The organism is Chitinophaga sp. GbtcB8, from assembly GCF_019091455.1.
In the GTDB taxonomy this organism is placed as follows: domain Bacteria; phylum Bacteroidota; class Bacteroidia; order Chitinophagales; family Chitinophagaceae; genus Chitinophaga.
Map to the genome: position 1 here is coordinate 173,014 of NZ_JAGXJN010000007.1, position 50,433 is coordinate 223,446.

The window sequence follows — 50,433 nt, forward strand, 5'->3', positions numbered from 1 at the left end:
AGGATCAGTATGCAGGTAGCCAGCCCGATGGCTAAACCAACTATATTAATGCTGGTTGAAATTTTTTGCCGCTTCAGCGTCCGAAACGCGATCTTTAAATAATTCCGTATCATGATGGAGTTTAAGCTAGAGGTATAGTGTTGTTGTTTATTTGTTTTTCTTCTGCGCACAAAGGGCGGCAGCACGGATACTACGCTCAGCAGGTAACGCAGTGTGGCCCTGGTTTTGCCCGAACTATTATACCAGTGCGTATAGAGCTCATGCAGATCACCTTCTACTTCCTCCAATGTATTGTCAGGATGCAGCTTGGTTAGCAGCCAGTGGGCCCAGCGGGGTGGTTGAACAGGTGATCTCATATGCCACCAAGCCGGAAAGTGTGAGGCGGCAATAACTGCCAGAGGTTTTGACGAAGCTGCTGAATTTCCTGAAGCGCCCCGCTTCCCAGCGCCGTAATGCGGAACAGCCGTTTACGCCGCCCGCCGCGTTCGGCCGTGGCTCCGCCCAGTTCTGATTGCACAAACCCTTTCTCTTCCAAACGGATCAGGGTGTTATGAACTGTGCCGAATGTAACAATACGTCCCGTATGCTCTTCCAGCGCCTGGCTTACTGTAACGCCGTAGCCCTCTCCGTCCAGGATGGCCACCATCAGTAAAACCACTTCTTCAAATTCACCCAAATAGGTTCTGCGCATAAGTTCAGGTTATTAGTTTCTATTTTGTCGAACAAATGAGGTGCCAACTAATGAAACAGGCCGTTCCTGGCTGGGAACGGCCTTTATGATAAATCAAGCAGTTAATAATTGTCCGCAAATGGACATTATTTGTTCAGCAGCGGACAATATTGACTGAACAATTTATGCAGTGAATAACAATACAAAACTAAAAAACTAATTATTTCACAATGAAAGCGCAGTATCTATTACTTTTTTCGCTACAGCTTTGGTAGTAAGATGATCCAGCGTATGCTGGTACAGCTGGTCCATCACTTCCTGATAACGGTCTGCATTAAACTGTTTGGAATGCAGCAGCAGCATTCCCTGCTTTATCAGCTCCTTTGGAAAATTGTGCATCGTATTGGCCGGACAGGCTTCCAGCCCGGGGAAATAAGGTAAACAATAATTCCCTAGTATCTCGTAATGGCGCATACAATCCCAACCTGCTTTTTTGGTGGTCAGCCCGTAATAGGCTTTGTAATAATCGTCATAATAAAGCTGCTCGTCGTTGAAGATATAGGTATCTTTCACACCCGGTATAATGGTGCCGAATAGCTGCTCTTTAGCCATAGCTGGCGCGGCATGCATCTTCTGCTCCGGGATGCTGAAAGAGATGGGAAAAACATTTTTCACACTGTCCGTCAGCTCTCTTTTAAAATAAGGATACTTTTTATAAAGTGGTAAAATGCTGGTTTCATCTATGCCATCTACCAGTAATATTTTATTGGCAGGATATTTTTTCGATACCAGCCTGAAATAATTGTCACACCTGTTAATAGCACCATAGATAACCAGGTCGTAGTACCTGTTCTTTATTTTCTGTTCAATATCCGTCCGGTCAATTTTATTCTCCCCTATCAACCAGAATGCAGAGAACCCTCCCCATATTGTTTTAGGGTCTACCTTATCCTGCTGGTCTTTATATAAAGAGATGATCTGTGTGCTGTCTGTTACATCATCGCCCAATAATTCATATAGCCCGTAAAAAAGAAGGTCGTTCAGATAATCGCTGATAAATCCGTAACTGGCTTTGAATATTTTCCGGTGATCTGTAACATATAGTATCTTCATTGCATTAAAAACGTTTATCCTTCCGATGTTTAAATTTCATGCGGGTACCTTTCCACCAGGCATCCAGGCGCAGCAGAACGGGCTGCAGGTGAGTAGTTTTTCTGTTATAAAAGCAGGTATCCAAAGTGTCGCCCAGCGGCCCTTTATATCTATTCCTGGTAAAATAGTATTGCCGGTGTTGCTTTTTAAAAGCTTTCCAGTATACGCTCCGGGGAATTAATTTTTGATCATAGCTGCGGGTAAGTATCCTGGCTGCTTCCAGGTAATTCTGGCCGGTTTTAACAGCGCGGGTGGTTACATCGCCACTATGGTTCCTGAAATAATTCAATGTACGGCCGCTGATAAAAACATCCCCCATTTTACACAGTTCAATCCAAAAGTACCAGTCCCCGCTGAATTTAAACTCCAGGAACGCTTCGTCCACGGCAAAAAACAGCGCTCTTCTGAAAAGCGCCATGCTGGCATTAAAAATGGAACATTGGGTAGAAAGGTATTTGATTATAAATTCCCGGCCGCTGATGGTATCCTCCAACTGTTTATAAAACGACTGCCACATGATATTATCATGCATATCAATCACAATGGACTGGCAGTATGCAATAGTACAATGGTCGTGCTTTTCAAGGCCGGCTACCAGGTGCTGTAAAAGGGAGGCTTCACAGTAATCGTCACTTTCCGCCATCCAGATATACTTTCCGGCGGCGGCTTCCACCCCTTTTTTCCACTGACGGAACACACTGCCGCCATTCACTTCGTTATAAATGATCTTTTTAACTTTAGGATGATCCCTGTACCGTTCAATAATTTCACGGCTGTTATCTGTAGAACAGTCATCCAGGATAATTACTTCAAAGTCGCTGAAACTTTGGTTCAATACGGATGTTATCCTCTCCTCCAGATAAGCAGCATGGTTATAGTTAGGAATAATCACAGAAACAAGCGGAGCATTGGCATCCGGCTTTATACTCTTCATCAAAGCAGTAGTTTAAAACAGTAAAATTAACGTACTTAATACCTCCTTCGCCCTATCCCGCTTACCCCTCGCTGCGCCTTACAATGCGGGAGCAGGGCCTTGCAATGACGCGAAAGAGGCAATTGCACAACGCGTTAAAATTAATCATTTACCCAGAATGTATATACTAATTTCTTCATGCAATCATTCTTTTTTTTTAGTATCTTTAGCCCTTAAATTCTGCTTTACCAGCTAATTCATGAACGTAAGCATTGATGTGATCATACCTTCATTCCGCCTGAATGAAAAATATATACTTCCCATTCTTCGTCTGCCAAAACCAGCCAACGCAAATATAAAGTTTTACCTTATTGCAGATCATCCTTCCATTGTACCCTCTGAAAACATTCAGGCATTGGTGGATCATGAAAATATTTTCCTGTCCATTAACCCGCAGAACCTGGGCGCCAGCGTTACGCGCAATAAGGGTATTGAAATGGGCCAGGGCGACTGGATCCTGTTCTTAGACGATGATATATCCGTACCGGACAACCTGCTGGAAACCTATGCCGACGCAGCTTTGCAGTACCCGGATGAAATTGGTTTTATTGGGCTGGTACGCTTACCTGAACCGCATACTGCTTTTACCAAAGCGCTGAAAGTAAGCGGCTCTTTAGATATATTTTCTATTGCGGAAAAAAAACCTGCTTTTTGCTGGGGCGCTACAGCCAACATTATGATCAAACGCAGCGCGGTGAAAGATACCCGCTTCTCTACCGTATATCCTAAATCAGGCGGCGGGGAAGATGTTGATTTCTTTTTAAAAGTGCGGGAGCAAAATAATTTTAAGGATTATAAAAGCTTACCGCAGGCAGCGGTTACACATCCCTGGTGGAACAATGAAGCGGTGAACCTGCAGCGCCCTTTCCGTTATGGCACCGGCAACAGCTGGCTGGGTGATCTGAACCCGCAATATGCCTATTATGATCTTCCCAACACGCCGGAAACACTTTTGCTTTCACTACTGGCGCTGGTAATAACAGGCCTGCTGAAACCCTTGTGGGTGGGCCCTTTGCTGGTTTTTATGGCGGGCGTTATACTCATTGAGATCATTGCCAGTCTTATACAAACCATAAAAAGGTCCGGTACCGGCAATGTGCAGATATTAATGTATGTAATTACCCTCAGGATAGTGTATGAGACGGGGCTTTTGTGGGGAAAGCTTTCCCGTTTAAGGTTTGGAAAGATCGGGGAGCGGTTTCACGATAATGGCATCATTAACAAAGTGTATTTCTACCGCTCTAATACTTATAAAATGGTAAAGTGGGTGTTGTACCCGCTGCTGGTTATTTATATTTTAAGATACTTCGTTTAAACTTCCGCGTAACCATTTAAGCAGCACACCAGCCTGGTGGTAAGCGTTTCGCTGTAGCGGCGCTCATTCACGGTGATCTGTGATTTATTATGGTATTCATGATGCAGGTGAAAGCATACGGCGGCCAGCTTTAAACGTTTTTTATGTACGCCGGCATGTATAAGGCGCGCGGCAAACTCACAGTCTTCTGATCCCCAGCCAAAGAACAGGTTATTATACCCGTTGATAGCTATAAAATCCTCCCGCCAGAAAGCCAGGTTACAGGCTTTGGTATTATCCGAGCTGTAGGGATTTGCCTTTACTATAAAGGATAAAGCGGGTAAGCGTAATGCGTTAAAACGGTTGTGAAGGCCTTTGGTAAAGAAACCCAGCTTAGTGCTTTTACTTTGCAGAATGTGTTGGGTGGTGGCCTCTCCTATCATGGCGCGGGCGCCCTGTACAAAATGCCCTCTTTCTGCCTCCTTCACATGGTCTTCAATAAAACGCGGATGCATTACAATGTCGCCATCAATTTCAATGATATAATCTGCTTCCGATTGTTTTACCGCTTTGTTCAGGATAATCCCTTTGCGGAAACCGCGGTCTTCATGCCAGGCATGTTTTAAGGGAATATTCAGGATCTTGCGGTATTTATTGATCAGCCGTTCTGTTTCCTCCCTTGATCCGTCGTCTGCGATCAGGATTTCATCCGGTAGATACGTTTGCTGTAACAGGCTCAGGAAAATTATTTCCAGCGCCTCCGGCCAGTTATATGTAGCAATTAAGATCCCAACTGAAAAGTTCTGTTTCACCATCCTGCTTGCGGTTTGCGTTCAATAAAGAAATTTTTAACGGTCATAAGGTTTCTATAGAATAGCATTGGAATTCAAGTTTATGCTTACAATACGGCGGATGTTTTATCATCCGTCCTGATATATACAACGTACTACATTTTAATTTGTTACAGCTGTGGTTCAGTTAGCGCTGAAAGTTTGCATTTCTATCAGCTTACGGTATAATCCGTCTTTTTCCAAAAGCTGTAAATGGGTTCCCTGTTCAACAATGTTGCCATTATCCAGCACAATGATCAGGTCTGCATTTTGTATGGTACTTAAGCGGTGTGCAATTACCAGCGAGGTACGGTTCTCCATCAGATTGTTCAATGCATCCTGCACCATTTTTTCAGATTCTGTATCCAGCGCAGAGGTAGCTTCAACCAGCAACATAATGGGCGGATTCGTCAACACTGCCCGGGCTATACAGATGCACTGGCGCTGGCCGCCTGATAATTTAACGCCTTTATCACCAATATTCGTCTGGTAACCATGCTCTGTTGCAGAAATAAATTCGTGGGCGTTGGCGATCCTTGCGGCAGCCTCAACCTCCTGCAATGTGGCCCCTGGCTTTCCAAAGGCTATATTGTTATAAATGGTGTCGTTAAATAAAATTGATTCCTGGTTTACAATTCCCATCAGCGAGCGCAGGGAGTCTGAAGTAACGGCCTGTATGTTATGCCCGTCTATCAGGATGCTGCCGGACTGTGGCTGTATAAACCGGGGGATCAGGTCCATGAGGGTGGTTTTGCCGGCGCCGGAAGGCCCTACCAGCGCTACAGATTTCCCTTTAGGTATAGTAAGGCTTACGCTGTTCAGCACCGGACGTTCATTATAGGCAAACGCTACTTTCTCAAACCGGATAGCTTCCCGGAACTGGTCTACCGCTTTTGCATCTGGCGCATCCTGGATCTGCGACTGCTGGTCAATTAAGGCCAGCACCCGCTCCCCTGCCGCCAGGCCGGAGTGGATGTTGCTGAAGGAGGCTGAAATGGCTTTGGCCGGGCGCATGATCTGGGAAAACAGGGCAATATAGGCTATAAAGGCCGCTGCATCCAGCTCACCGGTTTTGGATAATACCAGGGAACCGCCGTACAGCACAATACCTGATACCATTATAATACCCAGCGTTTCAGACACCGGCGAGGCCATTTGCTGCCGCCTGGCCATAGCCCTGATAATATTGGAATAGTGCACGTTTTCCTTGTGAAAACGCTCCTTAATAAAAGGCGTTGCGTTAAATGATTTAATGATCTTGATGCCTCCCAGCGCTTCTTCCAAGTAACTGATCATGGTGCCATAGGATACGTGGGATGCGGTGGCCTGCTCCTTTAACCGGGATACGATCCTGGAGATGATAAACCCGGCTACCGGTATAATGACCATAGAGGCCAGCGTAAGCTTGTAGGAAATAACGAACAGCATTACCAGGTACGTGATCAGCGTTAATGGCTCCTTAAAGATCACCTGCAGGGTACCGGTTACGGAATACTGCACCACCTGCACATCCGATGAAATCTTGGACATAATATCCCCCTTACGCTCATTGCTGAAATACCCCAGATGCATGTCCATAATGTTATTGAACACAGCCTTTCGCAGGTTCAGCAGGGTATGGATCCGCAGGTTTTCCATGGTACGTTCCGAAAAATACCGGAACAGGTTACCGATAAAAACAGAGACTACAATGGTCAGACACACATATTTCAACGTATTGGGCAGGCCTATTTTACTATTCAGCTGAACGGAATAGTAGTTCAGCATTTTGAATACGTCATAAAAATGTTCCGGTTTGGCTACTACCTGGTGGTTGTTCTGGTTAAACAACGTGGTTAGCAGTGGCGCCAGCAGTGCCAGGTTTAATGCCCCAAACAACACGGCCAACAGCGTAAAAAGAACATACGGGATAGCATATTTTTCAATCGGTTTGGCAAAAGACAACAGCCGGAAATACGTTTTCATTATTATTATTATAAATATATATATAAAACTCCAAAATTAATAATTATTTAAAGACCCTTTTTTAAAAAAGGAGCAGGGATCGTTCCCGGGAAGCACAGGTGAAAATATTTGGCTACAGTACGGCACCGGCATCTCTGATCATAAAAGATGCAGGGCTATGTAATGGGAAGTATATCAACATTGCTCTCTTAATGGATAAGATCAATAGCGCCCGGTAAAGGTTATATGATATCTCTTTTTACTTCTTTGTACCACCCGCTGCTTCCTCTTCTTCACTAAAAATATAAACTTTCTTTATATTTCAACATACTTTATTACTTATAATTCACACATTTATAGATATATAACCTTATTAATTCAGCTGTATGATCATGCTTACCAGCCCCCCGGCATGGGCTTTTGCAGCCGGTAGCCTGCACCTATCTCCTATTTCACCTGCCCGCCGGCATTGCTTTAACGTATGAGCCCCCATTAATAATCTTAAAAATTTCTTAAAACTTTGGCGGGCTGAACTTAGCGGGCGGTTTTAGCGCCCCTCATTATCTGCTGCCGGTACTCCGGGAAAACCTGCGCCACACAGGTGGCGTAAGGCTGGTGGAATATGCTAAGCCCTGCTGTGTAAGGTTCAGCAGCTGCATGCCGGGCGCCTGCTGGTCGGGGTTATAGGTGCAGATCAGTACAGAATAATCTATAGCATAGTTATCGAACGACATACAAAACCACTTTTTTCACTATATCTTTGTTTTAGCGCGTAAAAGTAATGAATCTACCTATAGTATCCATTATCATTCCTAATTATGGCCATGCTGCTTTCCCGGAACAGCGCATCACTTCTGTGCTGCAGCAAACCTTCCAGGATTTGAAGTAATTATCCTGGATGGCTGCTCAACCGATAACAGCCGGATATTATAGAACATTACCGGCAGCATCCGAAAGTTTCACAGATCATTTATAATACCACCATCAGCGGCAGTGTATTTAAACAGAGGAGAAAAGGCATAGAAGCTGCAGCAGGCCATACATATGGCTGGCGGAAAGAGATGACTGCAGACCATAAAGCCATGTGAACGCCAGCATGGCTGTATGGAAAAAGGAGCTTGTTTGCCGGAGAGATGAAAGGTGGGGGAATATAGAATATGGAAATGAAATGTAAAGAGTAACGTCATAAAATTAAAAAGTAAAAGCTGATGCAGCGCCATCATCATTACCATCGCCTGCATCAGCTTTTATTTTTTTTTCTACTTTTTAATTTTTTTTATTGCCGCCTACTAACAACACAACACCTATTACAGCTACCAGGCCGCCGGCATAAGTAGGCCAGCCTATCCATTTATTTTCTTTTTTGTTTACTTCTACGGGCCCAAGATCCACTACCTTCTTTTCTGTTTGTACAGAAAAACCACGGATCAGGATCATGGCAATACCGGCAATGATGAGGATAATACCTAATGTTTTCATAACAGCTATTGTTGTTTCATAGCGTATATCAATCGTCATGCCATAAGGGCTTCCTATGCTTATTTATGCGCGGCAACAGCTGTTTCAGCCGGCTGCTTCCCATTCAATAAACGTACTACCAATGGCAGGGTAAGCCCCTGCCCCAGCAACGTAAACAATACTACGGCTACGGAAATAAAGATAATGGCATCCCGTTGCGGGAAAATGCTGCCATCCTGCAGGGTAGCCGGCAAACCAATGGCAATAGCCAGGGATACAATGCCCCGCATGCCTGACCAGCTGATGATCAAGCTGGTTTTTGCATCCAGCAGCGCATGTTCGGTGATACGCCCCTTCTTTTTCCTGAAGGCCTGCTCCAGGTTGATCTGCTGCAGGAACACCCTGATCATGCGCAGCAGCAAAGCAACAACGGTGATCAGGAAAGCGTAACCCAGGTAAGGCAGGATCTGTGTTTTATCCATATGCTTTACCACGTATGGATACTGTAATCCAATGATGATAAAGATGAGGCCATTGAGCAGGAAAATAATAACATCCCAAAAGTTGCGGGACTGCTTTTTTAAGTATTCCGGGAATACTTTATGACTGAAACGGGAAATGGCCAGCCCTAATATTACTACGGCTATTACGCCGGATACATGAAACTCCTCTGCCACCAGGTAGGTTATAAAAGGCATGAGCAACATAAAGCTAATAGTTACCAGCTGGTTTTGATGCACCCTTTTAAGAATGAAGGCCAGGATCATTCCCATAATCACGCCCACCAGGGCGCCACCCGCCATCATGAATATAAACGCTAAAGAGGCCCTCCAGAATACAAAGGCTGTACCGGTTACTGCAGCTACTGCAAAGCGGTAAGCTACCAGGGCTGAAGCATCATTGACCAGGCTTTCCCCTTCCAGGATGGTATTGGTTTTATGTGACAAACCCAAACCTTTGGTGATGCTGATAGCCGCCACGGCATCCGTAGCAGATAAAATAGCGCCCAGCACAAAAGATAAAGGCCAGCTCATGCCCGGTATTACGTAATGAGCTACCACCGCAATGCCGGAGGCCGTAATAAATACCAGCGATATGGCCAGCGTACCAATGGTATTGATATTGGTTCTAAACTCCTGGAAAGAGATGTTAAAAGCAGCATCATACAACATAGGCGGCAGGAAGATGAGGAAGATCACATCCGGGTTCAGCTCTATATTAGGCAGGGTTGGTATGAACCCAATGGCAATACCGGCGGTGATCAGTAAAATAGGATATGGCACCCGGACCTTATCTGCCAAGGCAGACAGTACGATCATAATTGCCAGGATAAATAAAACGATGCTATAGTTTTCCATAAGGCCCTGTAAACATTTCAATGACGCTTAAAAGTAACACAGCTTGCCCAAAACAGGAATTATAAATTGTGAAATGTAGCTTAATTTTAGTGGGATGAAAGGCGCGTTTATGTTTGAACCGGTTTTTACTTACCTGGAAAAATTCCAACCTATCCCTGCCGGTGACCGGGAGATCATTGGCCGGCATATTCACACCCGCCATGTGCAGGAAGCTGAATTATTATTACAGGAGGGTAAGCTGGCCAGGGAAATGTTCTTTGTTTGCAAGGGTATCCTGAAAATTGTATCTGTTAATGGTAAGGGAAATGAGGTAACGCAGTTCTTTGTAAAGGAAGATCATTTCTGTACGATCCTCAACAGCTTTAATAACCAGGTACCGGCGCATGAAAGCATTAAAGCTGCCTGTGATACGGACCTTATTGTATTTCCCAGGGAGCAGCTATGGGCGCTTTATAAACAGCTCCCTTATTTTCAGCCCCTCATCAATCATATTACCCAGCAAACGCTGCTTGCCAAGATCCAGGTACGCAATTCCTATATGGGCGAAGATGCAGCTACCCGCTATCAGCAGTTCCTGCAGCAGCAGCCGGATATAGCGCTGCGCGTGCCTTTGAGCGATGTAGCTTCTTACCTGGGTATTACGCCGCAGTCGCTGAGCCGGATCCGGAAACAAATCCGTTAGTTTTAATAAAATAAAAAAGGGCTGTACCAAAAGATACAGCCCCGTGAATTATAATGGGTTAGTAAGAAGACTAGATGTTACGATACTGCCGCGGCAATAAACCGGTTAATGATTTAAAGGTACGGGTAAAATGGCTTTGATCCGCAAACTGGCAGGTATAAGCAATTTCTGTCAGGGAATTTTCTCCGGCGCGGATCATGGGCATTGACTTTGCAACGCGCAGCTTCCGCATATACGCCCCAAAGGTGCAGCCAAAGTATTGAGAAAAATGTTTTGAAATGGTGATAGGGTGTACACCTGTGGCTTCAGCAAGGTCTGTTAAGGTCAGCGGCTCATCCCAGCAATCCTGCATCAGCTCCCGGATAATGCTTACCCATTTAGGGGCAGCGCTTTTTTCTGTTACTCCCTCCTGCAATAATTCCAGCAACAGCATTACCATTGTTGGGGCGGCCACGGTATCATCTGCAAGCAGCTCTTTATAGATCCTCAGCATAGTGAAGGGTGCATGCTGCCGGCTGATAGCCTTATGCAGTAAGGCTTCTGTAAGCTGGTATTGTTTTATAAAAGTGCCGGCTATTTCAAGGTTCAGATTTTTGGAGGGATGCTGGGTGTGGGTATTGCGGTGTTTTTCCCCTGCATGATAGTATACGATATTCCCCATTGTGTACTCCTCTTCCCTGCCCTGCCGCTGCTCACGGTTACCGCCTTTTAATAAGAAACTGATGTGGGCATGTTCGTGGGAATGCCAGCCTTCAAACACTTTGGTATGGTAAGTGATCTCGCTCACTACCAGGCCGCTGCTTTGCAAGCTGCGGTTGTTATGTCCCAGGTAATGTCCGTACCCCAATGTTAATGTGGATGTTCCCATCTTCATTTGCAACACCAAAGTAATATATTTTTTGCATTTACAATGCCACACGATCATGGTATATCTTATTGCAGCGGCATAAGCGGCCGGGCTTTTCATGGTTTTATAATTCCTAATAATCCTTTGAACTGGCAGGTTATAATAACGGTACGACAACAAAAAAACCACGTACAGTTTCCCGTACGTGGTTCATCTATTCTACCTGATGCGTTGCTGCTCCGCATCCGCGCCGCCAACCAAGCGGTCACGCTTTTCATATGTCTTACCAAAGTTGTAAGAGAACGTTATTTGTGCTACCCGGCTATCACCTTTATTGCGGTAATGGCCGCTGGCATTGGTTAAGTTATTGATGTCGCCATAATTAAGGCGGGTGTAGAACAGGTCGTTGATGGAAAATTTTAACGAGCCTTTCTTTTGCAGGATCTTCTTTTCCACGGCAGCGCCCATTGCCCAGAAATCGCCCAGCACAAATTGCAGGTTGGTGAACTTGCCGCGGTACAATCCCGTTAGCTCTGCATTCCAGGTGGGGGCTATCTTAAACTGTGCGGTGGCATTGGTAATGTAGTTCATACCATCTACATTCAGCACATTGTTATACAGGTTGCCCTTAAAGTGGCAGTATATCCCTACGCCAAACCAGTGCAGCGTTAACCATTTAAAAGGCTGCAGGTCGGCATTTACAGACAGGGATACATAATTACTGGCGCCCACATTAGCCGGACGGCTAAAAAAGCGGTCGCCGTGGGCTTCTATGGTTTCTCCGATTTCGCCTGCATAGTGTTCATAGTTAACTTTAGTAGTGATCATATTCCGGTACACCCAGGAAAGGTCCAGCGAGTGGCTTATAACCGGCTGCAGGAAAGGATTGCCCACGTAGTACATAAATTTATCCAGGGGTGATATAAACGGGTTCAGATCATTGAACCCCGGGCGCTCAATACGTTTGCTATACGAAAGTATGAACTGTTGCGTGGAGGCGGAATCTGTTTTGTATGCCAGGTAAAAGGTGGGGAACAGGTTGGTGTAGTTCCGTTTAAAAGCGGAATCTGTTTTTACGGCATTGCCCAGCTGCCGCCCCTGCATAATGGTATTTTCCAGGCGCAGGCCGGCCTGCAGCGAGAGTTTTGCCCACTCTTTTGAAAAGTTGCCATAGGCGGCATTGATATGTTCCTTATACAGGAAATGATTGGTTTTATCGTAATCCGGTGTGGTGATACCTTCAATGGTAACCTCGTAATCGGCCTTGTTATCCGTAGAGATATAACTTGTTTTTAGCCCGCCTTCTATTTTGGCGCTCTTTGACAGCGGGTGCGTATAGTCTGCTTTGGCGCTGTAAATGTTGATGCCGGAGGGTATGAGGCCCTGCAGCTCATCCCGGCCTTTCAGCGTACTGTCTGCATAATAGCTGGTATTTCTAAACAGCTGGTTTGTTTCAGATTCATTACGGATGTAATCCAGGTCAATGCCCAGGGTACGGCCGGTACTGTCATACTGATGCCGGTAATTCAGGTTTACCCCCCCACGTTTAAACATACGCTCGTCCCGGTTGCCGGCTGTTACAAATGAATCCAGCTGGTGCGCAGGATTGTACAGGAGGCTGTTATTGCCTACCAGGCCGGTTGCCTTGTGAGTATTGCCATTCAGCACAATGCCGATGGTGGTATTCTTATCCTTATAATAATCCACGCCCATTTTCAGAGAAGGCGAGCGGTTGTTGCGGTTGATGGCGGAGAACTGGGAAAAATCCGACTGCAGGCTGCCATCTTCATTAAAATAGCTGCGGGTAATAAGCAGATCACTAAAATTACGGTGATAGCTATACCCTGCGCTTACAAAATAGTTAAAGGCATTATTGCGGAAATTCAGGTTCAGGTTATTGAAGCTTTTGGGGTATACCCCTTGTGCATATGACGTAGATACGTTGCCGTTAAAACCTTTCTGTTTCAGCTTTTTGGTGCGGATGTTAATGATGCCTGCATTACCGGCAGCATCGTAGCGGGCGGGCGGCACGGGCATCAGCTCTATAGCTTCCAGCGAACCGGAAGGCAGGGAGCGCAGGTAGGCGGCCAGATCGCTGCCGGAGAGATAGGTTGGTTTATCGTCAATGTAAATAGTTACCCCGGATTTACCCAGCAGACTGATATTGCCATCCTGGTCCACCAATACGCCGGGCGATTTTTCCAGCACATCCAATGCGCTGGTGCCGGCATTGGAGATCAGTGCATCTACATTTACAATGGTACGGTCAATGCGGGTTTCCACAAATGGTTTGCGGGCCGTTACATTCACATCTTTTAACTGCGTGGCGGTAGCTGGTTGCAAAATAATGTCCGGCAATACCTGGGTTGTATTTAGCTGCATGGTATCACTGTTATAGCTGGCATACCCTATATAGGTAACGGTTATACGATAAACGGCAGGTTTCAGCCGGGTGAACTGGAATTGCCCCTGTACATTAGCGATAGCGGCTTTTACCAGCGTTGAATCTTTCATCAGACTAACTGTGGCGCCTGCAACTGCCTGCCCGGTTTTATCTTTTAGGCGGCCGCTTAATACCATGTTTTGCTGCGCGTACAGGCAATAGGATAACAGTACCATGCTGATGGCCAGCAGGCAGGGAATCAATTTCATAAAGGACGGATTTAGATTTAGATGCGGGCAAAACAATCCTGTTCACCCGTAGATGAATGAAATGGGTAAGCAGTAAGTAAGAAAGTGGTTTAGTTACCTATATGCACATGGGAGCTGGTACTGCCTCCGGATTTGGAATAGGTGTAAGTATCTGTTGGATATTTAACGTATTTCTTTTTATAGCGCCTGAGTATTTCCGCTGACTGCGGTTTGTCATTCACCACAAACTCACCCTGGTTCAGGCGGAAGGAGATATTGTCTTTATCTTCCTGCGTCATCAGCCCGTCCTTTATCATGTCCGCTAAAATGTTCTCAGCAAGGTCGTTATCAACTTTTACCGGGGGGATGGGCGGCAAGGAAGTATGGCTTGGAGACAGCGGTGCTGTTGGTGACAAAGGGCTATGCGCGGTAAGCGGCTCGCGGGCGTTTATCGGCTCACGTACCTGCACCCGCCTGCTTTCTGCGTCATAACGCTGTGCTTCACGGTCAAGCTCCATTTTCCTTCTCTCCAGCTCCTCTGCTTTCCGCTTCAGTTCTGCCTCCTGAATAGTGCGGTCTGTTTCTATTTTTCTGCGGATCTGCTCTGCTTTTTCCCGCTCCCGCTCCGCTTCCTGGATATTCCGGTCTATTTCCATTTTCTTACGGGCCAGATCTGCTTCTGAAGCATCTCCTTCCATTTGCCGGAAAATGGCATTCACCTCTGCATACCTGGAGGGCAGCTGATCCTGCGGTACCTGCACACCATCCACCATTAAGCCGGTCATGCGGTTCTCGAATATCGATATTTTGTAAGCCTTGCCATCTTTAGTAACGGTAATGGTGCCGGTATTGCTAGCATTGCCCCTGCGCAATACCGGTACAGTATCCTGCTGCGGGTGGTAAGGCTGGTAGCTTGATTTATAGGGCTGATAGTCCTCTTTATAAGGCTGCCCGTTACGTTTTTCTTCAAAGTGTAAGGTAGTACCGTTGGTTACGCCGGCGGGGTCCAGGTCTTTGAATTTATCTTTGTGTTTATCTTCCGCTGCGAACTTTATTTCCGGCGGTGGCTTGCTGCCTGCTGCTGTGGTTATTTGCTCCATTGCCTGTGCTGATACAGGCAACGGCGCTTCCTGGCGTCCGGGATGGGAGAACACCATACCTAACATGCCTATAAGGCTGAAGCAAACAAGCAGGAAAGATTTTTCCGCTACATTCAGCGTGTTGTTATGCTGGCCCAGGATACGTTTTACCCGGTGCAGCAGCTGTTGTTTTTTACCGGGAAATGCCATGCCATACCTGGTGCCGGTGGTCAGGTACAATTCCTGGAAACCAACCAGCGCCTCTATATATCCCTTTTTGCTTTGGGTGGCGGCAATGGCCATATCATCACAGCAATGTTCCCTTTCTTCACGGATGCGGGCAGAAAGCCACAACAACGCCGGGTTAAAGAAGAAAATGGTTTCGGCAAAATGCTGTATGAGGTTCACCAGGAAATCGCGGCGGCGGATGTGCGCCTGCTCATGCAGCAGCACAGCCTCTACCTGGTCCGGCGGCAGCTGCGCCATTAAACCAATGGGCATCAGGATCACCGGCTTTAACATACCTATGGCTGTAGGCACTTTTACCATAGCGGATTCCAGCAGCTGTACCCGCCTTTTCATTTGCAATTTAACAGCCAGCATTTGCAGCCAGCTTGTTAAAGCAGCATTCGGTGTAGTGGTTTTATAATAACGGATACGCTGTATGGATACCAGGCCGCTGAACAGCCATAACAGCTTACCTGCAAAAATGATGAACCAGAACATGACCAGCAAGGGCGCATGCTCATTGAAATAACTGATAAAAAGTTCCGTAAACCCTGGTGCTGCCAGTGCATTCACTTCCTGTATTGCTACTGGTGTTACATGGGTTTGCAGGGCCGTTACTGCAGCTAATGGCGCGGTTGCGGCGGAGGCAGCCTTTAGCTGCTGCAGCTCATAAAAGAAGGTGCCTGTTGCGCTGCCCACCAGCATAAAGAACAAAACGGTAAATATATTATAACGCAATGCCGGTTTGGCCTTACGGGTAAATAAGATCAGAATGCCCGCCACCACAGCCAATATAAGGCCTTGCCACAAAGAGTGTATCAGGGTCCAGCCAATAGCGCGGACCATATCATTTGATAAGGTGTGCATAATAAAGCGGTTTACAGATTATAGCTTATCGGGATCTATTTTATTTAACAGGGCTTTTATTTCATCCAGCTCATTTTTGGATGTTTTTTTATTACCCAGTAATTGCAATAACAACGTAGTGGCGGAACCGTTAAAGGTAGTTTCCAGGAAACGGTCCAGCAGCAGGCCTTTGGTAGATTTTTCCTCCAGCACCGGGCTATACACATGTTTCATACTGCTCTCATCCCGGGCCAGCATTCCCTTGTCCGTCATGATTTGCATGATCTTTAAGGTGGAGGTATATTGCACGGCACGTTTCTCACCGTTCAGGTGATCATTCACAAAACGTACGGTAGAAGGACCGTTCTGCCATAATACCTGCAGGATCTCCAGCTCAGAGCGCGTAGGCTCTGCAGGCGCATTATTCTTAGCATCTTCTTTCATGATGCTAAAGGTACGAATCAATTCGTACGAAACAAGTATAAGGTTATATTTTTTTGAAAAAAGTGGATGAGCGGTTACTGTTAACAATTAGATAATACCTTCTTTACCTTATGTTCATATGGCTTTATTACTCTTGCGGCTGCTAAAAACCTATATCAGCTAAACGTATGAGAACTAAACAATTATTGCCGCTTGCCATGTTGGTTATACTGGCCGCATGTTCCAAAGACGAACCGCATGATCCCGTGCTGAACGAAGACCCGTCAACCTTTGCTGAAATTGGCTCCCTGGATATTGGCGAAACCGGCGCTGCGGAGATCAGCGCTTATGACCCGGCTACCAAACGCCTGTTTGTGGTGCACAATGACGAGGCGGATAAAATAAATAAAATAGATGTAATAGACTTTGCTGATCCTTCCAAAATGACGGTGATCAAGTCCATTACCCCTAACAGCGGCGCAGTGAACAGCCTGTCAGTAAGCAATGGTAAGCTGGCTGCCGCTATAGAAGCCCTGGATAAACAGCAACCCGGCAAGGTAACGGTATACAACACCAGCGACTATACGGAAATTAAAACGATCCCTACCGGCGCTTTACCGGATATGATCACCTTTAGCCCGGATGGTAAATATATTCTTACCGCCAATGAAGGTGAGCCCAGTGCAGATTATATGAATGATCCTGTAGGTTCTGTATCCCTGATCAGCGTAAACGATAATTACAGCGTGGTAAATATTGACTTCAGCGGTTTTGCCTCCCAGCAGCCGGCCCTGGCATTGAAAGGACTGCGCGTGTTTGGCCCGCATGCTTCTTTTGCACAGGATATGGAGCCGGAGTACATCACCATTTCACCGGATTCCAAAACAGCCTGGGTAACCTTGCAGGAAAATAATGCTATTGCCAAAATTGATATAACCACTAAAACAGCTACTGATATTTTCCCGCTGGGTTTTAAAGACTACAATGTGGATGCCAATGCCGTAGACCTGTCTGACAAAGACGGTGGTGTTAGCTTTAAAAAATGGCCTGTAAAAAGTATGTACCAGCCGGATGCGATTGCCGTATTACAGAATGGCGCTGTGCCCTACCTGTTTACGGTGAACGAAGGCGATGTACGCGAGTATGACGGTTTTGAAGAAGCTAAACGTATTAAAAGCATTTCCCTGGATCCCACTGCTTTTCCCAATGCAGCTGATCTGCAGAAAGATGAGCAGCTGGGCCGTCTGAATATTACCACTACCCTGGGCGATGCTAATGGCGATGGCTTATATGAAACGCTGTATTCCTTTGGCGCCCGCTCTTTCAGCGTATGGAACGGCAATACCGGCGCTATGGTGTTTGACAGTAAAAATGAGCTGGAAGTAAAAACCAATGCAGCGGGTTATTATGATGATGGCCGCAGCGATGATAAGGGTGTAGAGCCGGAAGGCGTTGCCCTGGGACTGGTGGGTAACAAGAACATTGCGTTCATTGGTATGGAAAGAGCCGATGCGGTGGCCGTGTATGATGTAAGCAACCCTACGGCTCCGGTGTACCTGCAGCTGCTGAAATCCGGCGATGCGCCGGAAGGCGTGCTGTTTGTGGCTGCTAAGGACAGCCCTACCAAAAAGAGCCTGTTAATTGTAAGCAGCGAAGATGATGGCGTGATCAAAGTATACTCGCCTAAGACGTTATAATTTTTCCATCTATTGTATAATACGCCGGCCCCGTACTTTGTGTGCGGGGCTTTTGCTTATCAAAACATTTTCTTCCAGAAACGGCCGGTGTCTTTAACAGCCGGCGGCTCCACGATTGCCGCTTTATTCAATGCCGTATCATTCGTCATTTTCCTGATGGCATTTGCCAGTGGCGCTGCCTGCGGGAGAAGCGGGGTTGTTGGCTGCATCGGAAAAAATTCATTTTTAACATCCAGTCCAATGGGAAATTCCGTACGGTGCACCCACTCTGCTTCTTCCAGCGCAGGCGCGGGCGGCATCTGCATTTTCTGATCTAAGCTGGCCCTTGCTTTCCCAATGAACTGCTCTTCCAGGTTATCATCGCCTAAACGTAATACGGTGCTCTTAAAAAAGTCAGTTGCTTTTGCCGGAATGTGCAATAAGAACAGCTGGGTTTTACCCTCTTTCTGATAAATATCCAGTACTTTAAAATAACTATCGGCATTGATGGTGTGCTGCTGCCACTTTTCAATGTCAGGATTGACCTTATAAAGCGGTGCGGCTTTGCTGCTTGCAAAAATGAAACGGCAGCTTTTTGTAAGCTGACCGGCAAAACCGGATACATCTACAAAAGTTTGTGAGCGGAAGATGTGTCCCACCTGGTATTTGGCGATAACATCTGCCGGCAGCTCGCTGTCGCGGTAGTACATAGTAAGGCCGGATAGGGTCCAGTTCAGGATCTCCTCTATTTGATCATTGGTATAGGCAAAGTCCATTTTTGCGGTTTGTTTTAATAACCAGCGGGTTAGCAACTGGTAAGGTGATTGATGTGGTGATACCTAAGTTGCAAGATAATTAAATTAATAAAAACTGATATATATTAATTGTCGTTGTAGCTGCGAATGTGCTCTGTGATGAGATGTACATCTGCCTGGGTAAGATCAGGATGCCTGGAAGCATATACCCCCTTTCGCATTTAAGCCGTATTTTTAACCTCTAACCCGGCGCATAATGAAAGTACAACATACATGGCTCTACGCACTCCTGCTCCTGTTCACCACCACGGCTACCGCCCAGGCAAGGATTGATTCCTTTGACATTCATATGCTGCAAAATATAGCGGATACCCGCACTGCCGGGCAAACAAAGTTCCTCCTGCTCGTATCTAACACAAACGACTATATGAATGTGGCCATACCGGCCGGGCTGCTGATAGGCGGTATAATAGATCATAACCGGGATATGCGGCAAAATGCATTATATATAGCTACCAGCATGGCTACTACTACCCTGCTCAACACTGCGCTGAAGCTCATTTTCAAAAGGCCCCGCCCCTTTAAGCTGCATGTGAATTTTACACCGGTGTATACGCCGGGCGGCTATTCTTTTCCTTCCGGCCATACTTCTTCTGCTTTCAGCAGCGCAACGGCGCTGGCAAGGGCTTATCCCAAATGGTATGTAATTGCGCCGGCTATGTTATGGGCCGGCACCGTAGGCTATTCCAGACTGTACCTGGGTGTGCACAACCCATCGGATGTTACGGCGGGCGCATTGCTGGGCGCGGGCACTGCCTTTGGATTGGGATTTATGCGTCCATAATTTATTCAGGCTTCTTCATTTTAGCCGATTGCTTTCTGTCAAAGCGGTTCTTCGCAACAAGGTGGGCTTCTTCAATAAACTTAATCGTTTCTGATAACTGATCCCCTTCCGGATTCAGTACACAAATAAAATATTGTGCAGCGTAATCCGGGTGAGGCATGAAGCGGTTTAGCTCCGTATAATCCCATCCGGTTTTAATATCTGCAAATAGCTTATTGTATGTATCTTTTGATACCCCAATATTTACACGGAATACGCCATCACGATCCAGGTTTGATATTTTGTCATACTCATTATCGGATGCCGCAATGGTTACAAACGGGAGTACCTGGTCTGTCTCATAGAAGAAGAACCGGTATCCCAAATGATCCAGTGTTGTAACATTGGGTAGCTGTTCAGCTATATATAGTTCGATGGCTTGTAATGACATAACAGATGCGCCTTTTGTTCATTGCAAATTAAGCCATGTTACAGTACATTTACAAGTAGTTACTCCTTTGGCAGGTAGTAACACAAAGTAAAGTAATACGGACATTATGGCCTTAAAGGATGAAAAAAAGATGAAAGATCCTCAAATTTGCCCCTTTCAGGAAGCGATGGATCTCATCTCAGGAAAGTGGACAATGTCAATCATTAATACCCTGATGGGAGGGAAAATGCGGTTTAAGGAACTTGAAAGAAGTGTTACTGGTATTAATACAAGGATGCTGGTAAAGGAACTTAAACAACTGGAAAGTAGAAAGATCATCACCCGGAAGGCCTTTGCAACCATGCCTCCAACGGTTGAATATTCTTTAACTGAAAAAGGCAAAACGCTTAAACCGGTATTGATAGAAATACAATTGTGGGCAATGAAAAATATGAACTAATCAGCCCGGCTTTCCACGGCAACATTCCCCCACAAATATTATCTTTTCATGTCCTGATACAAAAGCTCGGTTTATTTTTATATTCTTGTGTATCATACCAATCGTATGACCAGGTACCAGCAACAAACGGATGCAGACTTGATAATGTCCCTGCGTGAGGGCAACGGGGATGCTTTTGCTGAAATTTATACCCGCTACTGGAAACCATTACTGGCCATCGCATATAATCATTCCAGAGATAAGATCATTGCGGAGGAAATTGTGCAGGAGGTCTTTATCGGCCTTTGGAACAGGCGGAACGAGCTTTATATCGATAATATAAATGCCTATCTCGCTACTGCGGTGAGATTATCTGTTTTTAAACAATACGTACGGCAGAAACGGAGGGATCAGATAAAAGAGCAGGCCGCCGGTCCTGCCCTAAGCACCTGGGATGAAGAAAAGATCTACACCCGGTTCCTGCAGCAGCATATTAATGGCATAGTGGAAGTTTTACCGGAGAAATGCCGCCTGGTGTTTAAGCTAAGCAGAGACGAAGGATTAAGCATTCCGGAGGTAGCCCAAAGAATGGGTATTGCCGAAAAAACAGCAGAAGCCCATCTTACCAAAGCATTGAAAGTACTAAAGCTCAGATTGAACCGCCCTTATTTATGGGTGATCATACTCCTCAAAATCCTCATGCCCTAAAATTTTCTGAAAAAAATCTCCTGCACACTAAGGGTAAAGACAGCCCTTATGGTACATATCCCTGTAACTGTAATGATCCATGTTATGAAGAGCAATGTATCCGATCTGCTCAAAGGGGGGCTGTATACGGCTATGAACAAGGCAGGCAGTGGAAACTTACCTGTTATATGAACTTGTACCGGCAACAAACAGATGCTGACTTAATGATGTCCCTGCGTGAGGGCAATGGCCATGCTTTTGCTGAAATTTATGACCGCTACTGGAAAAAATTACTGGCCGTTGCATATAATCATTGCAGGGATAAGATCATTTCGGAAGAAATTGTACAGGAGGTTTTTATCAGTCTTTGGAACCGGCGGCAAGCGCTTTGTATCGATAACCTTAATGCCTACCTGGCTACCGCTGTAAGACTATCTGTTTTTAAACAGTGCCTGCGGCAGAAGCGGCGGGTGCAGATCATTGAACAAACAGCCGGTCCTGTAATAGCTGCCTGGGATGAAGAAATGATCTATACCCGGTTCCTGCAGCAGCAAATTAATGGCATAGTGGAAACATTACCTGTACAATGCCGCCTGGTATTCAAATTAAGCAGAGTAGAAGGTTTAACTATACCACAGGTGGCCCGGAAAATAGGTGTTGCGGAAAAAACGGCGCAGGCGCATCTTACCAAAGCATTGAAAGTACTGCGGCTTAAACTGAACCGCTCTTTCTTATGGGCCATCTTACTCGCCAGCATCTTTATGCCGTAAAATTTTCCAAAAAAATATTCAACCCGGCTAAGGGTTATTAATATACTTATGGTACATATCTGTATAACCATAAAACCTGTACGTTGAAAGACGATATATATCACCTGATCGAAAAATACCTGGATGGCACCATTACACCTGCAGAAGAAGAGCAGCTAATGGCCTGGTACCAGCATCATAACCAAACCGATGTTGAATGGCCGTCAGAAAATGCCGGTGAGGAAGAGCAGGTACATTTGCGCATGCTCACGCGCCTGCAGCAGCAGATCAATATCCCTGCAGCTAAGCCCAATACTAACAGGCGGCTATGGTATTACCTGTCAGCAGCTGCATCTGTACTGATCATCCTGGGTGTTGCAACCTATTTTTACGTCCCGCAGCTACAGCATCAGCCAGGCCCGCAAACCAGTACCGCCCAGGTTCTTAAAGACATTGCCCCCGGAGGGAACAAAGCAATATTAACGTTGGCTAACGGTGACAAAGTAATGCTGGAAGATGCTAAGAACGGGATCATATCCCAACAGGGTAATGCCGCTGTAAATAAAACAGACAGTGGAAGCCTGTTTTATAATGAGGTGGCCGGTAACGCAGCAGCCAATATCGTTTATAATGTCCTGAACACACCCTATGGCGGCCAGTACCAGATCACTTTGCAGGATGGCACCAAAGTATGGCTCAACGCGGGTTCAACACTGCGTTTCCCCACATCATTTCCCGGAAATGAAAGAAATGTAACCCTTACAGGCGAAGCATATTTTGAGGTGGCTAAAGATAAGGCCAGGCCGTTCTTTGTTACGGTAAATGCAGGATCAGCAGCGCCCATGACCGTTAGGGTATTAGGCACACATTTTAATATTAACGCTTACCCGGATGAGCAGCACAATATTGTTACGCTTCTTGAAGGTTCCGTAAAAGTAGATTGCGGCCAGGCCAATGCCTTGCTGGTTCCCGGCAATGCAGCCATATTAAATAAAACCTCCGGCAAGCTCAATATAAAAGATGGAGACACAGAAGCTGCTACGGCATGGAAAAACGGGTACTTCTTATTTGATAATGAAAAGATAGAAAGCATCATGCGGCAGATCAGCCGCTGGTATAATGTAGAGATCAGCTATCAGGGCGATGTTTCAGGAAAAGCCATTGGCGGTAGCTTATCGCGGTCAAAAAATGTTTCGGAAGTATTAAATATGCTGGAATTAACAGGTACCGTACACTTTAAAACAGAAGGAAGGAGGATCACAGTTATGCCATAAAAAAACATCCACAAAAAACAGGAGGGCATAAAAAACCGGGAGCGTTCCAGCGCCCCCGGGCAGTTTGAGCTTATCCTGCGAAAAACAAATTTCTAACGCTATTGTAGTCACAGTTATCTGATTATTAAACTCAAACATTCAAATGTAATGAAAATTTACATACCTGGCGTGCGCCCTGAAAAAACCGGCCCCACGCTCAAAAAAATCCTGTTGGTTATGAAACTGACTGTTGTTTTAATGATTGCAGCGTTAATGGAAGTAAGCGCCTCCGGTTATGCTCAAAAGGTAACATTATCAGCCAAACAGATCACGCTCAAAGAGGTATTCCGCCAGATCCGTAAACAAACCGGTTATAATGTGCTGTGGGATGTTGAAATTTTAAAGGATGCCAGACCCGTAGCCCTGCAGCTAACCAATGCAACGGTGGAAGAAGTATTGCAGAAAAGCTTCGACAGTCAGCCTTTTACGTACACGATCCATGCAAATACGATTATAGTAACACGTAAACCCGAACCAACGATGGTGAGCGTTACTATTAAAGGACGCGTTACTGATATCAATGATCACCCATTACCCGGGGTGGCTGTAAGGCTTAAAGATTCCCAGACAGGGACCGCTACATTGGGCGACGGTACTTATACCCTTAATGTGCCGGATACAGACGGCGTGTTAATATTCAAATTCCTGGGTTACACGCCCAAAGAAGTACCCATTAATGGCAGAACTATTATTAATGTGGAGCTGGAACAAGCCACCTCGCAGCTAAATGAGGTGGTAGTGGCTTACGGTAAACAAAATACGCGTGAAATTGTAGGTTCGGTAGCAACGCTCTCTGCTACTGGTATTAAAGATCAGCCCACCGGCACCTTTGCAGAAAGGTTACAGGGCAAGCTGCCAGGCGCACAGGTAGCGCAAACCACTGGCCGGCCCGGGCAGGGAATGGACCTGCGCATACGCGGCGCCGCATCACTCTCATCCAGCGTACGCCCGTTGGTGGTAGTTGACGGGCAGCCTATGGTGGGCGACCCTGACAACATCAACAACCTTAACCCCGACGAAATAGAATCCTTTACCATTCTGAAAGATGCCTCATCAACCGCTTTATACGGTTCACGCGCAGCCAACGGTGTTATCCTCATTACTACCAAAAGAGGAAAATCCGGCGCTCCGCAAATAAATTTCAATTCCTATTACGGAAGCGCCTCCCTGATGCGTGAGCTGATACCGCCTGTTATGAATGCCACTCAGCTGGCTACTTACATGAAAGGGTTTTATGAAGATAAGATCAAATACGAAGGTTATACCGGCGGCATACCAGTCGTATATCAGAACCCGGAACAATATGGGGAAGGCACGGATTGGTTCAGTGTGCTGACCAGGAATGCGCCTGTACAGAACTACAGCCTGTCCATTAATACCGGTAATGATAAAGCCGCCTACAGTGTTATAGGTGGTTATTTTAATCAGCAGGGCATCCTTGTGAACACCGGCTACAAGCGTTTTTCATTACGCATGAACGGTGATTTCAACGTTAGTAAACGTGTAAAGGTGGGCGTGGGTATTGCACCCTCTTTGCAGCTGGAACATAACAACAGGCAGGGGGCCGGGTTTAATGTGGATGGACAGCGTGCCATTTTTGCCGCAGCCTCTATGATGCCTACAATGGGCTCACCTTACAATCCTGATGGATCACTGGCCCTGGGCATTTCAGGTTTTACCAACCAGTTTGTGTGGGCAAACCCGCTGCGGCAGCTGCTTGAAGTAAAGGATGATGCTAACCGCTTCCGTGTGCTGGCAAATGTGTTCACAGAAATAAAGCTCACGGATAACCTGACCTTCCGCACATCAGGTAATGCCGACATTGGGAACATGACCCGCAACCGGTTTATTCCATCTACTTCCATGGGTGGCTTTAACGCATTGCCGATGGAAAATCCGCCGCCTGGTAATAATACAGCTTTGGGTGAATCAGCCATTAACAATGATTATTCCTGGCTGAATGAAAACACCCTTAACTACCAGCGGCAATTTGGCGAGCATTCATTGGGATTATTAGGCGGCTTTACCATACAGCGCTCTACAGGCTTTTCAAGCGATGTGGTTGGCCGCGATTACCCGGACAACAGCATTTCCACTTTAAGAGCAGCTACACGTTTTACTACCAATATCTCCGACTTTAACGCCTGGTCAATGGCTTCATTCCTCGGCCGTTTGAATTACAGCTACAAGGACCGTTACTATTTGCAGGCAACCATAAGAAGAGACGGGTCCTCACGTTTCGGAGACAGAAATAAATGGGGCACTTTCCCTTCCGTAGGTGCAAGCTGGATCGTTAGCGATGAATCCTTCCTAAAGAATGTATCAAACCTGAGTTTACTGAAACTAAGGGCCAGCTATGGTTTGACTGGCATGGCCGAAATAGGTAACTATACTACCGTAGCCGCTATCAGTAACAGCAATTATACTTTTTCCAACGGCCTGGCGCCGGGAAAAGCGCAAAGCAGCCTGGGTAACCAGCGACTGGCCTGGGAGCGTAACCGGCAATTTGATGCCGGCTTTGACCTGGGATTGTTTAACAACCGGGTTACTTTCTCTTACGATTATTACAATAAGCTAACAGCGGGATTATTATTTGTAGTACCAGTTCCGCAATCTTCGGGTTTTACAACCGTGCAGGATAACCTGGGCGATATCAGCCAATGGGGACATGAGTTTACAGTAAGCACCAAGAACCTGACCGGAAAACTCAAATGGAACACCGACTTTAATATTTCGTTTAACAGGAACCTTGTTAAACGCATCGGGTTAAATAATATTTCCTTTGCTGATAAACCCACCACCACGCTATCAGAGTTCACTGACTACCGTACCCTTGTTGGCAAGCCTATCGGGCAGTTTTATGGTTATGTATTTGATGGCATTTTCAAAAACCAGGCGGAAGCCAATGCCGGACCTAAATATTATGGAACCGGCTCCACTACCCTTTCACAGGCAGGCACCGTGAGGTTTAAGGATCTGAATGGTGATGGCAAGATCACTTACCCCGATGATCAAACCGTGATCGGTGATCCCAATCCCAAATTTATATTTGGCATCAGCAATACCTTTCAATACCAAAACTTTGATCTGAACATTGCTATGTCAGGCACTTACGGCAATAAGCTGAAAAATGGCATGCAGGAAAGTACTTACAACCTGGATGGTGTATTCAATGGCCCGCCGGAACTGCTGGGCCGCTGGCGCTCTGAAGATAATCCCGGTAATGGACGGGTGGCGCGTACCTTAGCTAATACCACTGCAGCCTACCGTACGGATAATACGCTGTTTATCCATGACGCCTCTCACCTTACCATTAACAATATTACGCTGGGGTATATGCTGAGAAAATTCAGGACACCCTATATCAGGAGCCTGAGAGTGTATGCGTCTGCACAAAACGTTTACATCTTCACCAGCTACCCGGGCAACCCGGAGGTAAGCGCGGGCGGCCTGGCATTTGTAACTCAGCAGGGACAGGACCTGGGCGCATATCCCCTGCAAAGAACCTATACGCTTGGTTTGAACCTTGGCCTTTAAAAATCAGCAAAAATGAAAAAGATCTCCTTTTTAATAATAGCGGTATTAAGTTTGGCATCGTGTAAAAAGTTCCTTACTGAAACCAATCCAAACAATGGAACCTTAGACAGCTACTTCAAAAACCAGAATGATTTTGACCTGGCGGTGAATGGCGCCTATGCTCAATTGCGCGGGCTTTATAATAACAAAAGCGCCTGGATCATGGGCGAAATGCGTTCTGATAACACGCACTATGACTATAAATCATCTGACCAGGCGGTAGCCACCGTAAACCGCTACGCAGTAGCTGATTTCCTGGATGATAAATATAATAACCAGACGCCGCCTAAATGGAATGCAGGCTTTAACGCAATATCGGCTGTGAACCTGGTCATAGATCATATTGATGACATTCAGCTCTCTGAGGCCAGCCGCAATGTTATTCTGGGCCAGGTAAAGTTTATCCGCGCACTGGTATACTTTGACCTGGTGCGCTTTTATGGCGGGCTGCCCATTTATAAACATGCACCGCTTACCCGTGAAGAAACGTATATCCCGCGCTCTACCGTACAGGAAGTATATGACCTGATCATTGCCGATGCTACTGATGCTGCAGCTAAGCTGGATGCGCCGGCTTTCCCGCAAACCGGGCGTGCTACAAAAGGTGCGGCGCTTACCCTGCTGGGCGACGTATATCTTATCCTGAAAAAATATGACCTTGCTGAAAGCGCCTTAAAGCAGGTAACGGCTATGGGCTACACGCTGTTCCCAAATTATGGCGATGCTTTTCAGCCGGGCAACAAAAACGGTAAGGAATCTGTATTTGAGATCCAGTTCAACACCGGCCTGGCCATACCACAAGCTAATACCGATGCTTCTATTTACAATTTCCTGCCGCGTATGACCAACACCACGGTGGTAACAGGCGTAAACTTCAACAGCGTTACAACTGTAGGTGGTTTTAACACGCCTACACAGGACCTGATCAACACTTATGAAACAGGCGATCAGCGGCTGGATGCATCTATCGCTATAGCAGAGGGCACCTTTAACGCCACAGATGATTTTACGGCCACTGCGGTAGTATCAGCTGTAAATTATACCGCGCCTGCAGGCAAAGCAGGCCGGCCCTTTCCTAAGAAATTCCTCCATACACATACGATCGGTGGCCAAACGAATGATAACTGGCCGGTTTACCGCTATTCAGAAGTTTTACTGCTGTTGGCAGAAAGCCTCAATCAGCAAGGCAGATCCGGTGAAGCATTACCTTATCTGAATGCTGTAAGAGCACGCGCCTTTGGTGATGCTACACACAATATCACCACCACAGACCAGGCAACTTTGCAGGCTATTCTTTTAAAGGAAAGACGGGTAGAGCTGGCCTTTGAAAATAAGCGCTGGCTGGACCTGGTACGCACCGGCAATGCCATTACAGTCATGAACGCATTTGGCGTTAAACAAAAGGCGCAGTATAGTTACCTGCAGCCGGGCAGCTATAATGTTACCCAGGACCGGCTGCTGTTTCCCATACCCAATGCCGAAATATTACTGAACGATAAACTCACTCCCAACCCTGGATATTAACCATTAACCAAAACCCATAATAATGAAACAGATCATGAACATGGCAGGTATTTCCTGCTTACGGTATACCTGTGCTAATTTGAGTGTTATTGTGCTGGTTGTACTGGTAGCTTCCTGTACCCGGAAAACAGATGAGGTACAATTAAAAGACGAAACGCCAAAAAGGGCGCCCAAAACAGAGGCCACCTGTTGCTGGGTAGCTATTACCAACCAGGCCACCAAAAAAATTGAGGTCTATGACCCTGCAGATGCTTCCTGGACCACACCTAAATGGAGCTGGATGCCCACCACTGACCTGTCGTACATTAGCTCCAGTGAAATATCACTCTGGGATACGCCTACAGACATCAAGGTGCGGAATAATACTGTATTTGCAAATACCGCGCAGGTGATCACCGCTACCTCCTACCGGCTGGCCACAATTGCACGTTATACAGGTACGGGCCTGCGGGGGCAAAAGCTGTGGGTAATGGGCTTTAATGATACCACCAGCCTGCATGCAATGGAAATATTACCTGATGGAAATTGTGTGGTAGCCAGTGCCGGCACTGCATGGCCGCAGGGTTTTATCCGTGTATATTCATCGTCACAGCCCTCCCCTAATCATGGCGTATACACACAATACGGTTTCACTTCCGTGCACGCAGTGCTTTGGGATCAAACACACCAGGTGCTTTGGGCGCTGGGAAATCAGCTGAGAAAATACACTTATAATTCTCCCGCATCCGGCGGCACCATCACCAATCCCAAGCTGCACCTGGAAACTACTTATGCAACTTTGCCCAGCGCCTGGGGCCACGATCTTAGCGCTGATGTGAATGATCCGGACCAGCTGCTGCTTACCACCAATGGCGGCGTTTATATTTTCCATATCTCCACCGGCACCTTCAGCACCATGCCAGGAGCGGTACAGGGCACCTTTGTGAAAGCCATCAGCAGTCAACCCGGTCAGAATACCCTTGTATCAACACAGCCCAGCTCAGGCTGCACCATCAATTCATGGTGTACGGCAACTGTTAATTTTTTCAATGCCACTACCGGCACTGCTACGGACTCCCGCACCGTAAGCGGGGCCGCTATTTATAAAGGAAAAACATTTGATCCTAACTATTATTGATACATATCCTATGAGACGAATTGTGATGATAGGCGCTGCCGTATCATTGGCTGCTTTTCAAATAGCCTGCAGCAAAAAACCGGGAGCCAATGGGGCTCCCGGTCATATAGACAATCCGCATGGCAGGGATCGAGAATAGTAAATGGCGCTTGTTTTTATAAAGTAAAAATAGTTTATGACAATTACCAGTAATGTACTTTAGAATATATACCTGTTGCCTGGCACTGCTGGGCATGAGCGCCGGAAGCAGTACTGCACAGCAGCATACACCGGCACTGATCCCCATGCCCCGTTCCGTAAAAATTGATACCGGCTATTTTGTTTTCGATTCCAATATCCCGATCCGCACAGCTGTTCAGGAAAAAAATGCTGTTGCATATTTCACAGACTATTTATTCAACACCTGGCAATTCAGGAACAGGGTAATAACAGGTGCCGCGGGCCAGCAGCCGGAGCTGCTTATTACTACAAGCGGCTCAGAACAGCTACCTGCAGAGGGTTACCGGCTGACAGTAACACCTAAGCGTATTACGCTTACCGGCAGTAATGCGGGCCTGTTCTATGGCATGCAAACCTTATTGCAGCTAATCCCTGCACCCATAAACGGAGCAGCTGCCATTCCCTGCCTTATCATAGAAGATGCGCCCCGTTTTGGCTACCGCGGCCTGATGCTGGATGTTTCCCGGCATTTCTTTACGGTGCAACAGATCAAAGACCTACTTAACCTGATGGCCTACTATAAGCTGAACCGTTTTCACTGGCACCTTACGGACGACCAGGGCTGGCGGCTGGAAATAAAAAGCTGTCCTGAGCTAACACAAGCAGGCGCCTGGCGGGTGCCACGCATTGAGTTTAGCGGCGCTACCCTGCCGCCGCAACCCGGTGAACCGGCCACTGATGGCGGCTTTTACACACAGGAGCAGGTGAAGGAAATTATCCGCTACGCTGCTGAAAGACATATTGAAATACTTCCTGAAATAGATGCACCAGGCCATGCTATGGCCGCCATAGCAGCCTATCCTGAACTATGTGTTACGCATAATGCCGGTACTAAAGTGAATCCCGGCAGCCCCTTTGCCAAATGGTTTCCCACAGGTGGTTTTGAAATGTTTGAAGATAATTCGCTGAATCCCACTGATGAGCGGGTGTACCAGTTCCTTGATAAAGTATTCGGAGAGGTAGCCGCCTTATTCCCCTACCCTTACATTCATATTGGCGGGGATGAATGTTACAAAGGCTTTTGGGAAAAGGATACCAGTGTGCAGCGCTTCATGAAGGAACACCACCTCAATGATACCCATGAGCTGCAAAGCTATTTTATTTCAAGGCTAAATAAGATCATTCAGTCCAAACACAAAAAGCTGATCGCCTGGGATGAGGTAGCAGCCGGCAATGCAAAAGACAGCATTACCATCATGAACCGCTTTGGTGAAAAGGACGCCATTGCGCAAATTAAAAAAGGGCTGAACATTGTGCTGGCGCCCGGTAATAACGGGCTTTACTTTGACTATGCGCAAAGTACTTCAGACCAGGAACCATCCAGCCATGGCGGCAATGCGCCGGTATGGAAAGCCTACCAGTATAATCCGGAATACCCTGCATTATCCGCAACGGAGCGTACACACATTATGGGCGTGGAAGGCTGCGTATGGACCGAGAACATCCAGGATGTATCTAAACTGCAATACATGCTGCTACCCCGTATGCTGGCGCTGGCAGAAACAGGATGGAGCGCCCAGGCTGATAAAGATTATCAACGTTTTGCCGGCACTGTGTTACCGGCACACCTGAGGCACTTCGATAAAGCGGGTATTAACTACCGCGTGCCCACGGCGTTTAATTACACGGATACAACCATCGTAACCGGTACTTTCAGGTTTGAAGCGGTGCCGCCTGTGCCGGGAGCCCGGATCTTTTACACGCTGAACAACCGGCCGCCGGGCGACTACGATCACCCATACACGGAACCTGTAACCATTACCATTCCCAGGGGGAAGACCCTTACTCTCAAAACCATTGTTATTACGCCTGCGGGCCATAGAAGTATTATTACGCGCACTGTACTGGATAACAAAAATAAATAGGAGCCATGCAAAAATTTTCATTCCATGCTTTCATAATCGCTGCAGTATTTGTTGCTTCCGGTGTAAAGGCACAGCAGCCATCAGAACGTTTTGAAGAGGTAGCAGCCGGGTTTAAAAGCCCGGGCCGGGATTATGGAACCGTGCCATTCTGGGTATGGAATACGAAGGTGACCAAAAGCAATATTGATTCCATGCTGAATGATTACCGCAAGAATGATTTTGGCGGTGTGATCATTCATGCACGCCCCGGGTTAATTACGGAATACTTATCAAAAGAGTGGTTTAATCTGTTTGAATATGCAGTGCAGCAGGGGAAAAAGCTGGGCCTGAATATCTGGATCTATGATGAAAACTCCTACCCTACAGGTTTTGCAGGCGGATTAGTAGGCGAGCAAATGCCGGAAGCGTACAACCAGGGGCAAATGTTATTTATGGAAGCAGCCACCCAATTACCTGCTGACGCTTCCACATTTTTTGTATGTCTTAAAGAGGAAAATGGATCTTATAAGGATGTTACCGCTCATTTACCCGATGAAGCAGGAAAAACCGGGCATTACCAGCTATTCAGAAAAGTAAATTACCAAAGGTCTAACCGGGGTTCGGTTGCTGGACCTATAGGCGTGTCTTACGTAGACCTGATGGCCAAAGGCGTTACAGATAAGTTCATTGATGTTACCTACAAAAGTTATGAAAAAGTGGTGGGCAGGGAATTTGGCAAAACGGTCAAAGGCGTTTTTTCTGATGAACCCACCATCATTAATGAAGGGCGCAACAGTGTACGCTGGACGCCTGACCTGTTTGACAGGTTTTACAAAAACTGGGGATACGATCTCCGCTTACAGCTGCCATCCCTGTTCACAGAAACAGGCGATTGGAAGCGGGTGCGCCATAATTACTACCAGGTATTGCTGGAATTATTTGTGGAGCGATGGTCTAAACCCGTATCCGCCTACATGAGCGATCATCAGCTTACCTGGACCGGGCATTACTGGGAACATGGCTGGCCAAGCCCCTACCATGGCCCGGATAATATGGCCATGTATGCATGGCATCAGATGCCGGGTATTGATATGCTCTTTAATCAATTCAATGAAGATAAACCCGTGCAGTTTGGGAATATACGCGCTGTACGGGAGCTGGGCAGTGTGGCTAATCAGCTGGGTAAAACACGCACCCTGTCTGAAACGTACGGCGGCGGCGGTTGGGAGCTTACTTTTAAGGATATGAAACGCCTGGCCGACTGGGAATTTGTATTAGGGATTAACTTTTTAAATCAGCATTTATCGTTCATGACGTTAACGGGCGCACGTAAATATGATTATCCGCCCAGCTTCTCTTATCATGAGCCCTGGTGGCCCTATTACCGTTTCATGAATCATTACTTCAGCCGCCTCTCTTACCTGTTATCCCGGGGGCAGCAGTATAACAACATCCTGGTAATTGAACCTACCACTTCGGCCTGGATGTATTACGCCAGGGGCGCTGAGCACAAACGTTTCTTCGAGATCACCAAAAGCTTTAATGATTTCGTGACCCTGATGCAAAGATCGCAGCTGGAATATGACCTGGGTTCAGAGAACGTGATCAAAGATCATGGCCGGGTTGATGGCAACAGCTTTGTAATAGGCAAACGGGCCTACAAAGTGGTAGTGATACCGCCGGGTATGGAAAATATAAACAGCGCCACCTTCCGTTTAATGAAAGCATATATGGCAGCTGGTGGAAAAGTGATCTGTTTTGAACAATTACGCTTGGTAGATGGCGCAGAGAGCAGGGAGCTGTCTAGCATCAGCCAGCCTCATAACGTAAGCCGGGATACGTTGCAACAGCTGTTCCACAATGAAGGTTTCAGCATTACAGGAATAAAAGGCGATAACATCGGGGGCAACATTTATCACCAGCGCCGCAAACTGGCCAATGGTGAGCTATTACTGTTAACCAATGCCAGCATGACCGGCGCCTCTACGGGCAGCATTAACATGCAGGGCCGGGATGTAGTACAGCTGGATTTGAATACCGGAAGCATCTCCCGGATTAGCTATTCGCAGCATGAACAGGACCTGCAATTCGACTTTAATATTCCGCCGGCCGGCAGCCTGGCGCTGTTTATTGCTGATAAAAAATTACCCGGCTATAAACCAGCAGTGCCGCCTGCAAAATGGGCCACTGTAAACGCTTCCCCAACCAAAGTGAGCCGGCCTGCATACAATACCCTGACCATTGATTTTTGCGATCTTCATTTACATCAGCCGGATTCAAACTATACCCATATACATGTGGGCCAGGCTTCCAATACAGCGTTCAAACACAATGGCGTTACAGATGGCGTGGGCAATCCCTGGAATAACCGTACTCAGTTCAAAGACGCCATTATTAAGCGCGACACTTTTGCTACCGGTACCGGCTATACGGCTATTTATCATTTTAATGTGGAGGCCGGGGTGGATGTCCGGAACTTTAAAGCGGTGGTAGAACAACCCGGACTTTGGCACGATGTAAAAATCAATGGTACCGCCATTAAGAACGAACCCGGGCAATGGTGGCTGGACCGCTCATTTGGCGTATACCGCATTGGCAGTTATGTAAAAACCGGGGATAATGAGCTGGCCATAAGCGTTTCGCCCATGAGCATTTATGCCGAAATTGAGCCTGTTTATGTTTTAGGCGATTTTAACCTGGCAGCAGCAACACAGGGCTGGAACATTGTCAAACCGCAACCCTTACAGCCCGGTTACTGGAACAAACAGGGCTTGCCTTTATATGGCCAGGGTATTACCTATACGAAAACATTTACAGCAGCGGCCCCGGTCCGGTCCTACGCAGTAACATTAGATAAATGGAAGGGCACTGTAGCAGCAGTAAAGGTCAATGGCGTATTTGCCGGCATCATCACTGCCGAACCCAATACACTCCCTATCGGGGAATTTGTAAAAAATGGAGCTAATAAGATTGAGGTAACGGTAATAGGCAGCCTGAAAAATGTTCTAGGACCCTTTTACAACAAGCCGGCTCCCGGTTTAGTTGATCCCGGGAAATGGTACAATATAAAAGCACAGCCACCAGGGAATGCGTATGACCTTTATGATTATGGATTGGAAGATTATGAGATTAAGGTTATGCGCTAAAAAAGAATACCAGGGCAAAACGCCCTGGTATTTCTTACTTAACCACCATTCCCTTTATCCCTCCTATTATGTCATTCAGCCTTACCGGCTTTTCATTTTTCCAATACGTGGCTCTGCCATCCAGATAACCGGCTAAATAAACGTCGTTGCCAGCTACAGTGATCACCTTTACCCCGGCGCCGGAAGCTTCATCCCCGGTGGTTAACCGCACGGCAGTTCCATTTTTCCAGCAAACAACAATATTGGCGCCTGCCTGGTTCCTGGTGATCCCGGCCACATATACATCATTGCCGGATATGGCAATCGCATCTGCCCTGCAGCCACCGGCAAGTTTAACTGGCTCTCCGTTCTTCCAGTACATGGCCACTTCTTCCCCGGCTGAATTAATTGCAAAACCCGCCACATAAACGTCATTGCCGGAGATGGCAATAGCATGAGCTTCCGCACTCTTTGTACCATCGGTCAGCGCTTTTGCGCTCCCGTTCTTCCAGCAGGTAGCCACATATTCCCCCTGGTCATTTGCCTGGTAACCGGCTATATAAACATCGTTTCCGCTGAGGGCAATGGCATTTAATTTAGTGTCCTCCCCAAATGAGGCGCCCTTTCCATTTTTCCAGTACATAGCCTGGCGGCCATCATTTCCAATCACATGTATATCCTGGCCGGAGATACTAATACCTTCTGCTTTTGCATAGGTGCTACCATCAGAGAGTGCGATGGCTTCCTTATTCTTCCAATAGGTGGCAACAGGCTCTCCTGCAACGTTATCCTGGTAACCGGCTACATACACATCATTGCCTGATAAAGCAATGGCCGATGCTCCTGCATGTGTTTTACCATCCGTCAGCTGGATGATCTCTCCGTTTTTCCAATAGGTAAGGCCGGCTCTTGTACCGGAATAGTCGTCATATACCAGGAGTATTGAGGGTGAGGATTGTGCCTGAAGAATAGAGGTTGTAGCTAATAATAATAGTAATGCACCTGTTAATTGCTTAATTTTTCTGATCATTCTTTTCTTTTTTGTTCGTGTTGAGGTGTGGGTCATGCGGTGAAAAGCATTCCTCAAAAATAGGTGGCAGGCGGGACTCTTTGCATTTTAATGCGACTACAGACCTACTACCATGGCCTCAGAAGGCGACTACAAAGCGTCTACATCGTTTACCTGATCAGTTGGAGTGAGGCAGATTAAATTTTTTACTATAAAAACGTACTAACCAGTAAATTTGAAGAAAGACGAAGATATGGATGAAAGAAAGAAGCATTGGGAACAGGTGTATCAGACAAAATCACCCGAACAGGTTAGCTGGACACAGGCTGTTCCACAAACCTCACTTGATTTCATCAAAGACGCTGCCGTTTCCAAAAAAGCCCGGATCATTGATGTCGGCGGTGGCGACAGTAAGCTCCTGGAGCTTGCTGGTAAAAGCGTCAAACAATATCTTATCATTGGCACTTTTTCAAATGAGGGTCCTGAGAAATGCAGCGGGCTTCCTGTCAGGCAATATTCTGAAGCAGCATTACAGCAAACCCTGGCCAAAGATTTTCAAAAAATAAAATGCATTACAGAGGATCATGTCACTCCTTTTGACACCATGCAGAGTTTTACATTTTGCAGCTTTAAAAAAGCCAACACTGCCCACATATGAACATGCGAATAACCCATATCAAGCCATATCCACAACTTAATGGCTATGTCAGCAAAATATGGGTTTTCGAAAGCAGCGGCCGTATTCCAGCCGAAGACATGCGTTTAATTGTTCCGAATGGCATGGTTAAATTAACGATACCGTTTCGCAATGGGGTTTCGGGTAAAAACGAAACTATGTATCACCTGTCAAAGGAATCCCGCCTGACATTGATCGGTATTGGCGATATCCCGGCGATCATAGATGTAGAGCAAGACAAGCCATCAGGTACTATCGGAATCGAGTTTTCAGCAGCAGGCGCCTACCGTTTTTTTCAGCTTAAGCAATCGGAAGTAAAAAACAGGATCTTTCTGTTGGATGAGGTCCTGGATCATACAGCCCGCCAGGTACAGGAGATGATCGCCAATCACGGATCCGTCGCAAAAAAGCTGCATGTCATACAGCAGTATCTGATTGGAAGGCTTCAGCGGTCATCGGCTGATCACCTGATTGATTATTGTGTAGGGTTGATTAAAAACACCAGGGGTCAGATAACGGTCCGCCAATTGGAGCAAAAAACAGGCTATAGCAGCAGGTGGCTGAATGATAGATTTCAGCATAAGGTAGGCCTAAGCCCAAAGAATTTGTGTTCCATCATACGTTTCCAGCAATTTTATGAACCCTGGGCACGAAGCGGCCGTCATTTTAATGATAATCTGTACCATTACTTTTACGACCAGGCGCATTTTATAAAGGAGTTCAAACGTTTCACGGGCCTGTCTCCTCTGAAATATACCAAATCGGAGAACGAGTTTGGCCGGATCTTTTATAAAGATTAGCACTTCCGATTTTTACAATTTTTGCTGCAGATGGTTTTGCACTTTTGTACCGGATCGATATCAGGACAAAAACGACATTATGAAAATAACCAACACCAATTTTAAACATTTGTATCAGGCGCTGATTGACCGTATCCTGAAAGGAGAAGGTTACAGCACGCAACAGGACAGGCAGGCAGCCTTTGCCAATAAGAACGTGCAACCGCCGTTAGATCTGCTCGTTGACAAAGTGGCGCACCAGGCTTTTAAAATATCCGATAAGGATATCGATATGGCCAGGCAGTCCGGGGTTAGTGAAGATCAGCTGTTTGAGCTGATCATTTGCGCGGCTGTGGGTCAGGCTTCCCGGCAGTACGAAAGCGGTTTAACCGCATTAGCCGATGCAACAAAAAAAGAAGGAGGTCCTTATGCGTCTTGAAATACTAAATAGTGGTTACAGGTTTGGTACTAAATTGCTTTTCGGAATCATCAGATTGTTTTCCGGCTACCCTTTGCCGGATGCGGCCAGGCTGGTATTTTACCGGCCCGGTTTTTACGGAGATCCGGCCAAAAACTTTACACATAGAGCTATGCGCGGTCCGTCCGCGTGGTCAGTTGGCGACAGAGAGCTAATGGCAGCCTATATATCACGCATGAATGAATGTAATTTTTGTGTAAAGGCGCATAGTGCTGTTTCCGCCAAAGCTTATAACAATACAGCCATAGTAGAAGAGGTGCTCGCTGATTTAAAAATTGCGTCAATAGATCTGCCTTTAAAGGCAACCCTGATCATGCTGGGTAAGCTAACCCGGGAAAATTCGATTAATGCAGCTGACATGCGGGCTGTATTAGATTCAGGCGTATCTTCTGAGCAGATAGAGGATGCCTTAGCAATTTGCTTTGCGTTCAACATTACCAACCGGTTAGCAGACGCCTTCAATTTTTATGTGCCCTCAGACAAAGCGTTTGACGCTGGCGCCAGCTACCTGCTAAAACGGGGATATGCCTGACGATTGTTATTACCTGTAGTTTTTTCATTAGGAAAACCAATTTCTTTTTACTTTAGTACACACACCCACGATATGAATGACAGAATCCTCCGGATATAATGAGAAAGAATTGCTTCAACTGGTGGTGGAAGGAGATGAAAAGGCTTTCCGCAGCCTTTTTGAGCATTACCGTAACAAAATATTCTCCATTGCCTACCGGATGGTGAAAACAACGGCCGAAGCGGAGGATGTGGTTTCCGAAGTGTTCATCAAACTTTGGGTGAACCGCCGGAAGCTGGCCGGACTGGTTAACTTCAATGCCTATATTAATACCATTACCCGTAACCACATCTTTAACCACCTGCGCAGGCTGGCCATAGAAGAGGCTTTTATAAAAGAGCTGCTGGCAGCTGATACCCCGCACAATGATACCTACCAGCGCATTGCCTATAATGAACTTAAACGGATCCTGGATGAAACCGTGAACCGCCTGCCGCCACGGCAAAAGGAAGTGTACCGCCTGGGCAAGCAGGAAGGGCTGCCCTATGGGGAGATTGCCAGCGAGCTGCGGATATCTAAGGAAACCGTTAAGTTCCACATGGGTGAAGCCCTCCGCACTATTAAGGCCAGCCTTTCACGGATCTAATTTTTTTTTACCCTACCTACCCCTCCGCCCGTTTCAGGTGTCTGATAGTTATAGATACCACGTTAAAACAATTTTATATGGACGAACCTATGTCCAGGCTAAGCTGGTTATTTCAACGTTATGTGGAGGATGCCTGCACGGAAGAGGAGCGAAAAGAGCTGATGGACCTGATGAGCAGGCCGGAACATGCCGCAGCGCTTAACCAGCTGATAGCCGGCGTTATGGAAAATACCCCGGCAGACCGCGAGATCCCTGCGGACAGGGCCGGTGAGCTGTTTACTGCTATTATAAAGGAAGCGGGAGAACGTACGCCCGTAAGAAAGCTTTTCCCGCTACGCCGGGTTGCCGCCGCAGCTATTATCCTGCTGCTGGCTGGAAGCGCCGTTTTTTTCTTCAGCAAAAGATCACCGGAAATCAAACCCTTGGCAGTAAGCAAGCAGCCAGATATAACACCCGGGCATGCCGGCGCTATCCTCACGCTCTCCAATGGCCGGCAAATAGTGCTGGACAGTGCGGGCAATGGCGTACTGGCCAGTGACGCCAATGTATCCATCATTAAAAAAGACGGGGCCCTTACCTATGCAGGGAAAAGCAATGAAGCTATCTACAATCATATTGCCACTCCTATGGGCAGGCAATGGCAGCTAACCCTCAGCGACGGCACAAAAGTATGGCTGAATGCCGGTTCCTCTATCCGCTACCCGCTGGCTTTCAGCGGCCATGAGCGGGCAGTGGAGGTAACAGGCGAAACCTATTTTGAGGTAGCCCCTGATGCCGCTGCTCCTTTTATTGTAAGAACAGCCAGGCAGGAGATCAAAGTGCTGGGCACCCGTTTTAACGTGAATGCCTATACCGATGAACCGGTGGTGAGCACAACATTGCTGAACGGCGCGGTGAGCATTACTTCCGGTAATACCGGCAGGATCATAAAACCCGGCCAGCAGCTGAGCACACAATATGCCACCGGGGAAATAACCGTGCGTACGGTGAATGTGGACAATATAACTGCCTGGACCAGCGGGAAGTTCAGGTTTGACAATTCCGATCTAAAGACGGTCATGCGGCAGCTGGCAAGGTGGTATGATGTAGAAATAGAATACCGCAATGCCGTACCGGACCTCAAATTCGGCGGGGGCACTTACCGGAATATCAACCTATCGGAAGTATTAGAAGTACTGGAATTAAACGGGGTACACTGCAAACAGGAAGGGAGGAAAATAATCGTTATGCCATAAGTCTTCCGGGGAACCGGGTACAAAAACAAGTGTTGTCCAAAAAAGGACCGGCAGCATTCGCAGTGCCGCCGGTAATGGATTGGACAACAACAACAAAAACTCTGACAGAGATCAGTTATTCTTAATCCAAGCTATTGCAAATCTATGCAATTAATTGCGCATCTAAAAAGGCCGCAACCACGACGGCTGTTCCAAAGTCAAACGCTATTGGTAATGAAGTTGACAACCATTTTGTTGCTGGGCGCCTGTTTGCAGGTCTGTGCAAAAGGTTTTTCGCAAAAGGTATCCCTGAAGTGCGCCGATGCGCCTTTAACAAAGGCCATGGAGGAGATCTCCAGGCAAACGGGGTATGAATTCTTCTACCAGCAGGAACAAATGAAAACCGCTAACCATGTTACCATAGCGGTGAGCAATGCAGACCTGAAAGACGTGCTCTATGAGCTTTTCAGGAACCAGCCATTTACTTATGCCATTGCCAACAAAACGATCGTAGTAAGATCAAGGCCGCCCGCTCCGCCGGGAGGGCAGGCTGCTCCCCTGCCCCAGGACATTAGCGGTATTGTGAAAGACGATACCGGCGTGCCCCTGCCCGGCGCTACGGTAGCTGTGAAAGGGCTGTCAAAAGCCGTGGTCACTAATGCCAAAGGGGAATTCACCATCAGCGGGCTTGCCGCCGGGACCTATACGCTGAACACCACCTATATCGGTTACGCCACTACGGAAACAAAAATAACCATAGGCAGCAATGCCCCTGCAGCATTGAATATTGTGCTGCACCCGGAGGTGAAGGGGCTGGAAGCTACCGTGGTAGTGGGTTATGGCACTGTAAAGAGAAAGGACCTTACAGGCGCAGTAGGCTCTGTGAACATGTCTGATTTTGGGAAAGCGCCCGTTAAATCTTTTGACGATGCGCTGGCGGGCCGTGTATCCGGCGTAGTAGTGTCAAGCAATGACGGGCAGCCCGGTTCCAACGCCAACATAGTGATCCGCGGCGCCGGCTCCGTTACACAGGATAATGCACCGCTGTATGTGATAGACGGCTTCCCCACGGAAAATGCCGATGCCAACTCCATTAACCCATCGGATATTGAATCCATTGATGTGCTGAAAGACGCCTCAGCCACTGCTATTTACGGTGCGCGCGGTTCAAATGGCGTGATCCTTATCACCACAAAAAAAGGGAAGCAAGGCCCCCCGGTTGTTTCATACAACGCGTATTATGGCTGGCAGAAAACACCCAAAAAGGTGAAGCTGATGGGGCCTTATGATTTCGTAAAATATGTGGGAGAGCTGAACCCCGCTATCGCGGATTCTGTGTACCTGAAGAACGTAACGCTGGAGGATTATAAGAACATGCCGGGACTGGATATGCAGGATTACGTTTTCCGCACCGGCCAAACGCAGAACCATGATATTGCAGTGCGCGGCGGCAATGACAAAACCCGTTACTCCCTTTCCGGCAACTATAATAACCAGAAAGGCATTATCATCAACAGCGGTTTTAAGCGCTACCAGGGCAGGCTGGTGCTGGATCAAACGGTAACGGATAAACTGAAAGCAGGCATCAATGCCAACTACTCTTACAGCGAATCTTACGGCATCCCTGTTTCCGCAGCCAGCTTCTGGGCATCCGCCACTACCCTGTATTCCGTATGGGGCTGGCGGCCTGTTACCAGTATTGCGGGGCGTGACAGCACCGTGGACCTGCTGAACTCCTTTTATGATCCCACCAATGATATTGCCAACAACCAGGATTTCCGGGTAAATCCGCTGATCAATATCCAGAACCAATATACCCTCAATAAGACAGGCAACCTGATGGTGAATGCCTATACAGAATACGCCTTTACAAAACAGCTTACCCTGCGGGTAGCTGCAGGTATTACTACCATCAGCAATGAAACAGATGTATTCAATAATTCAAACACACAATCCGGCAGCAAGTGGAACGCCAGCGGCGTTAATGGCAGCATTACCTTTAAGCCCGTTTCCACCTGGCTGAATGAGAATACGCTTACTTACAGAACCACCATCCGCAATGATCATCACCTCACGGTACTGGGCAACATTTCTGAACAGGGCAACAAGAATGCATGGCGGCAGTTCTCTGCCACGCAGGTGCCTAATGAGGATATGGGCATAGATGGGCTTGACCTGTCCACCACTTACACGACTGTTTCCTGGAGCTCCCGCTGGACAATGGCTTCAGGCCTGGCAAGGGTGAACTATGATTATAAGTCCAAATACCTTTTCACAGCATCATTGCGTGCAGACGGGTCCTCCAAATTTGCAGCAGGAAATAAACGGGGTTACTTCCCCTCCGCCTCTGCAGCATGGCGCCTGAGCAGCGAACCTTTTATGCAGCGTTTCAAAGCCATATCCGATGCAAAGCTGCGCATAAGCTATGGTACATCCGGCAACAACCGCGTGGGTGATTTTGCTTACCTGTCGCAGCTGCAGCTCACCAACCTCCAGTACTGGTATTCCTGGAATAACCAGGCCCCTGCCAATGGCGCTGTAACCACCGCTGCCGGTAATAAAGACCTTAAATGGGAAACCAACCAGCAAACCAATATAGGGCTGGACCTGGCCCTGTTCAGGAACCGGGTGAATATAACGGTGGACCTGTACAAACGCATTACCAGGGACCTGCTGCTGAATGCAGCCCTCCCCTATACCAATGGTGTTGAGAGCTCAACCGGCTTTAAGAATATAGGTAAGCTGCAGAACCAGGGGCTGGAGATCAGCTTTAACACCATTAATGTGGAGACGCGCAATTTCAGCTGGAACAGCAGCTTCAATATCAGCTTTAACCAGAACAAGATCCTGTCATTAACAGAAGGGCAAAATGCCATCCTTTACGGTTCCGGCACCTTCTTTAATACTACCCACTCATCACTGTTCCCTTATATATCCGCTGTGGGGCGGCCATTAGGTGAAATGTATGGATTGGTATTCGATGGGGTGTACCAGTTTTCTGACTTTGACGTTATGCCGGGCGGTACCTATTTATTGAAGCCTGACATTCCCACTAACGGGGCTACCCGCTCAGCCATACGGCCAGGGGATATAAAATATAAGGACCTTAATGGCGACCTGGTAGTAGATAACAAGGATTACACCATCATAGGCAGCGGCATCCCCATTCATACCGGTGGCTTCAGCAATAATTTCAGGTACGGGAACTTTGATCTCAACGTACTGCTGCAATGGTCTTATGGCAATGATGTGATCAATGCCAACCGGTACATCTTTGAAGGCGGTGTTGTAAACAATCCCAGCCTGAACCAGTTTGCTTCTTATGCCAGCCGCTGGACGCCGGATAATCCCAGCAATACCATGTACCGGGCAGGTGGCGCCGGCAATGCCGCTTACTCATCCCGCGTGGTAGAAGACGGCTCCTACCTGAAATTAAGAACCATATCCCTGGGTTATAACATACCGGAAGCAGCGCTGCAAAGGATCCATATAAAAAGCATACGCGTGTATGGTTCCGCGCAGAATATCTATACATGGACCAGCTACTCCGGGCAGGATCCCGAAATATCCTCCCGGCAAAGCAACCTCTCGCCCGGCTTTGACTACACGGGTTATCCCCACTCACTGAGCGTGGTGGCAGGGTTAAATGTAACATTTTGAACAACTAAATTATTTGGAGATGGTAAGGATATATTGCTTACTGGTTATTATAACAATAGGTTCGCTGTCCTGCAAGAAATTCCTGGATACGAAACCCACTGATTTTTACACGCCGGATAACTATTACAATACCGCCGCACAGCTGCAGCAGGCATTAAATGAAGGTTACGCCACGCTGATAAGGCCGGAGCTGTACGGACAGGTGATCCCTTTAAACTTTACTACCACTACAGATGAAGTGCTGACCAACCGTGCTGCTGACGGGGCTATCCGCGGCCTCAGCTACACCTATGATGCCACCAATTCTTACGTGGCCAATATCTGGAAGTTTGCGTACATCGGCATCAACAACCTGAATGCGCTGCTGGATAATATTAACAAGCCCGCCATGGACGAAGGCCAGCGCAATATCATAAAAGGGCAGGCATTATTCCTGAGAGGCTTTTATTACTTTATGCTCACCAGCAATTACGGGGATGTGCCGCTGGTATTACATGTACCCGCCATTAATGAGGTAACCATACCGGCAGCATCGCAGAAAGACGTATACACGCAGATAGTGGCAGACATGAAAGCAGCGGAGGTTTTACTGAAAGATGTAAGCTCCGCTTCTCTTGGATACAATGATGTAGTAACCGTAACCGCTGTGCAGGCCATGCTGGCAAGAGTGTACCTGTACTGGGCCGGTTACCCGCAGAATGATGCCAGCAAATACAATGATGTGCTGATCTATACCAATAAGGTGATCAGCTCCGGCCTTCATGCATTGAACCCCGATTACAAACAGATCTTTATAAACCTTTGCCAGGATAAGTATGATGTAAAGGAAGACATATGGGAGCTGGGCAGCTATGGCGCTGCAGCCGGTATTGCCAATAAATCAAATGACATCGGGAGCTTTGTGGGTATCCAGTCCAACTATGTGCCGGGCGACACTGCATCCTGGAATGCAGCCGGTTGGGTAGCTATCACACAAAAATTATTTGACGCCTATGAAGTAGACCCTGCAAGCAGCACAACACCAAAGGCATCCTATGATCTGCGCCGCGACTGGAACTGTGGCAATTACCGCTTTAGCGGCATTCCCAGAACAAAAACAATGATAAGCTCAGCCTGGCAAATGGGATCAGGAAAGATCCGCCGGGAATATTGCCCGGTCTATATCCGGATGAACGGCACCTATAATATCAACTGGCCGGTGATCCGGTATTCGGATGTATTGCTGATGCATGCAGAAGCGGAAAACCAGGTAAATGGCGGGCCTACAGCAGCTGCATATGATGCGGTAAATAAAGTGAGAAGAAGAGGATACGGTATCCTGTACGGGAATGTGCTGCGCTCCATTACAGTAACAGACGGCGGTTCCGGCTACACCACAGCGCCGGCAGTAACTATCAGCGGCGGAGGAGGCGCAGGCGCTGCAGCCGTTGCCGTATTGGGAACAGGCGATAAAGCCGGAAAGGTAGTGGCCATCAACATTACCAGCCCCGGATCATTAACACTCACAGGCCCCTACTATTCTTCAGCGCCTGTTGTAACCATAGCAGCACCGGGTGGCAGCGGCGCCACTGCCCTTGCTGTTGCAGCCATTACTTCGTCCACAGATGCAGATCTGCAGGCAGGCCTCAGCAAAGCAGGCTTTCAGCAGGCAATTCGCGATGAAAGGATGCGGGAGCTGAACTGCGAAGCGCTGAGAAAAGCAGACCTGATCCGCTGGGGCAGTTTTGTGCAGGACATGCAGAACTTTGTATCCTATGCTATTTCCGCCGGTATAGGTATCACTGCCACGGGTAACCGTAATGGGATGATGGCAGCGCAGAATGTAGCTGCCAGGCATGTACTGCTACCCATACCATCCTACGAGCTGTCATTGAATCACGCACTGGTGCAAAACCCCGGCTGGTGATCCATTTTGATGAATCTTAAATAAAAACTCATGAGAATATTAGCAGTCACTATCATCTTGTTAATGATGGCCTGTACCAAAAGGCTGGACGTTCAAACACCCTCCCTTGCTGTAAGCCTGGATGCCGCGCGCCTGGTAGCAGATACTTTTGTATATAAGCTGGGAGATACCACAAAATTCATGTTCAGCGGCAACGCTGCCAATATTGCTTTTTATGCCGGTGATGCAGGCCATGCGTATGATAACCGTAACCGCAACCTTGCATTGGGTACAACTATTTTATCATTTACCTCAAAGGCGGAGTATGGCACGCAAACGAATACACTGCAATTGCTGGCCACCAATAAGCTGAATGGCCTGGACTCTGCCTCCGTAGTAAATGCCGCCTGGACGGACATTACAGACAAAGCCGCATTAGCCAGCAGCGCAACAGAAGTTAATTCAGGCACCATTAACCTGGGCGGCCTGGTGAGTAATGAAAACGATTCCCTGTTCATTGCCTTTAAATACAGCGGTATTACCGGCACCACGCAAAAAACCTGGACCATCACCAATTTCCTGGTAAGCAATGTGCTGCCGGATCTATCCTACACACTTTCTTCTTTATCAATGGACATCAGCTACTGGACCAGGTACGGCAATGTGTGGAACCCTGCCAATGCAAGATGGACACCCACCACCACGCAGCTGCGGATAATTGGCGGAGGCGGCGCCAGCCCAAGCAATACCAGCTGGATTGTGAGCAAGCCGCTGTATGTAGGAAGGGTGGCGCCCGATGTAAGCATCGCCCTAAAGAGCATTAACAATCCTGACCTTACAGGCTATAATTATAAATACACTGCTGAGGGCACCTACAAAGCCACCTTTGTTACCTTCAACAATACGGTTGAGAAACAGGAAACAGTGGTACAGCAGTTCTATATTAAAGTAACACCCTGATGCACTCACCATAAAACTATCTGCTATGTTAATACCTGTACGCATTGCAGCCGTCTGCCTATTGCTGGCCGGCCTTCAGCTGAAGACCCATGCCCAAACGGATTACACCACTATTATGGCTAATGTTACCGCAGAAGCCAGAAGAGGTGTGAACATCAACACCCTGAACACTACCGTTACAAATCTTATGAATATGCTGAACGCCAACGGTACCTGGAGCGATATCACTTACAACGGGGATGTGCCCTATAATACACACGTAAGCCGCATCCGGACCATGGCCCTGGCATACTCACACAGCAGCAGCACACATTATAATTCCGCAGCATTGCTGAACAAGATAGTGCTGGCATTACGCTACTGGAACCAAACACTGTTTGATTCCGCTAACTGGTGGTATGACCAGATAGGCAATCCAAAACCACTGGGACAGGCGCTGATCCTGATGCGGGGCGGCAGCCCCGGCCTGCCGCAAACCGTGGAGGACTCCGCCATTAATTACATGGTGCTCAGAGGCGGCACCCCTTCATCACAAACCGGCGCCAACCGGGTGGATATAGCCATGCACTGGATCTACCGGGGGGCGCTCACTGCTTCCGCCACGGTAGTGAATACCGGCGTAACCCAGGCTTTTTCCACGCTGGCGCTGGTAAGCAGCGGCAGTGAAGGCATCAATTATGATTATGCTTTCCTGCAGCATGGCCCGGAGCTGCAAACACAGACCTATGGCACCGTTTTCATCCAGGGCATCTATAATGTGGGGCTGTACATTGTGGGTACCTCCTATAGCATGACCACCGCTCAAAAGAATATTGCATTTATTTTCCTGCATAACAGCTTTTACGCGCCCGGCAGAAAGTTCTACAGTGACTTTAGCCTGATGGGCAGAAGCATTTCCCGCAGCGGCAGCAATAAAGGCATCGGCTACACGCTGGCGTCCATGGCCATTAAGGTAGACCCTGCGCATGCAGCTATTTTAAGGGACGACTCCCTGCGCGCAGCCGGGGCACAGCCACCAGGCTATAACCTGGCCTATCCTTATCATATGCATTACTGGACCGGTGATTATACCCTTCATAACAGACCGGCCTATACGTTTTCTGTACGGGGTGTATCCAGCCGCACTTACAGAACGGAAAGCATTAACGGGGAAAACCTGCTGGGTAAGTTCCTGGCAGACGGCGCTACGGATATACGGGTAAACGGCAATGAGTACTATAACATTTTCCCGGTATGGGACTGGAACAAGGTGCCTGGTGTAACCATGCGCGAGTTTGCCACGCCGCAGCAGAACTCCTCCCATGTGTACGGCAGCACTGCTTTTACAGGCGGCGTGTCTGACAGCACTTACGGCGCCAGCGCTTACCAGCAGAACTATGTGGGTGTAACCGCAAAAAAAGCCTGGTTCTTTTTTGATAAGGAAGTGGTATGCCTGGGCGCAGGTATCAACAGCACAGCGGCTGAGAACATAACTACCTGCGTGAACCAGTGCCTGCTGAACGGCGCTGTAACGGTAAGCAGCGGGGGCGCTGTAAGTACGTTAGCCCCATCATCCCAGGTGAATTATTCGGGCAACCTGCAATGGATGCTGCATGACAGTATCGGGTATTTCTTTCCATCAGGGGGTAATATCACGGTAAGCAACCGGCTTCAAAGCGGCAACTGGTACACCATCAATCAAACCATGGCCAATGCCACGGTAACAGACAGCGTGTTCAAAGCATCCATCAGCCATGGTGTGGCGCCGTCCAATGGCAAGTATGCATACGTTGTGGCGCCCGGGCTGCTAAGCGTAAATGATATGCAGGCGTACAACCTTTCCGCTATTAAGATCACGGCTAATGCAGATACCATACAGGCCGTGAGGCACCGGGGGCTGAAAATGATCCAGGCCATCTTCTATAAGGCCGGTACGCTTACAGACAGCGCCTGGTCTGTTACGGTTGACAAACCCTGTGCTGTGCTGCTGAAAAATATTGACAGCGCGGTTGTTAGTTTGTCAATAGCAGATCCCTCACAGCAGGCCAACGCGGTGCTGGTATCTTTAACCACACCGGGTATTGGCAGTAACAAACAGCTATTGTGCGGCCTGCCGCAAGGCAACTATAGCGGGTCTTCCGCCCGTTTTGCCTTTAACAGCAACACGCATCTCACATCCCCTGACAGCCTGCTGCCTGTTGCAGATGCTTATGTGCGGGATGGCAGCTATGCCGGCACTAATTATGGCACAGCCACATCACTGGTAGTAAAGAATGACGCGGTTGATTACGCCAGGCAAAGTTACCTGCGCTTTGACCTGCGCAGTGTAACACGCCCGGTGAGCAACGCAAAGCTACGGTTGTACGGCAGCGGGAATACGCAAACAAATACAGTGCAATGGGCTTTATATAAAGTGAATAACAATACCTGGCAGGAAACGGGTATTACCTGGAACAACAAACCTGCGGGCGATACGCTGCTGGCCACCATCCAGGGCCAATCTGCCAAAGGCTACAGCGAATGGGATATTACGCAGGCTGTGAACCGCCTGCCTGCAGATAGCTTGCTGTCGTTACAAATAACAGGCACTATATCCAACCCCAAGGGAGATGCTACTTTTAATGCAAGAGAAAGCGGTACAGTTGCCCGGCGGCCCTGTATTGTGCTGGATAATAATTCTCTGAGAACCACTGCCCCGGTTGCTGCTGTTACGCCTGTTGCGCAGGAAAAACCCATCGGGATTAAAATATACCCTAACCCGGTGGTGAACAGCTGTACTATTAAAACAGACCGTCCCATGCGGGAGATAATGGTGTTTGATGTGAACGGGAAAACAGTGAAGACTATTTCCGGTATTAATACTTTGCAGTACCAGCTAAAGCTGGGAGATGTTGAAAAAGGGATCTATTTTATTTCCATAAAGGGAAAGGATTTCAGGGTAACGAAGGTGGTGAGTCACCCCTCTTAAGGCATTGTCACAACCTCGTATTTCAAATTCCATACTTTGATAGCTTCTAATATGGGTAGAAAAGCTAACCCCTTTTCAGATAACTTATATTCTACCCGTGGTGGTAATTCTTTATAAGCCATTCTTTCTAATAGTCCGTCTTCTTCCAGCTCTTTAAGCTGCTCCGTGAGTACTTTCCGTGTTATATGCGGTATGATGGCATCCAGCTGCCCAAAGCGAATGGTTCGTGTGCCAATTACATTTATGATTATTGGCTTCCATTTGTTGCCAATAGTACCAATGGCTCTGGTAAATGGGCAATGCGAATTACAAAATCTTTCGTCTTTCATATTTCTAAAATTTGTAGTTACTAAATAGTAACCAGTATATACTTAAATGGTTACAAAAATATACTATTAAAGGTACCTTCGCTAAACTAATTTAAAAAAATACGAAAATGAGTAAATTAAAAAACAAAGTAGCCGTGATTACAGGCGGTAATAGCGGAATCGGGTTTGGTATTGCTGAAGCATTTAAAAACGAAGGTGCAGCCGGTGCAATCGCTGGAAGAAATGAGGCCACATTGAACAGTGCTGTTGAAACCCTGGGTAGTAATTTTATAGGTATAAAAGGAGACGTGACAAATCTTGATGACCTGGAGAACTTATTTAGGACTACGGCTGACAGGTTTGGTAAGATAGACGCATTGGTAGTGAATGCTGGTGGCGTTGTGGACGGGATCCCATTGATGGCGATAACCGATGTAACGGAAGGAGGTTACGACCGCGATATGGACCTGAATTTAAAAAGCGCCTATTTCACCGTAAAAAAATCGCTTCCTTATTTAAATGACGGCGCCTCCATTATACTGATCGGGTCGAACGCCGCACACCGGGCTGCACCCGGAGCGACGATATATGCCGCTGCAAAAGCGGCCGTTATTTCATTGGCCCGAGGCTTATCGCTCGATTTATTGTCAAGGAGAATAAGGGTGAAT

At 47.3% G+C, this 50,433-nt stretch carries 41 protein-coding genes (1 of these 41 only partly in view); 24 read left to right on the plus strand and 17 right to left on the minus strand.

Annotated elements, in window-relative coordinates; translation table 11 throughout:
• The 4 genes from KVT36_RS09755 to KVT36_RS09770 all read right to left on the minus strand — a co-directional run.
• Positions 1–356 carry the 5' portion of an ABC transporter permease gene (locus KVT36_RS09755; protein ID WP_217603310.1) on the minus strand. The gene continues 2,314 nt to the left of window position 1, outside the view, so 356 of the gene's 2,670 nt are visible here — the first part of the coding sequence; it begins with the start codon at positions 354–356; the stop codon falls past the left edge of the window.
• Positions 353–691, minus strand: a complete 339-nt coding sequence (locus KVT36_RS09760; protein WP_217603311.1) for a PadR family transcriptional regulator — start codon at positions 689–691, stop codon at positions 353–355. The genes KVT36_RS09755 and KVT36_RS09760 overlap by 4 nt, the downstream gene beginning before the upstream one ends.
• A gap of 204 nt (positions 692–895) precedes the next feature.
• A complete protein-coding gene (locus KVT36_RS09765) occupies positions 896–1,783 on the minus strand; it encodes a hypothetical protein (protein WP_217603312.1) in 888 nt (295 codons plus the stop codon).
• Between the two features lie 4 nt (positions 1,784–1,787).
• Entirely contained in the window at positions 1,788–2,756 is a 969-nt protein-coding gene (locus KVT36_RS09770) for a glycosyltransferase family 2 protein (RefSeq protein ID WP_217603313.1), read from the minus strand.
• 238 nt (positions 2,757–2,994) lie between these two features.
• Here KVT36_RS09770 and KVT36_RS09775 point away from each other — a divergent pair, with 238 nt between their 5' ends.
• Positions 2,995–4,110, plus strand: a complete 1,116-nt coding sequence (locus tag KVT36_RS09775) for a glycosyltransferase family 2 protein (RefSeq protein ID WP_217603314.1) — start codon at positions 2,995–2,997, stop codon at positions 4,108–4,110.
• Here the strand turns inward: KVT36_RS09775 and KVT36_RS09780 are convergent.
• The 5 genes from KVT36_RS09780 to KVT36_RS09800 form a co-directional block, all read right to left on the minus strand.
• Positions 4,107–4,904: a glycosyltransferase family 2 protein gene (locus KVT36_RS09780; RefSeq protein ID WP_217603315.1), complete on the minus strand. Its 798-nt coding sequence runs from the start codon at positions 4,902–4,904 to the stop codon at positions 4,107–4,109. The two genes, KVT36_RS09775 and KVT36_RS09780, sit on opposite strands and share 4 nt — an antisense overlap.
• A gap of 159 nt (positions 4,905–5,063) precedes the next feature.
• Complete coding sequence (locus KVT36_RS09785) at positions 5,064–6,884, minus strand: ABC transporter ATP-binding protein (RefSeq protein WP_217603316.1); 1,821 nt, start codon at positions 6,882–6,884, stop codon at positions 5,064–5,066.
• 539 nt (positions 6,885–7,423) lie between these two features.
• The gene (locus tag KVT36_RS09790; RefSeq protein WP_217603317.1) at positions 7,424–7,597 is read right to left on the minus strand and encodes a hypothetical protein; all 174 of its coding nucleotides are present in this window, start codon (positions 7,595–7,597) and stop codon (positions 7,424–7,426) included.
• 532 nt (positions 7,598–8,129) lie between these two features.
• Complete coding sequence (locus KVT36_RS09795) at positions 8,130–8,342, minus strand: hypothetical protein (protein WP_217603318.1); 213 nt, start codon at positions 8,340–8,342, stop codon at positions 8,130–8,132.
• Between the two features lie 59 nt (positions 8,343–8,401).
• Complete coding sequence (locus tag KVT36_RS09800; protein WP_217603319.1) at positions 8,402–9,679, minus strand: Na+/H+ antiporter; 1,278 nt, start codon at positions 9,677–9,679, stop codon at positions 8,402–8,404.
• A gap of 94 nt (positions 9,680–9,773) precedes the next feature.
• On the opposite strand from KVT36_RS09800, the gene KVT36_RS09805 reads away from it, so the two are divergent.
• Positions 9,774–10,361 carry a Crp/Fnr family transcriptional regulator gene (locus tag KVT36_RS09805; protein ID WP_254639927.1) on the plus strand — a complete coding sequence of 196 codons (588 nt, stop codon included), beginning with the start codon at positions 9,774–9,776 and terminating at the stop codon, positions 10,359–10,361.
• A gap of 70 nt (positions 10,362–10,431) precedes the next feature.
• Here the strand turns inward: KVT36_RS09805 and KVT36_RS09810 are convergent, their stop codons facing one another.
• The 4 genes from KVT36_RS09810 to KVT36_RS09825 all read right to left on the minus strand — a co-directional run bounded on the left by KVT36_RS09810 (position 10,432) and on the right by KVT36_RS09825 (position 16,436).
• Positions 10,432–11,328, minus strand: a complete 897-nt coding sequence (locus tag KVT36_RS09810) for a response regulator transcription factor (protein WP_217603320.1) — start codon at positions 11,326–11,328, stop codon at positions 10,432–10,434.
• A 99-nt stretch (positions 11,329–11,427) separates the two neighbouring features.
• Positions 11,428–13,860: a TonB-dependent receptor gene (locus tag KVT36_RS09815; protein ID WP_217603321.1), complete on the minus strand. Its 2,433-nt coding sequence runs from the start codon at positions 13,858–13,860 to the stop codon at positions 11,428–11,430.
• Positions 13,861–13,949: 89 nt separating this feature from the next.
• Positions 13,950–16,013, minus strand: coding sequence for a M56 family metallopeptidase (locus KVT36_RS09820; RefSeq protein ID WP_217603322.1), 2,064 nt, complete (start codon positions 16,011–16,013; stop codon positions 13,950–13,952).
• 18 nt (positions 16,014–16,031) lie between these two features.
• Complete coding sequence (locus tag KVT36_RS09825) at positions 16,032–16,436, minus strand: BlaI/MecI/CopY family transcriptional regulator (RefSeq protein ID WP_217603323.1); 405 nt, start codon at positions 16,434–16,436, stop codon at positions 16,032–16,034.
• A 167-nt stretch (positions 16,437–16,603) separates the two neighbouring features.
• Between KVT36_RS09825 and KVT36_RS09830 the strand changes: the two genes are divergently transcribed.
• Positions 16,604–18,112: a choice-of-anchor I family protein gene (locus tag KVT36_RS09830; RefSeq protein ID WP_217603324.1), complete on the plus strand. Its 1,509-nt coding sequence runs from the start codon at positions 16,604–16,606 to the stop codon at positions 18,110–18,112.
• A 59-nt stretch (positions 18,113–18,171) separates the two neighbouring features.
• Here the strand turns inward: KVT36_RS09830 and KVT36_RS09835 are convergent, their stop codons facing one another.
• On the minus strand, positions 18,172–18,867 hold the full coding sequence (locus KVT36_RS09835) for a hypothetical protein (RefSeq protein WP_217603325.1): 696 nt from the start codon (positions 18,865–18,867) through the stop codon (positions 18,172–18,174).
• A 235-nt stretch (positions 18,868–19,102) separates the two neighbouring features.
• On the opposite strand from KVT36_RS09835, the gene KVT36_RS09840 reads away from it, so the two are divergent.
• Positions 19,103–19,690, plus strand: a complete 588-nt coding sequence (locus tag KVT36_RS09840) for a phosphatase PAP2 family protein (protein ID WP_217603326.1) — start codon at positions 19,103–19,105, stop codon at positions 19,688–19,690.
• Position 19,691: 1 nt separating this feature from the next.
• Here the strand turns inward: KVT36_RS09840 and KVT36_RS09845 are convergent, their stop codons facing one another.
• On the minus strand, positions 19,692–20,120 hold the full coding sequence (locus KVT36_RS09845) for a DUF6194 family protein (protein ID WP_217603327.1): 429 nt from the start codon (positions 20,118–20,120) through the stop codon (positions 19,692–19,694).
• A gap of 106 nt (positions 20,121–20,226) precedes the next feature.
• Here KVT36_RS09845 and KVT36_RS09850 point away from each other — a divergent pair, with 106 nt between their 5' ends.
• The 9 genes from KVT36_RS09850 to KVT36_RS09890 all read left to right on the plus strand — a co-directional run bounded on the left by KVT36_RS09850 (position 20,227) and on the right by KVT36_RS09890 (position 34,713).
• Positions 20,227–20,559 (plus strand): helix-turn-helix domain-containing protein, encoded by a 333-nt coding sequence (locus KVT36_RS09850; RefSeq protein WP_254639928.1) that lies wholly within the window; start codon positions 20,227–20,229, stop codon positions 20,557–20,559.
• Between the two features lie 105 nt (positions 20,560–20,664).
• Entirely contained in the window at positions 20,665–21,246 is a 582-nt protein-coding gene (locus KVT36_RS09855; protein WP_217603328.1) for an RNA polymerase sigma-70 factor, read from the plus strand.
• Between the two features lie 167 nt (positions 21,247–21,413).
• Complete coding sequence (locus tag KVT36_RS09860) at positions 21,414–21,995, plus strand: sigma-70 family RNA polymerase sigma factor (RefSeq protein WP_217603329.1); 582 nt, start codon at positions 21,414–21,416, stop codon at positions 21,993–21,995.
• Positions 21,996–22,078: 83 nt separating this feature from the next.
• Positions 22,079–23,248 (plus strand): FecR family protein, encoded by a 1,170-nt coding sequence (locus KVT36_RS09865; RefSeq protein ID WP_217603330.1) that lies wholly within the window; start codon positions 22,079–22,081, stop codon positions 23,246–23,248.
• A gap of 216 nt (positions 23,249–23,464) precedes the next feature.
• Positions 23,465–26,824, plus strand: a complete 3,360-nt coding sequence (locus KVT36_RS09870; protein ID WP_217603331.1) for a TonB-dependent receptor — start codon at positions 23,465–23,467, stop codon at positions 26,822–26,824.
• A 12-nt stretch (positions 26,825–26,836) separates the two neighbouring features.
• A complete protein-coding gene (locus KVT36_RS09875; RefSeq protein WP_217603332.1) occupies positions 26,837–28,387 on the plus strand; it encodes a RagB/SusD family nutrient uptake outer membrane protein in 1,551 nt (516 codons plus the stop codon).
• Between the two features lie 22 nt (positions 28,388–28,409).
• The gene (locus KVT36_RS09880; protein WP_217603333.1) at positions 28,410–29,504 is read left to right on the plus strand and encodes a DUF6528 family protein; all 1,095 of its coding nucleotides are present in this window, start codon (positions 28,410–28,412) and stop codon (positions 29,502–29,504) included.
• A 191-nt stretch (positions 29,505–29,695) separates the two neighbouring features.
• Positions 29,696–31,588 carry a beta-N-acetylhexosaminidase gene (locus KVT36_RS09885; RefSeq protein ID WP_217603334.1) on the plus strand — a complete coding sequence of 631 codons (1,893 nt, stop codon included), beginning with the start codon at positions 29,696–29,698 and terminating at the stop codon, positions 31,586–31,588.
• Positions 31,589–31,593: 5 nt separating this feature from the next.
• On the plus strand, positions 31,594–34,713 hold the full coding sequence (locus KVT36_RS09890; RefSeq protein ID WP_217603335.1) for a glycosyl hydrolase: 3,120 nt from the start codon (positions 31,594–31,596) through the stop codon (positions 34,711–34,713).
• A 34-nt stretch (positions 34,714–34,747) separates the two neighbouring features.
• On the opposite strand, the gene KVT36_RS09895 is transcribed toward KVT36_RS09890, so the two are convergent.
• Positions 34,748–35,722, minus strand: a complete 975-nt coding sequence (locus tag KVT36_RS09895; protein WP_217603336.1) for a hypothetical protein — start codon at positions 35,720–35,722, stop codon at positions 34,748–34,750.
• Positions 35,723–35,936: 214 nt separating this feature from the next.
• Between KVT36_RS09895 and KVT36_RS09900 the strand changes: the two genes are divergently transcribed.
• The 10 genes from KVT36_RS09900 (at position 35,937) to KVT36_RS09945 (ending at position 49,457) form a co-directional block, all read left to right on the plus strand.
• A complete protein-coding gene (locus tag KVT36_RS09900) occupies positions 35,937–36,359 on the plus strand; it encodes a hypothetical protein (RefSeq protein ID WP_254639929.1) in 423 nt (140 codons plus the stop codon).
• A complete protein-coding gene (locus KVT36_RS09905; RefSeq protein WP_217603337.1) occupies positions 36,356–37,177 on the plus strand; it encodes an AraC family transcriptional regulator in 822 nt (273 codons plus the stop codon). The genes KVT36_RS09900 and KVT36_RS09905 overlap by 4 nt, the downstream gene beginning before the upstream one ends.
• 79 nt (positions 37,178–37,256) lie before the next feature.
• On the plus strand, positions 37,257–37,595 hold the full coding sequence (locus KVT36_RS09910; RefSeq protein ID WP_217603338.1) for a hypothetical protein: 339 nt from the start codon (positions 37,257–37,259) through the stop codon (positions 37,593–37,595).
• Positions 37,558–38,166 (plus strand): carboxymuconolactone decarboxylase family protein, encoded by a 609-nt coding sequence (locus tag KVT36_RS09915; RefSeq protein WP_217603339.1) that lies wholly within the window; start codon positions 37,558–37,560, stop codon positions 38,164–38,166. Before KVT36_RS09910 ends, KVT36_RS09915 begins: the two co-directional genes overlap by 38 nt.
• Positions 38,167–38,242: 76 nt before the next feature.
• The gene (locus tag KVT36_RS09920) at positions 38,243–38,791 is read left to right on the plus strand and encodes an RNA polymerase sigma-70 factor (protein ID WP_217603340.1); all 549 of its coding nucleotides are present in this window, start codon (positions 38,243–38,245) and stop codon (positions 38,789–38,791) included.
• Positions 38,792–38,868: 77 nt separating this feature from the next.
• Positions 38,869–40,026: a FecR family protein gene (locus tag KVT36_RS09925; RefSeq protein ID WP_217603341.1), complete on the plus strand. Its 1,158-nt coding sequence runs from the start codon at positions 38,869–38,871 to the stop codon at positions 40,024–40,026.
• A gap of 213 nt (positions 40,027–40,239) precedes the next feature.
• A complete protein-coding gene (locus KVT36_RS09930) occupies positions 40,240–43,665 on the plus strand; it encodes a TonB-dependent receptor (RefSeq protein WP_217603342.1) in 3,426 nt (1,141 codons plus the stop codon).
• A gap of 19 nt (positions 43,666–43,684) precedes the next feature.
• Entirely contained in the window at positions 43,685–45,571 is a 1,887-nt protein-coding gene (locus tag KVT36_RS09935; protein WP_217603343.1) for a RagB/SusD family nutrient uptake outer membrane protein, read from the plus strand.
• 30 nt (positions 45,572–45,601) lie between these two features.
• Positions 45,602–46,510, plus strand: a complete 909-nt coding sequence (locus KVT36_RS09940) for a DUF5017 domain-containing protein (RefSeq protein ID WP_217603344.1) — start codon at positions 45,602–45,604, stop codon at positions 46,508–46,510.
• Positions 46,511–46,535: 25 nt separating this feature from the next.
• A complete protein-coding gene (locus KVT36_RS09945; protein ID WP_217603345.1) occupies positions 46,536–49,457 on the plus strand; it encodes a polysaccharide lyase family 8 super-sandwich domain-containing protein in 2,922 nt (973 codons plus the stop codon).
• On the opposite strand, the gene KVT36_RS09950 is transcribed toward KVT36_RS09945, so the two are convergent.
• Complete coding sequence (locus tag KVT36_RS09950) at positions 49,454–49,786, minus strand: helix-turn-helix domain-containing protein (RefSeq protein WP_217603346.1); 333 nt, start codon at positions 49,784–49,786, stop codon at positions 49,454–49,456. The genes KVT36_RS09945 and KVT36_RS09950 overlap by 4 nt on opposite strands.
• A gap of 107 nt (positions 49,787–49,893) precedes the next feature.
• On the opposite strand from KVT36_RS09950, the gene KVT36_RS09955 reads away from it, so the two are divergent.
• Positions 49,894–50,433, plus strand: a 540-nt coding sequence (locus KVT36_RS09955) for an SDR family NAD(P)-dependent oxidoreductase (RefSeq protein ID WP_217603347.1), incomplete at its 3' end; no start/stop codon positions are given.

Excerpts from the sequence above, each read along its gene's own strand:
- KVT36_RS09760 (WP_217603311.1), bottom strand. The coding sequence starts at position 691 with ATGCGCAGAACCTATTTGGGTGAATTTGAAGAAGTGGTTTTACTGATG.
- KVT36_RS09765 (WP_217603312.1), bottom strand. The coding sequence starts at position 1,783 with ATGAAGATACTATATGTTACAGATCACCGGAAAATATTCAAAGCCAGT.
- KVT36_RS09770 (WP_217603313.1), bottom strand. The coding sequence starts at position 2,756 with ATGAAGAGTATAAAGCCGGATGCCAATGCTCCGCTTGTTTCTGTGATT.
- KVT36_RS09775 (WP_217603314.1), top strand. The coding sequence starts at position 2,995 with ATGAACGTAAGCATTGATGTGATCATACCTTCATTCCGCCTGAATGAA.
- KVT36_RS09780 (WP_217603315.1), bottom strand. The coding sequence starts at position 4,904 with ATGGTGAAACAGAACTTTTCAGTTGGGATCTTAATTGCTACATATAAC.
- KVT36_RS09785 (WP_217603316.1), bottom strand. The coding sequence starts at position 6,884 with ATGAAAACGTATTTCCGGCTGTTGTCTTTTGCCAAACCGATTGAAAAA.
- KVT36_RS09790 (WP_217603317.1), bottom strand. The coding sequence starts at position 7,597 with ATGTCGTTCGATAACTATGCTATAGATTATTCTGTACTGATCTGCACC.
- KVT36_RS09795 (WP_217603318.1), bottom strand. The coding sequence starts at position 8,342 with ATGAAAACATTAGGTATTATCCTCATCATTGCCGGTATTGCCATGATC.
- KVT36_RS09800 (WP_217603319.1), bottom strand. The coding sequence starts at position 9,679 with ATGGAAAACTATAGCATCGTTTTATTTATCCTGGCAATTATGATCGTA.
- KVT36_RS09805 (WP_254639927.1), top strand. The coding sequence starts at position 9,774 with ATGAAAGGCGCGTTTATGTTTGAACCGGTTTTTACTTACCTGGAAAAA.
- KVT36_RS09810 (WP_217603320.1), bottom strand. The coding sequence starts at position 11,328 with ATGAAAAGCCCGGCCGCTTATGCCGCTGCAATAAGATATACCATGATC.
- KVT36_RS09815 (WP_217603321.1), bottom strand. The coding sequence starts at position 13,860 with ATGAAATTGATTCCCTGCCTGCTGGCCATCAGCATGGTACTGTTATCC.
- KVT36_RS09820 (WP_217603322.1), bottom strand. The coding sequence starts at position 16,013 with ATGCACACCTTATCAAATGATATGGTCCGCGCTATTGGCTGGACCCTG.
- KVT36_RS09825 (WP_217603323.1), bottom strand. The coding sequence starts at position 16,436 with ATGAAAGAAGATGCTAAGAATAATGCGCCTGCAGAGCCTACGCGCTCT.
- KVT36_RS09830 (WP_217603324.1), top strand. The coding sequence starts at position 16,604 with ATGAGAACTAAACAATTATTGCCGCTTGCCATGTTGGTTATACTGGCC.
- KVT36_RS09835 (WP_217603325.1), bottom strand. The coding sequence starts at position 18,867 with ATGGACTTTGCCTATACCAATGATCAAATAGAGGAGATCCTGAACTGG.
- KVT36_RS09840 (WP_217603326.1), top strand. The coding sequence starts at position 19,103 with ATGAAAGTACAACATACATGGCTCTACGCACTCCTGCTCCTGTTCACC.
- KVT36_RS09845 (WP_217603327.1), bottom strand. The coding sequence starts at position 20,120 with ATGTCATTACAAGCCATCGAACTATATATAGCTGAACAGCTACCCAAT.
- KVT36_RS09850 (WP_254639928.1), top strand. The coding sequence starts at position 20,227 with ATGGCCTTAAAGGATGAAAAAAAGATGAAAGATCCTCAAATTTGCCCC.
- KVT36_RS09855 (WP_217603328.1), top strand. The coding sequence starts at position 20,665 with ATGACCAGGTACCAGCAACAAACGGATGCAGACTTGATAATGTCCCTG.
- KVT36_RS09860 (WP_217603329.1), top strand. The coding sequence starts at position 21,414 with ATGAACTTGTACCGGCAACAAACAGATGCTGACTTAATGATGTCCCTG.
- KVT36_RS09870 (WP_217603331.1), top strand. The coding sequence starts at position 23,465 with ATGAAACTGACTGTTGTTTTAATGATTGCAGCGTTAATGGAAGTAAGC.
- KVT36_RS09875 (WP_217603332.1), top strand. The coding sequence starts at position 26,837 with ATGAAAAAGATCTCCTTTTTAATAATAGCGGTATTAAGTTTGGCATCG.
- KVT36_RS09880 (WP_217603333.1), top strand. The coding sequence starts at position 28,410 with ATGAAACAGATCATGAACATGGCAGGTATTTCCTGCTTACGGTATACC.
- KVT36_RS09885 (WP_217603334.1), top strand. The coding sequence starts at position 29,696 with ATGTACTTTAGAATATATACCTGTTGCCTGGCACTGCTGGGCATGAGC.
- KVT36_RS09890 (WP_217603335.1), top strand. The coding sequence starts at position 31,594 with ATGCAAAAATTTTCATTCCATGCTTTCATAATCGCTGCAGTATTTGTT.
- KVT36_RS09895 (WP_217603336.1), bottom strand. The coding sequence starts at position 35,722 with ATGATCAGAAAAATTAAGCAATTAACAGGTGCATTACTATTATTATTA.
- KVT36_RS09905 (WP_217603337.1), top strand. The coding sequence starts at position 36,356 with ATGAACATGCGAATAACCCATATCAAGCCATATCCACAACTTAATGGC.
- KVT36_RS09910 (WP_217603338.1), top strand. The coding sequence starts at position 37,257 with ATGAAAATAACCAACACCAATTTTAAACATTTGTATCAGGCGCTGATT.
- KVT36_RS09915 (WP_217603339.1), top strand. The coding sequence starts at position 37,558 with ATGCAACAAAAAAAGAAGGAGGTCCTTATGCGTCTTGAAATACTAAAT.
- KVT36_RS09920 (WP_217603340.1), top strand. The coding sequence starts at position 38,243 with ATGACAGAATCCTCCGGATATAATGAGAAAGAATTGCTTCAACTGGTG.
- KVT36_RS09925 (WP_217603341.1), top strand. The coding sequence starts at position 38,869 with ATGGACGAACCTATGTCCAGGCTAAGCTGGTTATTTCAACGTTATGTG.
- KVT36_RS09930 (WP_217603342.1), top strand. The coding sequence starts at position 40,240 with ATGAAGTTGACAACCATTTTGTTGCTGGGCGCCTGTTTGCAGGTCTGT.
- KVT36_RS09935 (WP_217603343.1), top strand. The coding sequence starts at position 43,685 with ATGGTAAGGATATATTGCTTACTGGTTATTATAACAATAGGTTCGCTG.
- KVT36_RS09940 (WP_217603344.1), top strand. The coding sequence starts at position 45,602 with ATGAGAATATTAGCAGTCACTATCATCTTGTTAATGATGGCCTGTACC.
- KVT36_RS09945 (WP_217603345.1), top strand. The coding sequence starts at position 46,536 with ATGTTAATACCTGTACGCATTGCAGCCGTCTGCCTATTGCTGGCCGGC.
- KVT36_RS09950 (WP_217603346.1), bottom strand. The coding sequence starts at position 49,786 with ATGAAAGACGAAAGATTTTGTAATTCGCATTGCCCATTTACCAGAGCC.